Source organism: Arthrobacter sp. MYb227 (assembly GCF_002975435.1).
In the GTDB taxonomy this organism is placed as follows: Bacteria; Actinomycetota; Actinomycetes; order Actinomycetales; family Micrococcaceae; genus Paeniglutamicibacter.
In genome coordinates this window covers 1-57,671 of sequence record NZ_PCPT01000009.1, presented here as the reverse complement: position 1 = coordinate 57,671, position 57,671 = coordinate 1, and the positions used below count along the sequence as shown (strand labels likewise).

General features: G+C 56.6%; 47 protein-coding genes and 5 riboswitches (1 of these 52 running past the window's edge). Of the genes, 19 read left to right on the top strand and 28 right to left on the bottom strand.

Annotated elements, in window-relative coordinates:
* Nucleotides 1-1,107: the 5' portion of an HD domain-containing phosphohydrolase gene (locus CQ018_RS15445; protein WP_258142646.1), read on the bottom strand. 555 nt of this gene lie to the left of the window's left edge; the window shows 1,107 of its 1,662 coding nt (coding positions 1-1,107); its start codon is at nucleotides 1,105-1,107; the stop codon falls past the left edge of the window.
* A 9-nt stretch (nucleotides 1,108-1,116) separates the two neighbouring features.
* Nucleotides 1,117-1,893, bottom strand: coding sequence for a hypothetical protein (locus tag CQ018_RS15440; RefSeq protein ID WP_105550915.1), 777 nt, complete (start codon nucleotides 1,891-1,893; stop codon nucleotides 1,117-1,119).
* Nucleotides 1,894-2,152: 259 nt separating this feature from the next.
* On the opposite strand from CQ018_RS15440, the gene CQ018_RS15435 reads away from it, so the two are divergent.
* Entirely contained in the window at nucleotides 2,153-3,913 is a 1,761-nt protein-coding gene (locus CQ018_RS15435) for a lipase family protein (RefSeq protein ID WP_105550914.1), read from the top strand.
* A gap of 11 nt (nucleotides 3,914-3,924) precedes the next feature.
* Here the strand turns inward: CQ018_RS15435 and CQ018_RS20735 are convergent, their stop codons facing one another.
* The 13 genes from CQ018_RS20735 to CQ018_RS15370 all read right to left on the bottom strand — a co-directional run bounded on the left by CQ018_RS20735 (nucleotide 3,925) and on the right by CQ018_RS15370 (nucleotide 21,370).
* A complete protein-coding gene (locus CQ018_RS20735) occupies nucleotides 3,925-5,340 on the bottom strand; it encodes a DUF1990 family protein (protein ID WP_105550913.1) in 1,416 nt (471 codons plus the stop codon).
* A gap of 10 nt (nucleotides 5,341-5,350) precedes the next feature.
* A complete protein-coding gene (locus CQ018_RS15425; protein WP_105550912.1) occupies nucleotides 5,351-5,674 on the bottom strand; it encodes a putative quinol monooxygenase in 324 nt (107 codons plus the stop codon).
* 24 nt (nucleotides 5,675-5,698) lie between these two features.
* Entirely contained in the window at nucleotides 5,699-6,085 is a 387-nt protein-coding gene (locus tag CQ018_RS15420) for an MmcQ/YjbR family DNA-binding protein (protein WP_374954211.1), read from the bottom strand.
* 209 nt (nucleotides 6,086-6,294) lie between these two features.
* Complete coding sequence (locus CQ018_RS15415; protein ID WP_105550911.1) at nucleotides 6,295-7,242, bottom strand: class C sortase; 948 nt, start codon at nucleotides 7,240-7,242, stop codon at nucleotides 6,295-6,297.
* Nucleotides 7,243-7,337: 95 nt separating this feature from the next.
* Complete coding sequence (locus CQ018_RS15410; protein ID WP_105550910.1) at nucleotides 7,338-8,852, bottom strand: SpaH/EbpB family LPXTG-anchored major pilin; 1,515 nt, start codon at nucleotides 8,850-8,852, stop codon at nucleotides 7,338-7,340.
* Between the two features lie 114 nt (nucleotides 8,853-8,966).
* The gene (locus CQ018_RS15405; RefSeq protein ID WP_105550909.1) at nucleotides 8,967-12,176 is read right to left on the bottom strand and encodes a prealbumin-like fold domain-containing protein; all 3,210 of its coding nucleotides are present in this window, start codon (nucleotides 12,174-12,176) and stop codon (nucleotides 8,967-8,969) included.
* A 696-nt stretch (nucleotides 12,177-12,872) separates the two neighbouring features.
* Nucleotides 12,873-13,301: a CoA-binding protein gene (locus CQ018_RS15400; protein ID WP_258142645.1), complete on the bottom strand. Its 429-nt coding sequence runs from the start codon at nucleotides 13,299-13,301 to the stop codon at nucleotides 12,873-12,875.
* Between the two features lie 136 nt (nucleotides 13,302-13,437).
* Nucleotides 13,438-14,856: an NtaA/DmoA family FMN-dependent monooxygenase gene (locus CQ018_RS15395; RefSeq protein ID WP_105550908.1), complete on the bottom strand. Its 1,419-nt coding sequence runs from the start codon at nucleotides 14,854-14,856 to the stop codon at nucleotides 13,438-13,440.
* A complete protein-coding gene (locus tag CQ018_RS15390; protein ID WP_105550907.1) occupies nucleotides 14,857-16,092 on the bottom strand; it encodes an acyl-CoA dehydrogenase family protein in 1,236 nt (411 codons plus the stop codon). It lies immediately after the preceding gene.
* A gap of 71 nt (nucleotides 16,093-16,163) precedes the next feature.
* Nucleotides 16,164-17,801: an ABC transporter ATP-binding protein gene (locus CQ018_RS15385; protein WP_105550906.1), complete on the bottom strand. Its 1,638-nt coding sequence runs from the start codon at nucleotides 17,799-17,801 to the stop codon at nucleotides 16,164-16,166.
* A 13-nt stretch (nucleotides 17,802-17,814) separates the two neighbouring features.
* Entirely contained in the window at nucleotides 17,815-18,723 is a 909-nt protein-coding gene (locus CQ018_RS15380) for an ABC transporter permease (protein ID WP_105550905.1), read from the bottom strand.
* Between the two features lie 18 nt (nucleotides 18,724-18,741).
* Complete coding sequence (locus CQ018_RS15375) at nucleotides 18,742-19,701, bottom strand: ABC transporter permease (protein WP_105550904.1); 960 nt, start codon at nucleotides 19,699-19,701, stop codon at nucleotides 18,742-18,744.
* Between the two features lie 10 nt (nucleotides 19,702-19,711).
* Entirely contained in the window at nucleotides 19,712-21,370 is a 1,659-nt protein-coding gene (locus tag CQ018_RS15370) for an ABC transporter substrate-binding protein (RefSeq protein WP_105550903.1), read from the bottom strand.
* Between the two features lie 109 nt (nucleotides 21,371-21,479).
* Nucleotides 21,480-21,574: riboswitch (SAM riboswitch) on the bottom strand.
* 363 nt (nucleotides 21,575-21,937) lie between these two features.
* Between CQ018_RS15370 and CQ018_RS15365 the strand changes: the two genes are divergently transcribed.
* Nucleotides 21,938-22,588: a DUF1345 domain-containing protein gene (locus tag CQ018_RS15365; protein WP_258142644.1), complete on the top strand. Its 651-nt coding sequence runs from the start codon at nucleotides 21,938-21,940 to the stop codon at nucleotides 22,586-22,588.
* A gap of 62 nt (nucleotides 22,589-22,650) precedes the next feature.
* On the opposite strand, the gene CQ018_RS15360 is transcribed toward CQ018_RS15365, so the two are convergent.
* Both CQ018_RS15360 and CQ018_RS15355 read right to left on the bottom strand, forming a co-directional pair.
* Nucleotides 22,651-24,054 carry an LLM class flavin-dependent oxidoreductase gene (locus CQ018_RS15360; protein WP_105550901.1) on the bottom strand — a complete coding sequence of 468 codons (1,404 nt, stop codon included), beginning with the start codon at nucleotides 24,052-24,054 and terminating at the stop codon, nucleotides 22,651-22,653.
* Between the two features lie 88 nt (nucleotides 24,055-24,142).
* Nucleotides 24,143-25,480, bottom strand: coding sequence for an acyl-CoA dehydrogenase family protein (locus tag CQ018_RS15355; protein WP_105550900.1), 1,338 nt, complete (start codon nucleotides 25,478-25,480; stop codon nucleotides 24,143-24,145).
* Nucleotides 25,481-25,487: 7 nt separating this feature from the next.
* Nucleotides 25,488-25,584, bottom strand: a riboswitch (SAM riboswitch).
* 421 nt (nucleotides 25,585-26,005) lie between these two features.
* A riboswitch (SAM riboswitch) is annotated at nucleotides 26,006-26,096 on the top strand.
* Nucleotides 26,097-26,100: 4 nt separating this feature from the next.
* On the opposite strand from CQ018_RS15355, the gene CQ018_RS15350 reads away from it, so the two are divergent.
* From CQ018_RS15350 to acs, 4 genes are all read left to right on the top strand, one after another.
* The gene (locus CQ018_RS15350) at nucleotides 26,101-26,925 is read left to right on the top strand and encodes an ABC transporter ATP-binding protein (RefSeq protein WP_105550899.1); all 825 of its coding nucleotides are present in this window, start codon (nucleotides 26,101-26,103) and stop codon (nucleotides 26,923-26,925) included.
* 86 nt (nucleotides 26,926-27,011) lie between these two features.
* On the top strand, nucleotides 27,012-28,040 hold the full coding sequence (locus CQ018_RS15345; protein ID WP_105550898.1) for an aliphatic sulfonate ABC transporter substrate-binding protein: 1,029 nt from the start codon (nucleotides 27,012-27,014) through the stop codon (nucleotides 28,038-28,040).
* Nucleotides 28,040-28,861, top strand: a complete 822-nt coding sequence (locus CQ018_RS15340) for an ABC transporter permease (RefSeq protein WP_105550897.1) — start codon at nucleotides 28,040-28,042, stop codon at nucleotides 28,859-28,861. Before CQ018_RS15345 ends, CQ018_RS15340 begins: the two co-directional genes overlap by 1 nt.
* Before the next feature lie 18 nt (nucleotides 28,862-28,879).
* Nucleotides 28,880-28,973: riboswitch (SAM riboswitch) on the top strand.
* 4 nt (nucleotides 28,974-28,977) lie between these two features.
* Nucleotides 28,978-30,960, top strand: coding sequence for an acetate--CoA ligase (gene acs, locus CQ018_RS15335; protein ID WP_105550896.1), 1,983 nt, complete (start codon nucleotides 28,978-28,980; stop codon nucleotides 30,958-30,960).
* 44 nt (nucleotides 30,961-31,004) lie between these two features.
* Here the strand turns inward: acs and CQ018_RS15330 are convergent, their stop codons facing one another.
* Both CQ018_RS15330 and purU read right to left on the bottom strand, forming a co-directional pair.
* Entirely contained in the window at nucleotides 31,005-33,533 is a 2,529-nt protein-coding gene (locus tag CQ018_RS15330) for an FAD-dependent oxidoreductase (RefSeq protein WP_105550895.1), read from the bottom strand.
* A gap of 39 nt (nucleotides 33,534-33,572) precedes the next feature.
* A complete protein-coding gene (gene purU / locus CQ018_RS15325) occupies nucleotides 33,573-34,475 on the bottom strand; it encodes a formyltetrahydrofolate deformylase (protein WP_105550894.1) in 903 nt (300 codons plus the stop codon).
* 140 nt (nucleotides 34,476-34,615) lie between these two features.
* Here purU and CQ018_RS15320 point away from each other — a divergent pair, with 140 nt between their 5' ends.
* A complete protein-coding gene (locus CQ018_RS15320) occupies nucleotides 34,616-35,293 on the top strand; it encodes a GntR family transcriptional regulator (RefSeq protein ID WP_258142643.1) in 678 nt (225 codons plus the stop codon).
* Nucleotides 35,294-35,340: 47 nt separating this feature from the next.
* On the opposite strand, the gene CQ018_RS15315 is transcribed toward CQ018_RS15320, so the two are convergent.
* Nucleotides 35,341-35,928 (bottom strand): TetR/AcrR family transcriptional regulator, encoded by a 588-nt coding sequence (locus CQ018_RS15315; RefSeq protein ID WP_219844070.1) that lies wholly within the window; start codon nucleotides 35,926-35,928, stop codon nucleotides 35,341-35,343.
* A 261-nt stretch (nucleotides 35,929-36,189) separates the two neighbouring features.
* Here CQ018_RS15315 and CQ018_RS20585 point away from each other — a divergent pair, with 261 nt between their 5' ends.
* The 5 genes from CQ018_RS20585 to betT all read left to right on the top strand — a co-directional run bounded on the left by CQ018_RS20585 (nucleotide 36,190) and on the right by betT (nucleotide 41,555).
* On the top strand, nucleotides 36,190-36,741 hold the full coding sequence (locus CQ018_RS20585) for an aldehyde dehydrogenase family protein (RefSeq protein ID WP_258142642.1): 552 nt from the start codon (nucleotides 36,190-36,192) through the stop codon (nucleotides 36,739-36,741).
* Nucleotides 36,647-37,702 carry an aldehyde dehydrogenase family protein gene (locus tag CQ018_RS15310; RefSeq protein WP_258142653.1) on the top strand — a complete coding sequence of 352 codons (1,056 nt, stop codon included), beginning with the start codon at nucleotides 36,647-36,649 and terminating at the stop codon, nucleotides 37,700-37,702. The genes CQ018_RS20585 and CQ018_RS15310 overlap by 95 nt, the downstream gene beginning before the upstream one ends.
* The gene (locus CQ018_RS15305; RefSeq protein ID WP_308729213.1) at nucleotides 37,699-38,973 is read left to right on the top strand and encodes a choline dehydrogenase; all 1,275 of its coding nucleotides are present in this window, start codon (nucleotides 37,699-37,701) and stop codon (nucleotides 38,971-38,973) included. Before CQ018_RS15310 ends, CQ018_RS15305 begins: the two co-directional genes overlap by 4 nt.
* Nucleotides 38,974-39,375, top strand: a complete 402-nt coding sequence (locus CQ018_RS20730; protein ID WP_308729220.1) for a GMC oxidoreductase — start codon at nucleotides 38,974-38,976, stop codon at nucleotides 39,373-39,375.
* Nucleotides 39,376-39,455: 80 nt separating this feature from the next.
* Entirely contained in the window at nucleotides 39,456-41,555 is a 2,100-nt protein-coding gene (gene betT, locus CQ018_RS15300) for a choline BCCT transporter BetT (protein WP_105550893.1), read from the top strand.
* A 524-nt stretch (nucleotides 41,556-42,079) separates the two neighbouring features.
* On the opposite strand, the gene CQ018_RS15295 is transcribed toward betT, so the two are convergent.
* The 3 genes from CQ018_RS15295 to CQ018_RS15285 form a co-directional block, all read right to left on the bottom strand.
* Nucleotides 42,080-43,921, bottom strand: a complete 1,842-nt coding sequence (locus CQ018_RS15295; RefSeq protein WP_105550892.1) for a BCCT family transporter — start codon at nucleotides 43,919-43,921, stop codon at nucleotides 42,080-42,082.
* Nucleotides 43,922-44,130: 209 nt separating this feature from the next.
* The gene (gene fdhA, locus CQ018_RS15290) at nucleotides 44,131-45,351 is read right to left on the bottom strand and encodes a formaldehyde dehydrogenase, glutathione-independent (RefSeq protein ID WP_105550891.1); all 1,221 of its coding nucleotides are present in this window, start codon (nucleotides 45,349-45,351) and stop codon (nucleotides 44,131-44,133) included.
* A 183-nt stretch (nucleotides 45,352-45,534) separates the two neighbouring features.
* On the bottom strand, nucleotides 45,535-46,467 hold the full coding sequence (locus CQ018_RS15285) for a LysR family transcriptional regulator (protein ID WP_105550890.1): 933 nt from the start codon (nucleotides 46,465-46,467) through the stop codon (nucleotides 45,535-45,537).
* Between the two features lie 156 nt (nucleotides 46,468-46,623).
* Here CQ018_RS15285 and CQ018_RS15280 point away from each other — a divergent pair, with 156 nt between their 5' ends.
* From CQ018_RS15280 to CQ018_RS15265, 4 genes are all read left to right on the top strand, one after another.
* A complete protein-coding gene (locus CQ018_RS15280; protein WP_105550889.1) occupies nucleotides 46,624-47,928 on the top strand; it encodes an SRPBCC family protein in 1,305 nt (434 codons plus the stop codon).
* Nucleotides 47,925-49,361, top strand: a complete 1,437-nt coding sequence (locus CQ018_RS15275; RefSeq protein ID WP_105550888.1) for a flavin reductase family protein — start codon at nucleotides 47,925-47,927, stop codon at nucleotides 49,359-49,361. The genes CQ018_RS15280 and CQ018_RS15275 overlap by 4 nt, the downstream gene beginning before the upstream one ends.
* A gap of 205 nt (nucleotides 49,362-49,566) precedes the next feature.
* A complete protein-coding gene (locus tag CQ018_RS15270) occupies nucleotides 49,567-50,310 on the top strand; it encodes an SDR family NAD(P)-dependent oxidoreductase (RefSeq protein ID WP_105550887.1) in 744 nt (247 codons plus the stop codon).
* A gap of 2 nt (nucleotides 50,311-50,312) precedes the next feature.
* Nucleotides 50,313-50,777: a MarR family winged helix-turn-helix transcriptional regulator gene (locus CQ018_RS15265; RefSeq protein ID WP_105550886.1), complete on the top strand. Its 465-nt coding sequence runs from the start codon at nucleotides 50,313-50,315 to the stop codon at nucleotides 50,775-50,777.
* 7 nt (nucleotides 50,778-50,784) lie between these two features.
* Here CQ018_RS15265 and CQ018_RS15260 read toward each other — a convergent pair whose 3' ends face one another.
* Nucleotides 50,785-51,432, bottom strand: coding sequence for a class I SAM-dependent methyltransferase (locus tag CQ018_RS15260; RefSeq protein WP_105550885.1), 648 nt, complete (start codon nucleotides 51,430-51,432; stop codon nucleotides 50,785-50,787).
* Nucleotides 51,433-51,464: 32 nt separating this feature from the next.
* Nucleotides 51,465-52,016: a histidine phosphatase family protein gene (locus tag CQ018_RS15255; protein ID WP_105550884.1), complete on the bottom strand. Its 552-nt coding sequence runs from the start codon at nucleotides 52,014-52,016 to the stop codon at nucleotides 51,465-51,467.
* A gap of 130 nt (nucleotides 52,017-52,146) precedes the next feature.
* Nucleotides 52,147-52,242: riboswitch (SAM riboswitch) on the top strand.
* Between the two features lie 189 nt (nucleotides 52,243-52,431).
* Between CQ018_RS15255 and CQ018_RS15250 the strand changes: the two genes are divergently transcribed.
* Complete coding sequence (locus CQ018_RS15250; RefSeq protein WP_105550883.1) at nucleotides 52,432-53,805, top strand: O-acetylhomoserine aminocarboxypropyltransferase/cysteine synthase family protein; 1,374 nt, start codon at nucleotides 52,432-52,434, stop codon at nucleotides 53,803-53,805.
* Nucleotides 53,805-54,302 (top strand): CoA-binding protein, encoded by a 498-nt coding sequence (locus CQ018_RS15245; RefSeq protein WP_105550882.1) that lies wholly within the window; start codon nucleotides 53,805-53,807, stop codon nucleotides 54,300-54,302. Before CQ018_RS15250 ends, CQ018_RS15245 begins: the two co-directional genes overlap by 1 nt.
* Nucleotides 54,303-54,376: 74 nt before the next feature.
* Here CQ018_RS15245 and CQ018_RS15240 read toward each other — a convergent pair whose 3' ends face one another.
* Complete coding sequence (locus CQ018_RS15240; RefSeq protein ID WP_219844069.1) at nucleotides 54,377-54,949, bottom strand: transcriptional regulator; 573 nt, start codon at nucleotides 54,947-54,949, stop codon at nucleotides 54,377-54,379.
* A gap of 126 nt (nucleotides 54,950-55,075) precedes the next feature.
* Here CQ018_RS15240 and CQ018_RS15235 point away from each other — a divergent pair, with 126 nt between their 5' ends.
* On the top strand, nucleotides 55,076-56,416 hold the full coding sequence (locus CQ018_RS15235) for an MFS transporter (RefSeq protein WP_105550880.1): 1,341 nt from the start codon (nucleotides 55,076-55,078) through the stop codon (nucleotides 56,414-56,416).
* A 12-nt stretch (nucleotides 56,417-56,428) separates the two neighbouring features.
* On the opposite strand, the gene CQ018_RS15230 is transcribed toward CQ018_RS15235, so the two are convergent.
* Nucleotides 56,429-56,815: a hypothetical protein gene (locus tag CQ018_RS15230; RefSeq protein WP_105550879.1), complete on the bottom strand. Its 387-nt coding sequence runs from the start codon at nucleotides 56,813-56,815 to the stop codon at nucleotides 56,429-56,431.
* Between the two features lie 87 nt (nucleotides 56,816-56,902).
* Nucleotides 56,903-57,580 carry a hypothetical protein gene (locus CQ018_RS15225; RefSeq protein WP_105550878.1) on the bottom strand — a complete coding sequence of 226 codons (678 nt, stop codon included), beginning with the start codon at nucleotides 57,578-57,580 and terminating at the stop codon, nucleotides 56,903-56,905.
* Nucleotides 57,581-57,671 lie beyond the last annotated feature (91 nt).

Here is a 57,671-nt window from a genome sequence, read left to right as displayed (position 1 = left end):
CCGTTCGCTCAGCAGCGGATACATGGCAAGGTGTTCGCGCTGTACCCCGGAGAGCTCTCCGGGCGCATCCCAGATCGAGTTGGAAACCCCCATTCGGCCCAGATCATGCACCCAGCCCGCACGTCGTAGCACCCGAGTCTCGGAAATTCCCAGCCCGTAACTGGCTGCCGCCGAGCCGGCCAGGTCTGCAACTGCCCGGGAATGAGCAGTTGTCCACGGAGACTTCAGATCGGCAAAATCCCCCATGGCCTCGAGTACCGCGTCAAGCTCCGGCGCGGTGAGCATTGCGTCCCGTAGTACCGAGTTCAGCACGTTATCCCAGGGATCGGCGGCCAACAATCCATCAACTAATTGTGTTGCGCGTGCACAGAACAGCTCGGCGAGTGCCGGATCAAACTGGGTTCCGCTACGCTTCTTCACCATTGACAGGCTCCCGGCTAGGCCCGAGGAGCGCAGGTATACCTCGACGGTATCGGCAAGCTGTGCAATCCGCATTTCTAAGGGAATTTCCGCACCGGATTTTCCTGCCGGTAGCCCCTTCCCGTCCCACCGTTCAAAGGTGTTAGCCAGAATGACCGGTAATTCTTCGTCAAGGCCGATGCGTGCTGCCAACCGACCGGCCGAGGTGCAGTGCGAGGAGATCAGTTCGCGCAGTTCTGGGCGTGCCGTGGCGATGAATCGGGCCTGTGCCATCGTTCGCCTGGCTCCCTGCTGGTCCGCGGCAATATGGCGCACCATCATCGAGAGCATCGAAAGGCCCCTGGCATCGATCAGGTAGTAGTCGGAACGAAAGCCTATGTCATCGCCAAATAGCGCAGCGAGCTCGGGGGAATCGGCATGGCATCCAATCCAGGCCAACAGATTGGCATAGTAGACACGTTCGCGCAGTTGCTGCCCACCACCCACAAGGTCGACGATCCGCAGCCCCAGACAGGTTGCGCGCAACATATGTTCCATGGGTTGGCCAAGTCCTAGGTCAATGGCCAGCGAAAGGGCTCCCAAGAGTTCGCTGCGGCGCGGCGTTTTTCCGGGAGCTTGAGGTTGTGCACCACGTTCCCGATTAGCTCTCGCGGGCTTCGGAAAAGTCTCCGCTTCGTGCTCGGCCACGAAACAATTTTACGTCGCGAGCAGAGCCTTGGACTGCCCTGATGAGGTCATGATTTTGTTGCTCTCCGGCAGGGGAGGAGCGTCGGCCGCCGTCGAGGGGAATTCCAAATTCATCTCGGCAACGAATAGGCCGCGCTGCGGCAACCAAAAATCACCAAGCTGCTCTTGCACCTCCAATGGTTGCGGCATCCCAATGTCTTTTCCGTCAACCACTGCCGCGGAGGTTTTTACAGTCCATATTTGCAAGGGCCTGGCGCGAAACCACTGGCCGTTAGGCACGTGCCCGGCCATGCCGAGCTTTCCGGCTCGTAGTACCGGTCCCATCGCGGCTCCCATGGTCCTCAGGATGCGATCGTCGTGCCACATCTTTGCGGGAATACTGCCCGCCAGTTTGCTCAGAGATCCAGACACCAAAGTGATTTCCAGCTCGATCCGCCATTCCAGCACCCCTGGCACGGCGATCTCCAACGTAAAGGGTCCGGTAAAGTTTCCGTCCACCGGGCGCCGGATTGCCTGGCTAAAAGCTGCCCCAAAGTACCTGTTGCAGCTGAGCTCCGGTGGGGCATCGGCATAGACACTCCACCGCCCGTCGCTCCTGCGTAACCACACGGCATGGTAGGCAGGGCCTATTGAACTTGCGGTGAAACGTCGGTACGCAAGGTACCGCCCGGCTCCGAAAGGCATTCCCATCAGTGCATAACCAGAAAATCGTTCGGCGTTGCCAGATGGTAGTTGTGGTTTGTTTTCTGCCTCGTCCGCATATTTTTGCGGGGTTCGTAACGTCATGGCGTCCTCCCGGTCCTTGATATGCCAAGACTAGGAGCACCGTCGCCCCCGGCGCATGGGGCTGCTGCCTTATCTATTGCCGATACTTTCGGTCGTGGGGAGGCCGCCTAAACACCTCAAGGTAGGTGTGGTGCTTTTAGATGTGCCGCGCGCATGCAATCTTTAGTGCAACGGATACCTGGCAATGCGCTGCAATACGGCAGAATTTATAAGAGGCTAAGCATGTAGCTTGCCAGCGCTCCTTGGAGGGAACCACCCCATGACACACCTGCTACACAAGATTCCGTTGTGGGTACGCCCAATACTCGGTCTGGCGTTGGTTGTCATGGGTTCGATTCTTGCATTGAACTCCTCGGCCTCCGTCAAGGTTTTCGTCGTCCTTGTGGCTTGCGGATTGATAACCGTTGGAGTTACAAGAATTGTTGGAATCTTCGGCAAGGAACCTGATGAAGATCAAGGTCTACCCGGGATCATGGGTCTTAGCGGAGTACTCCTGGTAGGTGCCGGAATTGCCGCATTATTGTGGCGCGGCACCACGCTACCCATGCTCGCGCTTGCAGTTTCCATTGCCCTACTAATTTCCGGCACCGCATCCCTCTCATCCCTTTTCACAAAATCTTCAAGGCATAAGACCTCCTCGGCATTGAGCGGCCTCGCCTCGATGATTGCCGGGTTGCTCGTCCTATTGTGGCCGACGCTAAGCCTGTGGGTCTTCGGTGTGTTCTTTGGTGGCTGGCTCATCTTTAGCGGTTTGCGTTTGATCTTGGCATTTTTCGGCAGAAATCACCACGAGAACCCAGCCAAGCAGCAAGGAAAATTCCGTACCCTCAGCAAATTAGCCGGTTCGGTGCTTGCCTTAATCCTTGCCATTGGCATGGTGCTGGTTACCTCATTTATTCACTCGGGCGACCCGCGATTAGTACCCGATGCGTTTTACACCCCACCAACCACGGTGCCCGAAGAACCCGGCATGCTTCTTCGCTACGAACCACTACACGAAGGCATTCCGCAAGACGCCGATGCATGGCGCATCCTTTACACAACGACACATCCCGATGGATCACCGGCGGTGGCATCAGGCTCCGTGGTTGTCCCCAAAACCCACGGTAACGATCCGCTTCCGGTCATCTCGATTGCGCACGGTACCAAGGGAATCATTCCGCGATGCGCTCCAACGCTTTCCGCACGCCCTCTTGCCGATGGCCCCGCTGCTGCATTACGGGTTTTAGTATCCGAAGGTTGGGCGGGGGTGACAAGTGACTATGTTGGTTTGGGGACCGAGGGGCCGCACCCTTACCTGGTAGGTCAGGCCGAGGGCCGCAATGTGCTTGATGCTTACCGTGCCGCTACCGAGCTCGAAGGCTTCACATTAAGAGACGACACGGTATTGTGGGGCCACTCGCAGGGTGGTCACGGAGCACTTTTTAGCGCGGCTATTGCCAAAGATTATGCTCCCGAGATCGAAATCCTTGGTGTTGCGGCCTTGGCCCCGGCGACCAATCTTGTTGATCTTGCCCTAGGTGTCAAAGACTCGGCAGCGGGCAAGGTGGTTTCCTCGTACATAGCCGGAGCCTGGAATGAAGTGTTCCCGGAACTTGACGTCAATTCAATGACCACTCCCGGATACTCCACTGCTGTGCAACGCATTGGCGATCTCTGCTTTGACGGACGAGACGCACTGGCAGCCGTTATTCGCGGCACGCAACTCTTTGACGCGGTGATTCCCGAAAGTGCGATCAACGGGCCGATCGGGGAGATGCTGCGCGAAAATTCGGTGAATATGCTCCTTGAGGTTCCCCTCTTTGTTGGTCAGGGGCTAGCGGACCAGCTGGTATTACCGACCATGCAACAAGATTGGGTGGCGGAACGTTGTGCTGCCGGGCAAACCATGGAATACCGCGAGTATGAGGGGCTCGATCATATGCCGTTGGTTGAGGATGAGTCCCCGCTCATAGGAGATCTTGTACTCTGGGCAAAAGACCGCTTGTCCGGCAAGGAACCTCTCAACACCTGCCCATAGCTCCGCGCTATTTAGGAGTCTTGGGCAAGTAGTCGCGCTGCTTGCACATAACGGCGTGTGGCAAAACGTTGGACCGCCGTCGAAAGCGGTGCAACTAATCTGTAAAACCAGGTTGAATGCCGGGACCCGGCAACGATCTCTAGGTATACGCTCCCATCCGTGCAGAGTACCGCGGCAAAGGATTCTTCCCCGGTTTCCGGGTGTCCCTCTAATGTCCCGTAGGCAAAACCCGATCGTATTTCCGCCGTTGTTTCATCATTGATTAACCGAACTACCCGGCAGGGTGCGGTAATACGGGCCGGACCAAAACCAAAGCCCAAGTGCACAAAGCTGCCCAGTTGCACCCGCGGGGTATCGGGCCGCGTACGTAATCCCGAACGTTCATGCAATTTCCAGCTCAGGATTCCATCGGCCAGTGCCTCAAAGGCAGCTTGGCCGTGCCCCACCGGCTCACGCAACTTCGACGCAGTAAACCCGGCGGGAATCTGCGCTTGTTCGGTCATCCCAATTTCCAGATAGTTCACATCTCGCAGCGCGCCAATGCGGTAGAGCCGACGCCGTGCGGCAAGTTCCGCTGGCCCGCGCTCGTCAAGCACGAGTCCGGCCAGCCCAAGGGCGGCCTTCCCACCAAGCCTGCTGGGTACCTTTAGTGGGCCGAGCGTTGCCGACTCTAGACCCAAAAGCTTCCTATGGTTTTCCGGAAGTGTGTCAACGACCGCTGCGAAGAGCAACCTGTAACCGGGCAACACCACCGGATCAAGCGGTGGGTTTTTCAGGAAAGAAACAACCTCCGCAACCCGGGGACCGCCAACGAGCTCGCCGCGAGACTCATATCCGGCAATCGCGGCCTTCAATTCGGCGTCACTGCGCGGTGGGTTAGTAACACCCATGAGTTCCCCTGCTTTGGCCCATTCGCGCACATACGCATCGGCTCCCTGCGGCACCGGGCCGCTGAAGGCTTCGTGGCAACGCAAGAAAGCGTCGGCAAAGGCTATATGCACCCAGTCGGAAAGTCCTGGATCGTTTGCCGCGTACTCGCGTTCTTCGCCGTTGCCCGAGGTGAAATTTCCGACGACGGGTTGATGCAACCGCTGAACCCAAGCACAAGCAGCATCCGCGGACTTGGTATCGCCGTAGGTCAGCGTGAAGATCCAGCGGATGGTCCCGGCAAGTCTTGCCAGCGGATCGACTTGATAATTTGAGTGTTCAGCTACCCCGGCCAGCGCGCCGGGGTGTAGCGCTTGGGTGAGCAACGCCCTGATGCCCGCGGCAATGGGGCTCATGCCACCATGGACCACCCAGACCGCCGAATCATGGGCAAAATACCCGGTGTCCTCCCCCGCATCCAGCGCACGTTCCCAGAGAGGATCATAGGTTTCCTGCGCGGAAAATGTCTGATGAAGCTTGAGCCGGAGCGCGGAGAACATGGTGAAATTACTAACCGATCTGCAATTCGCCCATCTCGCCCCAGGAATCGCCCTCAACCTTGCGGGAAACGATCTTGGGGGTTGAGACAAGCGCAGGACGCATGGATTCAAGCCCTGCCTTGAAGTGATCGGAATTTACGTGCAGACCAGCTGCCTCATCATCAAGGAATGCCTCGACGAGGACAAACTCTGAAGGATCTTCAACCGACTGTGACCAATCGAACCAGAGGTTCCCCGGCTCTGCGCGGGTGGCGGTGGTGAATGGGGTTACCAGCTCAATGAACTGTTCGGTGAACTCGGACTTTGTCTTGAATTTAACTACGATGAAGTACATATTTCTAAGCGTACAGATTCCGTTTCATTCTCGCTGAACAATTCCCTGCCAGCCCAACGCCTCACGTTCCGTGCGCGGCAATGAAGCGACGACTAAGTCATAGGAATCCTCGATGAGGTCCCGCATCGTTTCGGGGTCCAATCCCGGGGTGATGGTGTTCCAATGTTTTTTGTTCATGTGATACCCGGGGGTGATCTGAGCATTTGCAACACGCAGTTGTTCGGCAAGGGCCGGATCACATTTAAGATTTAGGCTTACGATGCCTCCGCGGTGCATCAGCAAGCCAAACATTTTGGCGCGTGCTCTTTCACGGCCGGCGACCTTAAACACCGCGGATTCGGGGCCGAAGGGGAAGTCTTCAAAGGCTCCGGGCTGAGACAGTGCCATGTTGCGCCATAATTCGTATTCCACGTTTCTAATCCTAGGTTCTAGAACCAGTCTCTGGGGATGATAGCAATACAAGCGATAGCCGGCATGCGGCCCGGTAGGGGGGAGTCCGGTGCATGCCGGCTATCTTTGGTGTTCGCGTCAGGCTCAAGAATCTAGGCCTTGGATGCGAACGAATTTGCTGCCCCTATACGTAGTCGTGCGGGACGGGCACTGTACAACGGCAGCAAGCCTTAGTGGCGCTTGGTACGCCGGACTCGTTTGGCATCGGTATATCCCGAGCGCCACACGTAAGTAGTGATCAAGATCAGCCCCCCACCATAAATGGCGGCCCACCATGGGAATCCGGGGATCGTGGGATCCGCACCGGCAGCTTCAATATCCTTGATGGGTGTTGGGGTAATCCGTTCCCCCGTCACCAATATTCTGTGGCTATTAATCCCTAGTGGTGTACACGTCACCAAAGTGACGAGGTCGTCTCCGGCAACCGTTAACAAGGTGTCCGTGTCATCCGGGTCAACAACTTTGGTTTCGCGTACCCGGTAGGTCAGGACCTCACCGAACACTTCAACGGTAAAGGTATCCCCCACCTTGACCTTATCTAGGTTGGAAAACATCGTTGCATTCGCAAGCCCTCGGTGCGCGGTGAGCACCGAGTGGGTATCTTTCCCACCGATGGGAAGGTGGGAACCTTCAAGGTGCCCGACGCCCTTGAGCAATACCTCATCGCTGGTGCCGTGGTAGATCGGCAGGTCAACGTCGATTGCGGGTATTTTTACGCGTGCCATCACTTCGGAGGCACCCGTGGAAAGAATATCTTTGTACACCAGCGATGTATCGCTAGATGATCCAGCGCCCGTGGGTACATTGGTATTTGCATCGAGACGCACACCGGAACTGAGCGCATCATTGTACTGGCGAGCTGCCCCAAGCTGATCAGAGCGTTCCGGGCCTGATGTTTGGACTTGCTGTGCAAGGTCCTTAATGAGCTGGGATTGGTTATATGAAGAAAGCCAGCTCGCCGCCAGTGGATATATCACGATGGTCAGCCCGGCTAGGGCCAGAAGCGCACTGATCCAGGTCAGTGCGCCGGGACGCCAACGCCGTTTTGCCCGCTTATTTTCAACGTTGGGTGTACCAACGTTTGAATCGTCGGGCGCTAGCTGCGTGGCGTTGGACATTGTGAAACTTCCTGGATCAGAGCGTGAAGATTATCGAGTGATGGGTGGCAGAGCGCTTGCTCTACCACCCATCATTCAAACTACAACGTTAGTTGTTAGTTCTGCTGCTCGTTTGCGGAGCGGCGACGGTTCAGCATGACCACGCCACCGGCGATCAGCAACAGTGCCGATCCACCAATAACCATGACCATCTGGCCGTTTGCACCGGTCAGCGGGAGTTCTGGAACTTCCTGCTGCTTGTTCACGATGGGATCTCCGTCGTACTCACCCTCGGCAGTCTGACCCTTAACAACCTTTACTGCGGTGAAAGCTGCGTCACCAGTAGGAGTGACAAAGCCAGCTGGTGCCTTGATTTCCTTCACCACGTAGCAACGGAACGCTGAGTCGCGTCCTGGATCGTTGACGCTGTCACTAACGAACAGGCCAGCAATCTTGATGGTGCCATCGGCACCGGAGGTGACAATCTTTTCAGCATTGACGTTCAAAGCATCGCCTGCTGGAGTTGCCGCACAGGTGGTTGCGTACGGGTCTGCTGCTTCGTAAACCTGAAATTCGGCGCCCTGCAGTCCCTTGGCGGCTTCGGAATCATCGATCTTCAGAATCTTCACGTCACCCCAGTTGGTGGTAACCGGCTTGGAGACGAGCTCATTTTCGTTTTCTGGTGTGTTGACGAAGACTGTTGCCTTATTGGTGATAGCGCCATCACCGATCTCGATAACGGTGCCCTGGAAGGTGGTGACAATCTGCTTCTCTGGCTGAGTCTTCAACCAAGCAAGACCAGCAGCGTTGAAGACAACCTCGCGCTTGTTTCCCACTCCATCAGCGGGCAGCACGTCGTAGTAGTCCACATTAACGTCGGCACCATCAAGGGTTACCGAGGTAACGCCCACCGAGCCCAGACGGGCATCCAAGGTATCCGAGATAACGTACTTGGTCAGCGATGAATCAGCGCGGACCGAAGGAACATCGGTCTTGACCGGGAACTCGACAACGCTTCCCAAAGTCAAACCATGCTCCGGGGTGATGGTCTTTTCAATGCCGGCGGTACCGTTCTTCGGGTACACGTTAACATCGTAGAGCCAGCCATTGTTGTGTGGCAGTGGGATCGTGACGATGAATGGAAGCGCGCGGTCAACGACTTCTGGCGGAGCAGCAGTTTCACAGAGCAGGTATGCGCCTACGGGAAGCTCCGAGATCTTGGCCTGACCCGCGGTCCCAGCTGATCCGGTGACGACTTTGGCAACTTCTGCACCCTTGGTGAGATCTGCCGGAAGCTCGCAAGCTGATCCGAGCGTAACGTCTTGGAGTTTGCCCCAGCCCTCGGATGTCTTCAGATTGACATTGGTAATTGGGAAGGCCGTGAACTCGACACCGTCAAGCGGTGAGCCCAACGCGGGAGAGCTGCCATCTGGATTCTGCACCTTATCGGTGCCGTTCTGGTGCTTGTGCTTGTGGATGTTGATACTGCCCTTGGCATCCTGATCGATGTTGCCCAACTCCGTTGCTGCGGAGGCTGCGGTGCTGCCCCCAAGCAGACCGGCAGAGGCCAATGCGAGTACGCCGAATCCGGCGAGTGCTCGCTTCCCCCAAGTGTTCTTGATTTCAGCCATGAGAGCTGTATTCCTTTCAATTTGTGAGACCGCATCCCCAGCGGCCCCCACACTTAATCAAACTTTGGAAATTTTTAGTGCTGTCTTACTGCCTTGGTTATCCTCACCGAAAGGTCACTGGGTAGCCCCTTTCCGGCGACGAATGCCGAGCACTGCGAGTGCTGCAAGCAAGATAGCTCCACCACCGATGAAGAAAGACTGTGATCCCAGTCCACCGGTCAACGGAAGTGAGAGTGCTGGCTGCTGCTCATTTTCGATCTTTTTCAGATCGATAGTGAGGCCTGCAGGTTTCGTCCCGTCGATGGTGAACTTATGAACTTCAGTGCTCAGAATGTAGCCCGCCGGAGCCTTGGTTTCGACCAAGGTATAGCTGCCCCATTTCAGGTTGGAAAGCTGGAATCCACCTGCCTTCGGATCCTTGTCAGGACCGGAGCATGTGCTTGCTTCCGCCTCGACGCAGTCCGTGATTGCGGTAGTGACACCATCGCTGCCCGGTCCGGTCAGTTCCCATTCCGAACCGCGGAGCGCGGATCCCGTTTCATCAACCTTCTCCCACGTAACGGTGCCCGGTTTGGGCTTGTTCGTGAAGGTACAGTCTGCGGATTCTCCTGGTGCAAGCCCCGTGAGTACACCGCTGGCTGCATTGATCTTCTGCTCGCGGGTAGATCCGTTGTTGGCGGTGATCACACAGGTGCTGCCGACAAAGTCATATCCATCTTGCATCGTTTCCCGCACCTTCACCTGGGCACGTGCGCCGGGTTTGGTTGGGAAGTTGACGATCCACGGTTTTTCAACTTTGCCGTTTGTTCCGGTTTGCGCAGTCTCAGGTGTGCTGATGGTGATTCCGTTGGCGTTGCTCGGGTCGAGCGTCGCGCCGACGGTCCATCCCGCTGTTGGTTTAGCGTTCTGGCCGGCAAAATCTTGCAGCTGTTTACCCACAGTAACCTTCGCAGGCTTCAGTGTGTTCACGAAGGTGCAGTCCACCACGTCGCCCGGAACGATCGCTACGTTCGGGTTGTTGGCAGCCCCGCTCAGCTCTGTTTTCTTGGTGGTTCCATCAAGGTTGGTCACCTCACATGTTCCCTTTTTGAAGTCGTAACCGTCCTGCATCAATTCCTTCACCGAGAGGTCAGCTTTGTGATTGCTGGCTCCGAAAGCAAACTTCCACGAAGCGGTGCCGGAGGCATTTGTCTGCTGTGTGGGAGAGTTCGGGGTCGCGCTGATGGGACCGGTGGTTGCCTTTGCAGTCGCTCCAACGTTCCAATTCGCTCCCGGTTCCGGGTTCTCACCCTTTGAGTCGGTCACCTGCTTATGGACGTTGACCTGCGCAATCAGCGGAGAGTTGTAGAAACGGCATTCAACGGCCTGCCCACCGGCAGGAATTGTAATGCTGCCCGATGTTCCGGTGCCCTGCACTTTCTGCTCCCCGTCCACCAGGCAGCGGTAGCTGGAGGCGTAGTTACTCAGGTTAGTGGTCCCCGCAGCAGTTTCGTTGAAATGCAAGTTGACGCCACGCACGGTTGGCAGCGGGCCAACCCGCTCCTTCTGTAGTCCGTTTGCATTGCCAGTGGTCGTTGCGGTACCGATTTCGGTGCCGTTCTCTCCACCCTGTCGCAGCGTCAGGTTGAACTGATCAGTTACAGCAACTCGGCCGCCTTCGACGTATTTTTCAATCGTGACGGTCGGAGGCGAACCGCAGGATGCAAGGTCGGTACTGCTACTGAGTGACGAAGTCACATTTTTCGAATTAGTCCAGCCCGGCATGTCATAGCTGTACACCGTGTTATCTGAGCTCAGGTAGCCCTTGCCGTCTGCGTCGAAAGCAACACCGTTGACATCCTTCATCGTGGTGAAACTTTTGCTACCCGACGATGGGATCAGCCCTTCGGACGTCGCATTTGCCAGGTTTTCAGCGGTGACGGAGTAGATCGTGGTACTGGTTCCAGTTCCACTGACAACGAACAAGTTTCCATTCGAATCGAAAGCAATATCGCCGTTGGCGGTGTCATCCTTCTTCAAGTCCGTTGCGATATACCCCTTGTAGACCGTGGCATTCGTCGAAGGATTGTATTCCCAGATACGGAAAACTCGCGTGTTGTTGCCGCTAGGGGTATACCCGCCAATAAAATAGTTCCCGGTGTCAAGATTCACCGCGCCCGCTACGAACTGAACGGTTCGGCTGTTCTGGGTCGAATTTGTCGTGACATTTGTGTTGGCCCAGGTGCCCGCATTGACGTCGTATCGGTAGATCGTTGCCGACTCAGTCGATTTTGACCTTTCATATGCGAAGACAGGCGAACCGCCTGCTCCGATACCCAATCCATTGAAACTATTTACGCTCTTGGCAGCTTGGCCAAGCTTCGTGACCGTTCCGGTCGGAGACACACCTTGAATTTGTCCAGTGCTGCTGAGCCCGTAGACATAGCCAGCCTCACAGACCGGCACAAACGAAGATTTCCTAACAACGAACTTGCCAAAATCCAGGATTCGGTCCTGGCCCTGACCTGACCAAGTCAGCGTATTTGATTCCACCGCAGTGGTACTTGAGACCCATTCATACCCTGCTGGTGGGTTGACCGGCTTAATACGGTAGGCGTTGCCCGCGATAATGCTGCTTCCGCTCGGGTTAACACCCGGCGTCTCCGAATCAATCCACTTGACTAGGTACTCTCCAAGATCGGGGTCTCTGTCAATAATCTTGCATTCGCTAGAAACACAGTCCTTCACGGTCCGCTTCCCAGTCCAACTTGGCCGCCAGCCAGTCGCGGACCATCTCTCGAAGGTGAAAGTAGCTCCGGGTACGGGGGTCCCCTTGTTGTCAACGACATTCCAGTGAACGTACGGCTTGAGGGCACCGTCTGGACCAACGGCCGCCATCTCCACGGGCGATCCAACCGATTCATCGCCGGATGGCACGTCTGATTTATTGCTAATGGCCCCGGTTTCGGCAGGATCGAAAGGTTCAACTGGTTGGGCGTTTGGCTTTTCCGGTTCCACGATATTTAGCTTGTCTGTCTTGACTGAAACCTTTGGATCTTCTTCAACAGATACCGAAGGAACCTCAGCTACAGGAGCCTTCTCTTGCTTTGAATCAGGATTGCCAGTTTGAGCTTCTGTCGCCTTTGCGGCCAGTTCCTCCGTGCTGTCAGCAACCACGGGAGCGTCAAGAAGCGGTTCTTCAACACCAGATTCTTGTGCCTCAAGTGGTGCTGCGGTTGCGGGATTAAATCCACCACCACCGAACATCATGGTCGCGACGAGCATTGTTGTTGCGCCAACGCCAACAGCAGATCGAGCAATCTTGTTTTTCCAAAGGGAACTCAAAATGGAGTCACGCTGAAGTGCGTGAGCCCCGTTCCTCTTTCGTGTAGCCTTATCCCCAGATTTGCCGAACACGGTGTAATTACCCCAATTGCCCCAAGGGGTGCGAAAACCACACAACAAACACTAGTAACGGGTCAGTCCCAGCCGATCCGCTTGTTCTGCTCGAACCCCAAGTTCGAACGTCCCCCAGTATGTGTCAGGTCCCAGCACCCAATTTGTGTTTCCTTGCTGCGATGACACTAACCGCGTTTTACGCCATACGTCTAGCTTTGTTACATACGCACTTTCTGAAAGCACCCATTCATACTCACCCTCAAAAATTGCAACAGCCCCCGCAATGGCGGGCTTTGTGTGCCACGTTACTATCCGTTTTGGAAGACTAGTAACTTCAGCTGAGGACGGATTTGTGACGTCAAACAAAATTATTTCACGTCATTGAGGTAGCAAGAAACGGTCGAGCCACTTTCTCACTCGACCTTAGCGATGGCAGTGAGGCACAGAAACGATAAGTATCGTTCGGAGAATCTAGGCTTCTTCACCGCCACAATGGCCGGGAAAAGACAAAAAATATGGACCGCATCGCAGGATTAGGTTCCCGGGCAGCTCGGCTCCATTACGGCGCCAAAAGTATCTTCGAGAAGTGCACCTGTCTTGAGGGTAGGTTGCGATCCTTGGAAGCAGCGCGTAATTATTTGGTTATAGGTGCGGAAATTCCATGACAGGACAGGTATCCATCACTACTTCAAGCCCTGCCTGCTTAGCACGCGCAGCGGCAGCCTCATCAATAACACCCAATTGAAGCCACACCGCGCTAGCCCCAATGGCAATGGCTTGCTCAACAACCGCGCCAACCCGCGATGAGTTAACAAAGCAATCCACAACGTCAATGTGCCCGGTAATATCAGCAAGCTTTTGGAAACCTGGTTCGCCTAAAACGCTGTCACCGCGCAAGGAAACAGGAACTATTTTCATGCCAAGTTTCTCTTGCAGAAATTTTGATACACCGGGAGCCACTCGCCGTGGATTATTGCTCAGACCAACCACTGCCCAGCGTGCAGGAGTGTTCAACAAACGACTGATGATCTCTGGATCATTAACATGAGGTATTTCGACTTCGGTGCTCATGACACCCACGCTACAGCCGAATTCTCAAGGTAGGCAGGTCAAATATCTTAGGGCTTAAACGAGGGTGGTCGGTGCTTGGATTCTCATCTCGTGCACCAACCACCCGTTATTAGGGCTACGAAACTCTCAGCATTATTCAGGTGATGGTTTCAAACTTCTTCTCGGTATTGGCCGCCGAGAACTCTGAGAACGCGCCACGGAAGCGGGCCGCCGGGTGAGTATCTTCAAGCCGAGCCCCGCGCCCAAAGACCTTCTCGCGCAAGGTTCCCGGTGCGTATTCGGTCTGCGCAAGGCCACGCTTGTGCAGTTCGGGCAGAATTCCCTCGATGAAGTCGGTGTACGAACCGGGTAGGACCTGGTTCATGATATTTAGCCCATCCATGCCCGCATCCTGCCAGCGTTCAATCTCATCAACGATCTGCTCCGGAGTGCCGGAGATCTGCTGTGCTTTGGCCCGGTAACGAGCCAAGTCCCCGATGGTCGGCTTGCCACCGGGAACCGAGGCAATCGCGGCTTCCAGCACGCCACGGGCACCCTCTGTCTCGATGTCCCCCAGCGGGGTGTCAAGATCCAGCCCCCCGAGGTCCACCCCGATGCCACCGCCGATGTGGGCAACGATGGCGTGTAGGTCTAGGTACTCGTCGTACTCGGCTTCCTTACGCTTTGCTTCTTCTTCGGTGCTTCCCACCACGAACGAAAGCCCGGCAAAGACCTTTACATCGCCCTTGGCGCGCCCCGCTGCTGCTTCTAGTTCACGGATCTTGCCCACCTGCTTGGCCACGTACTGCGCATGTGGTGCAAAGAGGAAAGTTGCCTCCGCATGCTGCGCGGCAAATTGTTTGCCGCGGGCTGAAGAACCTGCCTGGAACAGGAACGGGGTGCGCTGAGGGCTCGGAATGGCCAGGTGCGGGCCCTCAATTGAGTATCGATTGCCGGCATGGTGAATCTTGTTGACCTTCGCTGGGTCAGCAAAGATACCGGAAACCTTGTCGGCCAATAGCGCGTCGTCTTCCCAAGATCCTTCCCACAACTTGTAGGTGACCTCTACGTATTCATCAGCCCAGTCGTAACGGTCATCGTGGGCGGTGAGCCCGGCAGCACCGAAGTTCTTGTGCGAATTTTCCAGCACGCTGGTGACAATGTTCCAGGCCACGCGCCCGTTGGAAATATGGTCAAGGGTGGAAAGCTGGCGTGCGAACTGGAACGGGGAAGCCTGCACCACGGAGCTGGTCATGGCCAGGCCAATTTCGCTGGTGGTCGCGGCAAGCGCGGAGAGCAGCACCAATGGGTCATGCGAGGGAACCTGCATACCTTTACGGACCATTGAGGCCCAACCTCCTTCATGATCCCCATAGAGACCCACTACATCGGCAAAGAACATATTGTCGAACTTTGCATCCTCCAATTGCTTGGCCAGATCCACCCAGAGCTGCAGCTCGTTGAAGCGGTGTTGTTGGGCCTCCGGGTGACGCCATTGTCCCCCCAGGATGTGGCTTGAGGTGTTCATCAAAAAAGCACTGAGTAATAGGCGCGGGCGCGCGTCAAAGGTACCCATTTATTTGTTGCCTGCTTTCGAATCCTTGGCTTCGCCAATGGAGTGAAGTCCGGTGGGGATGGTGCCATTAATGTAGTAGTCGCCCACCGAGCGGGCCTTGAAGGCCACCGGGTTGTGCGTGGCGACGGTGCGGGCGTTGCGCCAGTGCCGGTCTAGGGATTTACCGCGGGAAACCGCGGAGGCGCCGGTAACGTCAAAGAGTTCGCTGGTGGCATCGAGGACCAGTTTGGGCACGGCCACGTGGGCCAGCTGCACGGCAAGTTCGGCGCGCACAAAGGCAGCCGTTGGATCTAGGTTCAGCGAAGCATCTACCGCTGCGTCCAAGTCGCGAGCCGCGGCAAAGACGATTGAGTCTGCGGCATAGACTCCGGCAGCAATGCGGCCAACTTTTTCCTGAATGAGCGGATCATTGCGGAATAAGTCCCCGGAGCCGGTGTTGAAGGTGCGGGTGCGGCTACGCACCAGGTCCGCGGCGTCGGCGAGCGCTGCGCGTCCGATGCCGGCAAGCACGCTGAGCAGTGCGAGCTGGAAGAAGGCCGGTTCCAGGGTGGAGGAAACCTTGCGTTGGATAATGTCTTCAAAGGGAACAACAACATCATCGAAGATCGCGGTGCCAGTACCCGTCAGAGGCTGGCCAAATCCGTCCCAATCATCGATGATGCGCACCTTTGCGTCATCGGCACGCACGATCGCGTACTGGCGTCCCTCGACGCCCGCGGTGCTTGCCATGACAACTACCCAGTCGGCAAAGATTGAGCCGGTGGTGTAATACTTTTCGCCATGGAGCAACCATGTACCGTTTTCCTGGCGCAGCGTGGTGTTGGTGGTGCCCAGCGCGTTGCCGCCCTTTTCCGTGGCGGCATTGCCAAAGATTTCTCCGGCTAGTACGCGTGGGAACCAGCGCAGCTGAAATTCCTCGGGCTGCAGTGCGATGGTTTCTACGAAGGAGAAGTGGCTGCGCAGCAGGTGCCCGACGTTGGAGTCGGCGGCTGAGAGCTCAACGATGAGCCTGAAGAGGTGTTCGTGGCTGACCGGGTCTCTCCCATGTGCTGCGGGTACACGTAGCGTGGTGAACCCGGCCTCCTTGAGCCACTTCACCGGTTCGAAGGGCAACACATGGTTATTTTCGCGTTCAACCGTGCCTTCGGCAATGCGGGCAAAGACCGGTGCGAAGCGTGCACTAAGTTCCGCGTATCTTGCCTCCGCAGTTCGTTCCTGTACCTGTGTGGTGCTCATGAGCTTTCCTTTGTTTCTGAGGGGATGAGTAGTTGAGAAGATAAGAAATTTTGTGCAGATCCGTTGGTCTGTTAGCTGAGAGCGAGTTCCCGCAAGAGCGTTCCGGGGTTCGAGTCCAGTAACTGTTGCGTGTATTGGCTTGTGGGGTTTTCAAAGACCTGGGCAGCGGAACCGGTTTCAACCAGTCGGCCCTGGTGCATGACTCCCACATCATGTGAGAAGCGTTCCACGACATGAAGGTCGTGGGAGATAAAGAGGTAAGACAAGCCCTGAGTAATTTGTAGATCCTCAAGTAGCGTGAGGATCTGTGCTTGGGTGAGCACGTCGAGAGCCGATAGGGCCTCGTCAAGAACTAATGTTTTGGCTCCCAAGGCCAGCGCGCGGGCGATGGCAACACGTTGCCGTTGGCCACCGGAGAGTTCCTTGCTACCAAGTTCGGCCAAGCGCGAGGGCAGGTTTACCGCATCGAGTAGTTCGCTGACCCGGGTTTTGCGTTCGCTTTTGCTGCCGACTTTATAGTTTTCCAGTGGTTCGCTAATGATGCGCGATACCGAGTAGCGCGGATCCAGTGCAGAATCTGGATTTTGGTAAACAAGTTGCAGGCTGCGCCATAACTCGCGTTTAGCTGCCCCACGAACCGTGGTGATGTCTGTGCCATGAATTTTTACGGTTCCGGCGGTGGGGTCAAGTAGTCGCATGATGATGCGGGCTGTCGTCGACTTTCCGGAGCCGGATTCTCCGACCAGGGAGAACGTGGTGCCAGGGCGTACAGCGAAGGACACTGAGTCTACCGCGGTATGTTCGGTCTTTCCGTTGCCGTACACCTTGTGTAGACCAAGTACCTCGATCGCCGGGATCAGCTCGCTTGCCGTGGCAAGGCTGTCATCCGCTGTGCCCTCGGTTGGTGCTGCTTCGGTGAGCAGCATCCTGGTGTAGGGGTCGTGAGGATTTTGGAGGATCTCACGTACCGGGCGGTCTTCCTTGATCCGGCCGTGCTGCATGACCACGATGCGGTCGGCTATGTCGGTGGCGACGGCGAGGTCATGGGTCACGAAGATGACCGCCGTCCCCATCTCTCTGGCGAGGCGGGTGAACACTTCTAGGATTGTTTGTTGAACCGTGACATCCAATGCAGAGGTCGGCTCATCGGCAATCAGTAGATCCGGTTCCAGCGCAAAGGCAATCGCGATCAACACACGCTGTTTCAGGCCTCCGGACAGTTCGTGCGGGTACTGCGTGAGGCGTTGCTCCGGACGGTCGATTCCCACCAAATTCAGCAATCGGATGACCTCGGTGCGCAGCTGCTTCTTGGATCGTTTGGCACCCTGTGGGTGTAAACGGAAGACCTCAGCAACCTGCGACTCAATGGTCTTAACCGGATCAAGCGAGGCCCCCGGATCCTGCGGAACCATCCCAATACGCCGTCCACGCAGCGCCTGGAGTTGCTTTTCGGTATATTGCAGCAGGTCCTCGCCGGCTAGTTCAATACGCCCACCGCCGATTCGTGCAACCTCAGGTAGCAGCCCAATGATGGCCTTGGACAAGGTGGACTTACCCGACCCGGATTCACCAACCAGGGCAACGATTTCCCCGGCCGCCAATTCAAGGTTGATGTTCCGTGTCGCGCTGACTGCTTCTGTTCCAGTTCCGTAGGTGATATCCAGCCCCCGGATATTCAGAAGCTTTGGTGTTTGGGCAATGCTGCTCATGGTGTGCTCCTGACTAGAAACGGAAGATCTTGTGAAGCTGACGGCCCAGTCCGGCCAGCAGGATGACAACGGCAACGATGACTACCCCAGGAAGCGTTGTGAGCCACCATGCCGAGGCCAGGTATTGGCGGCCCTCGGCGATTAGCAGTCCCCATTCAGGGGTAGGCGGTGGAGAACCGAAGCCGAGGAACCCAAGACCGGAAATCGCCAGGATTGCCACCCCTAGGTCTACTGCCAATAGGGCCAATACCGGGCCGCAGGAGTTGGGCAGAATGTGATTGAACACCACCGACCAGTAGGTTCCACCGTTCATGAAGGCCGCCTCAACATAATCAAGGCTTCTCACGCGCAATACCTCGGAACGTACGACGCGTGCGAAGGAAGCGATCGAGGCAATGCCAACACCCACCCCCAATGAGATGGGTCCGGGGGCGAACGCCGTGACGATGATCAGTGAAATCAGAAATCCCGGGACCGCCAACAAAACGTCAATGAGGCGCATGGTTACCGCGTCGGCGGCCCGACCGGCGGTTGCGGCAAGGAGACCCAAGCCGGTTCCAACGACCAAACCAATTGTTACCGCAAGGCCCGCGGTCAGCAGGGTCTGGCTGGTTCCATGAACCACACGGGCAAAGACATCACGGCCCAGATGATCGGTTCCAAACCAATGCTCGGCACCGGGGCCCTGGAATTTCTGTGCCGGCACCCCACTGATGGGGTCAAAACCGGTAAAGAACGTCGGGAACAAGGCCCAGCCTAAGATCATGATTAGCGGAGCGCAGGTGAGCCACAAGGTCGGGGATTTGAGGGCTGAGGGTTTTGTGCGCGCGGTCTGGGATTCTTCGGCTACCGGAGTTTCGGGAACGATGATTGTTTCCGGGCTCTGGACCAATTCAAGTGGTTCATCAAGCTTGATACTCATGAAAGTCTCCGTTTCTTCCTAGGCCGCAAGTGCGCGCGGGGCCCCGTGCGTTCCACTCTTGAGGATCCGTGGATCCAATAACGGGTAGAGCAGGTCAACTACGAGGTTCACCACAACAAATGCGGTGGCGGTCAGCAGTACAAGACCCTGGACTAGGGCAACGTCCTGGGCCGTGACTGCCTGTAATACCACTTGTCCAAGCCCGGAGCGGGCAAATACGGTTTCGGTAATAACGGATCCGGCCAACAGGGTTCCGACGGTGATTCCACTAATGGTCATGGCCGGTGCCGCCGCATTCTTTAGCGTGTGTCGGAAGAAAATCCAAGACGGCGATGCACCTTTGGCACGCAACACATCCACGAACGGTTGTGCGTTGACGTTATCCACGCTCTTGAGCAGCACCTGAGCGATCGGGGCAGATACGTGAATAGCCAAGACCAACACCGGAACCCCGATCGCGGCAAATGATCCGTCCGGGAACAGGGACATGACGCCCAGTTGAATAGAAAGAACCTGTAGCAAAACGAGGCCGAGCCAGAATACCGGGATCGCGGCAAAGAGCGGCGGCAGGTTGACGATCAGCCGCTTGAGCCAGCTTTGGCGTGCCAAGGTGGCCGCTGCCACCAGCAATACTGCGAATAGAACGGCGGTGATGAAGGAACTTGAGGCCAAGACCAGGGTGGATCCAACTACGGCTCCAATGCGTTCGGATACTGGTTGTCCCGAGGCCAACGAATAGCCAAAGTCTCCCTGGAATAGGCCAATTAGCTGGTTGAAGTATTGGGTGAGTAGCGGCTGATCGTAGCCGTACTGGGCCTTCATGGCAGCAATGGTTGCCGGATCGGCCGCGGCATCCGCTGAAAGGAAGATCGTGACCGGGTCATTTGGGAGTAATTGCACGGCAAGGAAGACCAACGTGTAGGCAAGCCAAATGACCAAGAGTGCTTGTCCTATGCGCTTGGCAATGTATGCGGCCATGAAGGATCAGCTACTTTCCGGTTTTCCAGGCGCCCTGGAAAATTGGGGCGGTACCGGAGGTAAATTCGACGTGAGCATCCGAGTTGCCACCATAAACCTGGACTTCATCCCATAGAACGAGGGAGAGGGCCTTTTGCGTGACTAGCTGGCGTTGTTCCTCGGCAACGAGTTCCTTGTGCTCGGCCTCGGTTTTCGCGGCACGTTCCTTGGCAAAGAGCGCGTTGAGCTCGGTATCAGCGTTCAACGTCTGCGTATTGTTCTCCGGGCCGAAGACCGGTCCCAGACCGCCATAGGCAAACTGACGAGTGCCAAAGAATTCGGTGTTGGGATCGATCATTGCCGTGGCAAGGAATGTATTATCTGCCGCTCGGTTGATGAGCTTGACGCCAATTTCACGCCACTGCTGTTCGATTAGTTCGAATGCTGGCTTGATGACCACCGAGTTATTTGAACTTGTGACGGTGAGTTCTAGTTTCTGGCCGTCCTTTTCACGCACACCGTCCGCGCCGAGGACCCAGCCTGCCTCATCGAGCAAAGCCTTAGACTTCTCCGGGTTATAGGCCAGCTCTGCCGAGAGATCGATGAATCCCGGGGCCGCGTGGTTAAGTACCGAGTCTGCAATGACATAAGAATCCGAAAGCACTGTGTCCTTGATTGACTGCCGATCGATACCGATCTGCAGCGCCTGACGCACCTTCACATCATTGAGTTTGCCGCTGCCAATGCGCACTGCCGCCATGTTGGTGGTCAGGTCGACTCCTTGGGCAGGAAGTACCTGGTCCCCGCTGCCTTGCAGTGCTTGCTCGTCGACGGGCTGAAGCCCACGGACCAAATCGACTTGACCGGTCTGGACCGCACCGGCACGGTGTGCCACTTCAGGAAGATACTTCACCACGAGCTTGTCCAGGTACGCTGCGCCCTGGTTTGCTGCGGTTTCCGGTGCCCACTTATACTCTGCACGTTTAGCGAAGGTGACCTCTTCATCCGTTTTTTCGGATTCAAAGACAAACGGTCCTGACCCTACGATCTTGGCAATTGCTGACTGCCCAGCGTTGTCCAGCGTCAAGGTTGCAGGGGAGACAAGTCCCGCGGTCACCGACGAGGTGGCCCGCAGGAAGTTGGCATCTGGTGCCTTCAAGATGACCTTGACTTGGTTTGTGCCGACAACTTCTGAAGACTCGTAGGCAGAGAAATCAACGTTGGGTGCGATCTGAGCCGTCTTGATTCCCAGACCCAAGGCATCAAGGTTCGCCTTGACGGCGGCCGCGTCCAAAGCGGTTCCGTCGGAGAAGGTCACCCCATCACGAATCGTGAAGGTGATTTCGGTCTGGTCCTTATTGGTCTCGAAGGTGGAGGCGATCCAGCCAACGAGCTTTCCCGATTCGACATCGTAGTAAGTCAATCGGTCGAGCACGCTATTGAGTACGTTGGACTTTTCGTAGAAGCGCGCAGCCTGAGTTTGCCAGTTATTGATCGGGGTAACTTCCGCATAGACGAAGGTTCCGCCTTGAACGGGTTCGGTGCTGGTGGGGGTCGCTGCATTACCGGCAACCTGGTTCCCCGAGCCGCAGGCGCTTAGGGCCAGTGTTGCGACAGATAGGACCGTTAGGATCTTGACGCTAAGTCCTACGCGAGCGCGCTTCTTCGCAGGTGGGTTGGTTTTGCCCATGAGTATTTCCTCTCGGTTTACCCGAGGAACGCCGCGGCATGGCGGATCAGTCAACCGGTAACCATACGGACATGGTTATAGGTCGGCGGACCGGCGCAGAGTTTGGCTATCTCCATCGGTCCTGGCGGTAGCACCGGTCTCCAATTACGGAGGTGGTTGCTGCGACGTCAACGAGCCAGGTCTCTCAGTCGCTCTGGATGGTGTGTTCAACTTCGACAAGTTATCGATAGCGAACAATTCAAGTGTGTTGCAGATTCTTCGATATGACCAATCAAAAACGCCTGTTCGTGAAATAAATCGACTCAGATGCGGCTTTGGGGCATCGAATCAAGTAACAAAACGTCATAAGTCACTTCATGACATACCTACTCGGCATGGACTTGCGTCGCGGTTGCTTCATGTTGAAAATGCCGTGGAAGCCAGCACCGTAATTGACAAGAATTCTGTATATTGTCTAAATCTTGACGATTAGAGGGTCCTAATCATCAAGTTCATACCGCGGAGGCACCGTGTCTTTCCGCAACAGCAATGGCGTTTCTACAAATGGCGTGTGGAATGATCACGTTCATGGACAGCACACAATCAAGACGGACGCGCCATCGCAGATGGCGCCTGCTTGGCATGGTTCTAAGCGGTGTGGCCGCCGCCATTCTCACTGGTTCCTTTGGCGAGTGGTTTTACGCGCCTGCTGTCGGATGGACCGCAGCGGCAATTGTCTATAACTCTTCGGTGTGGTCCACCATTGCGCCAATGGATCATCTTCGGACCGCCGCTCATGCAAGGGAAGAAGATCCCGGGTTTCGAACCACCGACCTTCTAATTTTGTTGGCGGCGCTTGGCTCGCTGGCGGCAGTGGTGCTGGTGATGATTGGCAGCAAAGATGTAGTTGGCGCGTCTCGGTTGGTTCTTGCCCTGCTGGCCATGAGCTGCACGGCAATGTCGTGGCTCATGGTTCATACGCTCTTTACCCTGCGCTACGCAATGATCTACTACGACGGTGAGCCCGGCGGAATTGGCTTCAACCAAGACGAACCACCACGCTATATGGACATTGCGTATATGGCCTTCAGCGTGGGCATGACCTACCAAGTTTCGGATACCATCATCACCAACTCACAGATGCGGTCAACGGTCTTCAGACACAGTCTCTTGGCCTTCGTTTTTGGAACCGGCATCGTGGCCACCACCATCAACCTTGTGGTGAGCCTCGCCGCTTAACGATGGTTGGGGAGAATTCCTCCAACAGAATTCTCCCCAACCCTTGGCAACTTGCTAACCGCCTATTTGCTTACAGCATTGGCAAAGCGGTAGTTTGCCGCACGGTGCGTATTCTGCACGCGATCACCCTTGCCAAAGAGTTTATTGCGCAAGGTGCCTTCCGAGTATTCGCTCTGGTAAACGCCTCGAGCTTGCAACTCCGGAACAATGAATTCAACGATGTCGTCAAAGGTTCCCGGGGTAATGGCGTAGGCAAGGTTGAAGCCGTCAACGTCAGTATCTTCAACCCACTCAATGAGCTTGTCGGCAACCTCCGTGGGGGAACCAACGGTGATGGGACCAAACCCACCAACACCAACCCATTCGGCAAGCTGACGAATCGTCCACGGGTTTCCGTCATCGCCGCTTGCCTTTTGGAAGGTGGCAACTGAGGACTGGATGGCATTGGACTTCACGTTTGCACCGATCACGTCATCCGGTCCGTAGGTGGAAAGGTCCACACCCATCCAACCGGAGATCAGCGCTAGCGCGCCATCAATATCCGCATAGGACTTGTAGTCCTCGAACTTTTCCTGCGCCGCTGCCGAATCAACATCGGTAATGATCGTCTGCATGGCATAGATGCGTACGTCGTAGCGATCGCGCCCCGCCGCCTCAACCTCGTCACGGATCTTCGTGACTGTTGCCTTGAGCAGTTCCTTGGTTGGCGAAGTAACAAAGACCGCTTCCGCGTTTTCGGAAGCAAATTTCAGTCCACGCGATGAGGTTCCCGCCTGGAAAATAACCGGGGTGCGCTGCGGGCTTGGTTCGGTAATGGCGATGCCCGGGACCTTGAAGTACTTGCCCTCGTGGTTAATCTCGTGCACCTTGGCCGGGTCTGTGAAGATACCGCGTTCCGCATCCCGAACCACAGCGTCTTCTTCCCACGAGCCTTCGAGCAGCTTGTAGATGACTTCAAGGTACTCGTCTGCGTGGTTGTAGCGTTCATCGTGTTCAAGCTGATCTTCTTGGCCCATATTTCGGGCGGCGGAGGGCAAATAGCCGGTGACAACATTCCAGCCGATGCGGCCCTGGGTCAAGTGATCGAGGGTGGCCAGACGGCGTGCGAATGGGTAGGGATGTTCGTATCCGGTTCCGGCTGTAACACCGAAGCCAAGGTTCTCGGTCACCGCTGCCATGGCCGAGACCAGCATAAATGGGTCGTTGACCGGTACCTGGGTTCCAGCGCGCAAGGGAACCTCGTTTGAACCGCCGAAGACGTCGTAGGTGCCCAACACATCGGCGATGAAGATGCCGTCAAACTTGCCCTTTTCTAGGGTCTTTGCAAGCTCGGTCCAGTAGGAAAGATCTTTGTACCGAGCGGACTGATCTTTCGGGTGCTTCCACAGACCCGGAGATTGGTGACCAACACAGTTCATGTCGAAGGCATTGAAACGGATCTGGCGCTTGGCTGGAGTATTGCTCATAGTATTCCTTCACGTGCGGGTAGGAGTGGGCAAAGGGAGTAGAACGATTTCTTGCGTGCTTGCAAGGAGCCTTGAATTTAAAGAAGTACTAGTAGTCCGAGGAATTCTGGGGCCGGCTAAGGTCCCCTATGGCGTTGAGCCGTTTGGGCGCGGTGCCATTGACCTCGTAATCACCAACAATGCGTGACTTGTAGATCGCTGGATTATGAGTGGCAACTGTCCGGGCATTGCGCCAGTGCCGATCAAGATTGCAACCACTGGCAGTTGCCGAAGCTCCCAACCCGTCAAAGAGTTTGGTTGCTGCCGAGAGCGTTAGAGGTTGTACAACGCTCTGGGCACGGTTGGCGGCAAGCTCACATACGGCAAACCGCTCGACGGCACTCAGTGAATCATCGGCAACCGCAATCTCGATCTCACCGACCGCTGCAAGCACCACCGAATCAACGGCAAATGCTGTTGCAGAAATTTCGCCAACTAGTTGCAGCACCTGTGGTTCGTTGCGTACCGGGACGCCGGTTCCGGTGCTGAACGTTCGGGTACGTGATTGCACCGCAGAGCGCACATCATTGAGTGCTGCACGAGTAATTCCGGCCTGTACTGCCAACAGCACGAGCTGAAAAATTGCCGATTCTGGATCATTGATCTGTTGTTCTTCGGGCAGCAGGGTATCTACCGGGACACTGTCGAATGTTGTTGACCCGGTTCCGGTGAGCTGCTGACCAAAACCATCCCAGTCATCATAAATTTTGACGCCGGAATGTTGAGTTGAGACTAGAGCTATCTGCCTACCGGCTCGGGTTGGGTGTGAAGCGGCAACAGCTACCCAGTCCGCGTAAATGGTGCCGGTGCAATAGTATTTTTCGCCGGTGACTCGTAACCGGTCTCCGTGTTCATCAAGTTTAGTATTCAACGTGCCAAGCGTGTTGCCACCACGTTCGGTGTAAGCATTGCCAATTATCTGACCGCCTGAGATGCGTTCGGTCCAGCGGCCGCGCACTGCGAGGTCCTTGAAAAGCAAAACAGATTCAACAAAAGCAAAATGCGCGCGCCATAGATGCGCAACGTGAGAGTCGGCCTCGGCAAGCTCAATGAGCAACCGGAACAGATCCGAGAGACTAGCCCCGTAGCCTCCCTCGTTCTCCGGGATGCGCAAGGCACCAAAACGGATCTTGTTCAGCCAGCCAACCTGTTCAAAGGGAAGTATTCGCTTTGCGTCGCGCTCGTTGGCCCCGGTAGTAATCTGCGCAAAAACCGGACGGAAAATTGCTGCTAATTCGTCGTAGTGCCCATTAGTCGGAATGCCAGGGGTTAGCTTAAGCAGGTGCCTGGCAGGAGTGTTATCGGCAAGTGCTTCCAAGGAAACCGCACCAAAAATATTGGGGTCGGTTTCAATATCAAAGGAATGCAAGGGGGATTCGAGCGCCATAATTCTTTCTCCATCGGTTCTGGCGTGAGCACCTACCGCCCAATTAAGGGGAGGGGTTGCTGCGGCGTCATAGAGCCAGATCTCTCGGCCGCTCTGGATGGTTGTTGGTCACATTTCTACATGGCAACTAGCCCAGTGGCCAACCCAACAAGTCACATAAGGCAACGAAAACAACGGATTTGAGACGCATTTTTGAGGCTTTTACTGGTTCGTTCACACAGGAAGTTCAAGAATCGCGGGGCAAAAGTTCGAGCCTTCCCCTGGGCAACTACCTCGGCATCTGGCTTGCGTGCCGTCGACAGTAAACGCTCATTAGGAACCGGAACGACGGGAGTTGCGCCCAACCCTGAGTTCCATTTCTCTGGGCCTTAACCATCAGTAATCCACCAAAAAAGAAGAATAGAAAACTTGGTATTTGTCGAAGATTATTTGATTGCACCACGCCCAAAGAGTGCCCGGTCGAACTTTTCGTCACATTACGACGGATTTGATTATGTGTCATCCGATCGACTTGTATTAAGACATACCCCATCCCGAGCGGCCGAGAGATCTGGCTCTTTGACGCCGCAGCAACCACCTCATTCGAGGCCGGTGCTACCGCCAGGACCGATGGAGAGATCGTGACTTCTACGCTTGACCGCCCAATCCTTGCCAACCCGAATAAGCATGACAATGCTTCGCTGAGCGTCACCTTTAGCGGTGTTGGGCGCAGTTTTGCCGTCGGCAAAGAAAGCCGCCAGGTCCTTCGCGACGTCAACCTCACCGTCACCCCCGGTGAAGTTCTAGCAATTCTAGGTCCCAGCGGTTGCGGAAAATCGACACTTCTACGCGCAGTTTCAGGACTCGACAACCCTACGGCAGGCACCGTTTTCATCGACGGCACACCGGTCTCAGGTCTGGATACACGATGCGCAGTTGCATTCCAAGAACCTCGGTTGTTGCCTTGGCAATCGATCGAAAAGAACGTAGCACTCGGCCTACCTCAAGGAACTGACCGTAAGGAAGGCACTGCACGCGTCGCAGAGCTGTTGCGGTTAGTTGAACTTGATGGACATAGCTCTTTGCGTCCCCGCGAGATCTCAGGTGGCATGGCTCAACGTGCTTCTTTGGCACGTGCGCTTGCACGCCGCCCTGGTGTTTTGCTTCTTGACGAACCGTTCGGTGCCCTCGATGCCCTCACCCGGCTAAAAATGCAGGATCTTTTGCTTGATATCCATCGGGCTTACCCAACTACAGTTTTGTTGGTAACCCACGATGTTGATGAAGCCTTGCAGTTAGCGGACCGAATTTTGGTCTTGGGTCGCGAACCAGGACAGGCTGCGGCAACGGTCTCTCAATTACTCACGGTACCCGGGGCTCGTCCGCGTCATCGCAATGCCGAAGACCTCGGCCGAATGCGTAGCTCGCTCTTAGCGTCGCTCGGCGTCGATTCGGGCCGGCACTAACTCTTATCTTTTTGCGTCACCATTCTTAACCGCTTGAACAAGCGGTCATTCAAACTCGCTCTTTTACTCGCAAGGATCATCCCCCCATGCCTAAGAATCTTTTCACCCGCCGTTTCCTTCTCGCCGCAACCGCACTCACCGCAGCCACCACTATGCTCACCGGTTGCGCTGGCGAAGGTTCGGGTGGCGCTAACGCCGCCGAAAGCAAAACTCTAAATATCGATTTTGCGACTTACAACCCTTTGAGCCTGGTGCTCAAAGACAAGGGCTGGCTCGAAGCAACGCTCAAGGACCAAGGTGTCACCGTTAAATGGGTTCAGTCTGCCGGGTCCAACAAGGCAAATGAGGCACTTCGCGCCGGTGCCATTGATGTGGGTTCAACTGCTGGATCGGCAGCACTACTGGCTCGTTCCAATGGTGCTGATATCAAGACGATTGCACAATACTCTCAGCCCGAGTGGGCTGCACTTGTCGTAGCCAAGGAGTCACCGATCAAGGAAGTTACCGATCTCAAAGGCAAGCAGGTCGCTGCAACTAAGGGAACCGATCCTTACTTCTTCTTGCTCCAAGCACTCGAGCAGGCGGGTCTGAAAGCAAGTGATGTCACCGTGCAGAACTTGCAGCATGCCGACGGCCGTTCGGCTCTGGAGAACGGCTCGGTTGATGCTTGGAGCGGTTTAGATCCGATCATGGCAGGTGCCGAGCAAAAAGGTGCTCAGCTTATCTACCGCAACCTTGATTTCAATACCTACGGCGCACTAAACGCCACCGAAGATTTCTTGGCCAAGTCTCCCGAAATTGCCCAAACGGTAGTCGATGCTTACCAGAAGGCTCGTGAGTGGGCAGGAGATAACGAGGCAGAAACTGCCGCTATTTTGGCAGACGTTGCGGGCCTCGAAACGCCAGTTGCCGAGAAAGTCATTCTGGAACGCTCAAACCTCGACGTTGATGTGGTGCCCGGTGCACCCCTGCTCAAGGTATTGACCGCGGTTGGGCCAATCTTTGTTGAATCCAAAGATGTAGATTCACAGGATCAGGTCGATAAGGCCCTGAACTCCCTGCTTGATGACAGCTTCGCCAAGAAGGCAGACTCCGCAAAGATTAAGGGCTCCTAATGTCTGCGCATACCGACGTTCCGTCAGCGGAGCTCAGCACTCATCCAACATCGGGAAACCCCCTACTACATACCCGGTGGGGACGTACTTTCCTAGGCATGCTGGTGCCCTTGGCGCTACTAGCACTTTGGCAGGCCGCAACAACCCTAGGCTGGGCAAGCACCTCACAGTTGCCAACACCTAGTTCTGTCTTGACCGCTGCCATAGGACTCGCAGAAGACGGGATTCTCGCCCAACACATCGCCATCTCCACTCAACGTGTTCTCCTTGGCTTTGCCATCGGCGCGCTACTTGGACTGGCGGTTGGTGCCTTAGTTGGGCTCTCCGATCTTGCCGATGCACTTCTTGGTCCCTTCATTGGTGCCATTCGCGCCGTCCCCTCCCTTGCGTGGGTGCCGCTGCTGATCCTCTGGATGAAAATTGGTGAGGATTCAAAGGTCACGTTGATCATCATCGGCGCGTTCTTCCCGGTGTTTACGACGGTCTATCTGGCTCTTCGACATGTAGATAAGAACTTGATTGAAGCGGCACGAGCCTTCGGATTATCCGGCACCAGGTTGCTTGCCACAGTTCAGTTACCCGCGGTAGTACCGGCAATTTTCTCTGGTTTACGTCTTGCCTTGGCGCAGGCGTGGCTATTTTTAGTGGCTGCGGAACTCATTGCCTCGTCCATGGGGTTAGGTTTCCTCCTCAATGACTCACAAAACAATGGACGCATTGACCGGCTGATCCTGGCAATTATTTTGCTTGCTGTCCTCGGAAAAACTACCGATGCGCTGCTTGGTCTTGCCGAACGCAAGGCCATTAAACGCTGGGCTTAGGACCTAGTACATCCACTTTACCCATTACGAGCGGCTAAGAGATCTGGCTCAGTGACGCCGCAGCAACCACCTTCAGCGAAGGGAACGGTGCTACAGCCAGGAACAATGGAGAACAAATGACTGCAATATCAAATGCCATCCCGTCTTCAGACTGGGACATCAGCAATGAGGCCGACTGGAGCGAAAACGAACGCCTAGCCTTCTGGGATGCCGCGGCCCGACGCTTAGATTGGGCGCAAGACTGGCACACCATCCATTCGAGCACCGGGGTAGATGCCCAAGCCCGTCGCGGACCGGAGCTGCGCTGGTTTACGGGCGGAAAACTCAATGCAGCCTATAACTGCGTGGATCGCCATGTTGAGGCAGGTCGTGGTCAAAAGGTAGCCCTGCATTTTGAGGGAGAACCCGGCGACCGGATCACGGTCACCTACCAAGATCTGCAGGATCGGGTATCACGTGCAGCAAATGCGTTGCTCTCTCTGGGTATGACGCAGGGAGACAGAGTTGTCATTTACTTGCCTGTCTTGATTGAAACAATCGTGATCACCCTTGCGTGCGCCCGCATTGGTGCAGTGCATTCGCTGGTCTTTGGTGGTTTTTCATCCGAGGCCCTGAAATTCCGGGTAGAAGATACCGGTGCCAAGCTTTTGGTTACCACCGATGGACAATTCCGCCGCGGTTCTTCAGTGGCAGTTAAAGACAATGCCGATGCCGCGGTTGCCGGCGAAAACAACATTGAACATGTGTTGGTGTTGCGCCGGACCGGGTGTGAGATTTCGTGGACCCCCGGCCGAGATGTGTGGTGGCACGATGTGGTGGATACCGCCAGCCCACAGCACTCCCCCGAGGCATTCGACGCCGAAACCCCACTATTTATCATGTATACCTCGGGCACCACGGGACAACCCAAGGGTCTTGTTCATACAACCGGCGGTTACCTGACGCAAGCTTCGTGGAGCCACGAGTTCCTCTTCTCCAACCCGGACCCCGCTCAGCGTGATGCCGATGTCCACTGGTGCACCGCCGATCTGGCTTGGGTCACCGCACACACCTATGAAATCTACGGGCCACTGTCCAACGGCGTCACCCAGGTGATCTACGAAGGTGTGCCCAACGCCCCGCACCCCGGGCGTCACTTTGAGATTATCGAACGTTACGGAGTCAGCAGTTACTACACCGCTCCCACGTTGGTGCGCTCACTGATGGGCTGGTTCCCCGAGGGAGTCCCTGCCGAATACGATCTTTCATCAATCCGTCTGGCCGGCACAGTGGGTGAGGCAGTCAACCCGGAAGCCTGGCGTTGGTTGCGCGGCCACGTGGGCCGCGCTACTCCTGCAGGAATTCCCATGGTCGATACCTGGTGGCAATCGGAAACAGGTGCCACGATCCTATCCCCACGCCAAAGTGATAACGCTTTCAAACCCGGTTGCGGAACGCGCGCACTACCCGGAGTTTCGGTGAATATTGTTGATGAGCAGGCACAGACAGTTGCTACTTTGGTGCAGGGCAATATTGTTTTGACCAAAACCGGGCCTTCGATGGCACGTACCGTATGGGGCAACCCGGAACGTTATTACACCTCCTATTGGGAGGCATACGCCAAGCAGGGATGGTTCTTGGCCGGAGATGGCGCGCGCTTTGATGCTGATGGTGATATTTGGATCCTCGGGCGCACCGATGATGTTATAAATATTTCCGGGCACCGCCTGTCCACCATTGAAATCGAGTCTGCACTCGTCACTCACCCTGCTGTGGTTGAGGCCGGAGTGTGCCCGACTCACGATCCAAAGACAGGTCATGCTGCCACCGCTTTTGTTGTGCCCCGTGATAAATCCTTGGTCGGCACCAATTTATCCGGTGCGGCGCTGGCACAACAGCAGGAAATGATCACCGCTCTACGCAACCATGTGGCAACGCAGATCGGCCCGATTGCTAAACCGCGCGACATTGTTTTTGTTCCCGATGTTCCTAAGACTCGTTCGGGCAAGATCATGCGCCGATTGCTGACACAACTTTTTGAGCACAGCGCCCTGGGAGATACAACAAGCCTGCAAAATGAGCCGTGCATCGCCGAGATCAAGGAAATCTGCGCGGGCTAGACCGGTTTGCCGGGTGCCCGTTGGCACCCGGCAAACCGGTGGGGTTAACCTGCCGAAACCGCTGTTGCGGGACGGACCGCTGTTTCATCGGGGATGCCGCGTAGCCGCTTCATTTCCGGATCGTAGATCGGGTCTTGGGTCACCGTGGCATCGAGCTTGCGTCCAAAGTACTCAACCTGCACGGTGTCTCCAATCTCGATACTCGCGTCCAGCCAGGCGTAGGCGATGGGGCGTCCCACCGTGTAAGCAAAACCAGCACTTGTGACATACCCGACCGGCTGCCCGTTCTGGTACACAGGTTCGCTGCCCAAGACTGTGTCGCGTGCGGTATCAATGAGTAAGCAGCGCATATTGCGGGTATTGGGCAGCGCACGGATCTGTTCCAGCGCAGCCTTTCCCACAAAGTCGGTTTCCTTCTTGGTGCTTACGGCAAAGCCTAGGCCCGTCTCATACGGATTGTGTTCGGTGTTCATATCCGCACCCCAGGAACGGTAGCCCTTCTCCAGGCGCAGCGAGGCGAAAGCCGCGCGGCCCGCGGGAATAATGCCGTGCTCCTGCCCAGCCGCCCACAAAACATCCCATAGTCGTTGGCCGTTTTCTGCCGAGGTGTAGATTTCCCAGCCAAGCTCCCCCACATAGGACAAACGCATAGCGGTGACCGGAACCCCGCCCAGATGAGCCTGCATGGAACGAAAGTAGCGCAAGCCGTCATTGGAGAAGTCGTCATCGCTGATTTTTGAGACCACGTCCCGCGCCAGCGGTCCCCAGAGGCCAACGCAGCAGGTACCGCCGGTGGTATCGCGCACCTGTACCCAGCCGCCGGGCAACTGCCCGGTGTTTTGCTTACGCGCCTCCATTTCTAGGTAGGCGGTGTCAATATTGCCATTCGCTCCGACCTGGAAGGTGTTCTCGCTCAGACGTGCCACGGTGATATCGCTGCGGATCCCTCCGGCCTCATCCAAAAGCAAGGTGTAGGTCACCGAGCCGACAGTCTTTGCCAAGTTTCCGGTGCTCAACCGTTGGAGTAGAGCCAAGGCCCCGGGTCCGGAGACCTCAAGTCGTTTGAGCGGGGTCATGTCATACATGGCCACGGCGGTACGGGTTTTGTAGGCCTCCACCGCGGCAATCGGCGAGTGGTGCATGGCAGACCAAGCATCGCGTAGTGGTGGCCGCCAATCCCAGGGCAGGTCCTTGAGGTATTGAGCATTGGAGGTAAACCAGTAGGGGCGTTCCCAACCGCCGCCTTCCAAGAAGTGCGCGCCGAGCTCGCGGTGCCGGGTATGGAAGGGGCTGATGCGCAGGTCGCGGTGATCCTGCCGTGGTTCAAGTGGATGGCGCACATCATAGATTTCCACGAAGTTCTGTTGCGAGGTTTCCGAGACGAAGCTCGGGGCAAGTTCTACCTCTTCGAAACGGTTAATATCGCAGCCCGACAGGTCGGTCTGCGAGCGCCCGGTGGCGATAAGTTCCGCCACCGCACGCGCAATTCCGGCCGAGTGGGTGACCCATACCGCCTCGGCAACAAAGAATCCACCGACGTCCGGGGACTCGCCCACCAGGGAGCCACCATCGGGGGTGAAGGAGAAAATTCCGTTGAACCCGCTGGCAATCTCTGCATCGGCCAATTCCGGTAGTAGCTGCTTGGAGGCTTCCCAGGCCGGTAGGAAATCCTCGAGCGTGAAGTCCAAGCTGGAGGGCATGTTCTCATGGGTGTATTCGCCGGGGTCAAGCTTTGGTAGATCATCGAGGTGTGCAGGCATTGGCTTGTGGGCGTAGGAGCCGATCCCGTAGCTATCTCCGTGTTCGCGATAGTACAGATCTTGGTCTTGGAAACGTAGGATCGGCAGGCTTGCCCCGTCGGTTCCCTCGTTGCGTCCTTCGAGTCCCTTGATCGGGGTGCTCTTGGCATATTGGTGGGCCAGCGGCAATAACGGGATCTTCATGCCCACCATGGCCCCAACCTTCACACCCCAGAATCCGGCACAGGAGACCACTACGTCGGCCGCAATGAGTTCTTCACCAACCCAGACACCGGTGACCTGGTTATCTGAGTGTTCGATTCCCGTGACCTCGGTGCGATCCCGGTACACAACCCCGGCTTCCTTGGTGCGGCGAACCAGCTCGTTCACTGCCTTGCCGGCCAGTGCCAGTCCGTCGGACGGGATGTGTAGCCCGCCGAGGATGACGTTTTCATCGAGTAGCGGGTATAGCTCCTTGCACTGTGCGGCATCTAGCAATCGGGTTTCTACACCCCAGGAGGTTGCCCAGCCGTGCTTGCGGTGCAGGTCCGTCCAGCGGTTTTCGGTAGTTGCTACTTCTAGCCCGCCTACCGGGTTGTACGCATCGAGGGCAGTGAGTTTTTCAACCGTGTACCCCGCGAACTCGGTCATGGCCTTGGACGGGTTGGTCTGGAACACCAGGCCCGGTGCGTGGGAAGTTGAACCGCCGGGCAGATCTAGGGGTCCTTGCTCGATGACGGTAATGTTCCTCCAGCCGCGCTGGACCAGCTCGTCGGCCAGGTTGGCGCCGACGATGCCTGCGCCGATGATCACTACGTGCTTACTGCTCGACATGCTGTTAGCTCCTATGCGTGAAGAAGAATTCTGTGGTGGTTAGCGGAAGACGATGGTGCTGTGCCCATCAAGGAGGACGCGGTGTTCGCAATGCCATTGCACGGCCCGGCTCAGGGCCTGGGATTCTGCGCTTTGTCCGGCTTGAGCGAGCGTGCGGGGGTTATAGGTGTGATCTACGCGGATCACTTCCTGCTCAATGATGGGACCCTCGTCGAGATCCGTGGTGATGTAATGGGCTGTTGCACCAATAAGTTTTACGCCGCGGGCATGGGCCTGATGGTACGGTTTGGCTCCCTTGAAGCCGGGTAAGAATGAGTGATGAATATTGATGGCCTTGCCCGCGAGTTTCCTGGCCAGTCCGTCGGAGAAAATTTGCATGTAGCGGGCCAACACCACCAGGTCGATCCGGTGTTCGGCGACTAATTCCAGCAGCCGGGCTTCGGCTGCTTCCTTACCGTCTGGGACTACCGGCACGTGGAGGTAGGGGATTCCCGCGGCTTCGGCCATGGGACGCAGATCCTCGTGGTTGGAGACCACCAGGGCAATATCTGCCTTCAGGGCACCGGTGCGCCAGCGGAAGATCAGGTCGTTGAGGCAATGCCCGGATTTGGAGACCATAAGTAGCAGCCTGGGCCGGGTGGCATCGTGCATTGAAAACTTCATGCCAAAGCGGTGGGCAACCTGCTGGAATTCACTGCTTAGTTCTTCGGTGAGTTGAGGCTGCAATGTGGTGAATGCGGTACGCACATGCACGTTGCCAAGGCCGGTGTCGTCGAATTGCTGATGTTCCCGGATGTTATAGCCGCGGGCCGAAAGGAACTCGCTAATCGCAAAGACGATTCCGACTTGGTCTGGGCAGCTGACGGTCAAGACGAATTCCCTGGCGCCGTTCTCATCGTTGAGTGCGGCACGTTCTGCGGCGGGAAAATCAATGAGGGTCATGGATGGTTCACTCCCTTGATATACGCACTTTGTATCCAACTTATATACTAGGATGTCTTGTAGCCTAGGTCACAGGAAGTTTGCCGGTCAAGGGATTTACGCAAATCTATTTTGAGGGCCAGCTATCGAAAGGGAAACGCATGGAACAGCTGCTCAATACCCATTCTCCATCCCGGGGTGGATCGATGGCCGATGAGGCCTACGAGCAGATACTTCACATGCTCGTGACCCTACACATTCATCCCGGGGATCCCATCCATGACGATCAGATCATGCGCGAGCTGAGCATTGGCCGCACGCCCGTGCGCGAGGCGCTCAAGCGCCTTGAGGCGGATAAGCTTGTTGTCACCTTTGCCAAGCGCGGAACCTTTGCCACCCGGGTAGAGATCAGCGATCTTGCCTACGTCTCAGAAATCCGCCAGCAACTCGAACCCATGGCCGCTGCCCGTGCCGCGCGCGTAGCCACGAGCGCTACTCGTGAGGAATTGAGTGAGACTTATCGACAGATTCAAGAATTTGATATTAGCGAAGCCAGCACCGCCGAACTTCTGACCTTTGATGCAGAGGTTCACCGCAAGATCTATCGCGCCGCAGGCAATCCATATCTTGAAGATGTCTTGGTGCGCCATAGCAATCTGGCAACCCGCATCTGGTGCATGGTCATCGATAAACTCCCGGGCCTCAGCACTCACGTGCAGGAACACCTGCAACTCCTGCAGGCGATCATTGATGGCGATGAAGAAAAATCCGCCCAGCTATCGGCCGAGCACGTGGCTCAATTTGAGGCAGCGGTGCGCGCTGCATTACTTGATATTTAGCCACCTCGACGGCTCGAACACCCCGTAAGTGTGGAGCGAGAAGCAGGCTAGCCCCGACCGCCGGCCAAGGCCCGTTCGAATAGTAGCCTGATCTCCTCGTGCTGGGGCAGCTCTTCCGAAATCACCAATTGCAATAACAGACCACACATGGTCACCGAGAGCATTTTTCCGGTAATTTCATCGGTCCGCTTACTGAAAATTTCCATCAAGCCCCGATCCCACTCCCAGGCCGCCTTGCGCAGTGGCGGCCTGAGGTTTGCCATGGCATAGAGGTTGTAATCCAAGACGGTTGAGGCACGCCCCTCCCCCAGGGAATCAAGCACATAGTCGGCCAAGGCAAACGCGAGGTCAACATCCGCGGGAAGCCCTTCCTCCCATCGCATGACCTCACCTAAGCTACGTTGCGCCGCCTTTTCCATGGCCACCGACAGCAGGTCATCAATTGTCTGAAAGTAGTAGGTAGTCGATCCCAGCGGGACCCCGGCCTCGGCGGCGACCCTCCGGTGGGTGACAGCGTCAAGCCCCTCCTGCATTGCCACGGCAATGGCCGCCTCGGCTATCCGCTGACGACGGTCGGGGTCTCCGGGACCCCGAATGCGCCTGGTGGCACCGGCCTGCACGGTTTCTCGTGTCACAACATCCACCTCTTCGCCTTCGATCCATGGATTACATCTGGAAAATATAGAGTACCCGCTTGCCTGTGGAACTTTCCTGAGGTGACCCGGCTGGGCTGAGGTATCAGGGAAGGTTCCGTGCCGCCATCCTGCTACGCGGCAACGCCCGCCAGCAACCCAAAAACAGCGCGCAAAATCTATTGCTCACTTTTATCTGTACACCTGTACACAGTTTATGTACGCTTGTCCTCAAATCACTAAATGTGAGGAGGGGCACGTTTCATGCATGATCTTATGACGGCTTTGAACAACCTTTACATTGACGGCCATTGGGTAACTACCCAAGGCCAACTACCACCCCACCAGGTCACCAATCCTGCCAACGGCACGCTACTTGCCACGGTCTGCGAGGCATCGGTAGACGACGTCGACACCGCGGTGCGTAGCGCCGCAGCATCCTTCAGCAAGGGCGAATGGTCGGGTCTTCCGGTGCGCGAACGCGGCGACCGGATGCGGATCATCGCCCAGATTCTGCTGGATCACCGCGAAGAACTGGCACGTATCGAAAGCCTCGACGCCGGCAAAACCCTCAGGGAAGCACGTCTGGATGTCGATGATGCGGTATCTGCCTTCCGCTATTTCGCCAACATCGCGGACCTCGACGCCGGACGCATGGTGGATGCAGGGAAACCCCAACATTCTCAGCCGCATTGGTTATGTTCCTGTCGGCGTCTGCGCATTGATTGCCGCGTGGAACTACCCGCTGCAGACCATCTCCTGGAAACTTGCCCCGGCGCTGGACGCGGGAAACACCGTGGTCATCAAACCCAGTGAGCTCACCCCCCTGTCAACCATCAAGCTTGTTGAACTGCTCGAAGAGGCAAACCTGCCCGCCGGAACCGTCAACCTCGTCTTGGGTCCCGGATCGAGGGTAGGAACCGCACTGGTTGAGCACCCGGGAGTTGATCTGATCTCCTTCACCGGAGGACTAGATGCCGGACAGAAAGTCATGGCCGCCGCCGCCCGGGACATCAAGAAGGTCACCCTTGAACTCGGTGGCAAAAACCCCAACATAATTTTCAATGACACCGACTTTGACACCGTCGTGGACAACGCCCTGACCGCCGCATTCGTCCACTCCGGCCAGGTCTGCTCGGCCGGATCCCGACTCATAGTCCACGACGAAATCCATGACCGCTTCGTCAGCGAATTGGCACGTCGCGCGGAGCTCATCCAACTCGGCGACGGGTTGGATCCCAACAGCGAGTGCGGTCCATTGGCCAGCGCCGAACATCGCGAAAACGTCGAACGGCACATTGCCCAGGGCGTGGCCGAGGGAGCCCGGCTGGTTGCCGGAGGCCAACGGCCCACAGATGAAGCACTGCTGGCCGGAAACTTCTTGCGTCCCACGGTGTTTGCCGACTGCGAGCGCACCATGGACATTGTTCGCGAGGAAGTCTTTGGACCCGTTGTGACAATCGAACGGTTCAGCACCGAAGAGGAAGCCATCTTCCTGGCAAACGACACCGAATACGGTCTGGCCGGCGCGGTCTGGACCAACGATGCCTCACGGGCACAACGCGTTGCCGAGCAATTGCGCCATGGCACCGTCTGGATCAACGATTACCACCCCTACCTGCCCCAGGCCGAATGGGGAGGCTTCGGCAAGTCCGGGCTGGGCCGGGAAAACGGGCTTCAGGGCTTGAACGAATACCGCGAGACCCGACACATTTACCAAAACATCAACCCGGCGCCGGCACGCTGGTTCAAGGGCCAGGGAACGAGATCACGATGACTGAAACAACCCAAAATTTTGACATCGTCATTGTCGGCGGTGGAAGCGCGGGTTCGGCCCTGGCCAACCGCTTAACCGCCGACGGAACCCGCTCGGTGCTTGTCCTCGAGGCCGGCCGCAAGGACTCCTGGTGGGATCTATTCGTCCAGATGCCCGCGGCCCTGATGTTCCCGGCCGGGCATAAGGCCTACGACTGGATCTACCAGTCGGATCCCGAACCGTTTATGGACGGACGCCGGGTCAAGCATGCACGTGGCAAGCTGCTCGGTGGCTCAAGTTCCATCAACGGAATGATCTTCCAACGCGGCAACCCGCTGGACTACGAACGCTGGGGCGCGGATCCCGGCATGGAATCCTGGGATTTTGCGCACTGCCTGCCCTACTTCAAGCGCCTCGAAACGGCCACCGGCAGCCCCGAAGACCCCATGCGGGGCCACGACGGGCCGCTGGTCATGCGCCGTGGCCCGGCAAAAAATCCACTCTTTGAGGCATTCTTCTCCTCGGCCGCGGAAGCGGGATATGCCCGTACCAACGATGTCTATGGCCACCGGCAGGAAGGGTTTGGGCCTTTCGACAGCAATATCAATAACGGCCGTCGACTCAACGCGGCACGCGCCTACATTGATCCTGCCCGCACACGCCCCAACCTCACGGTGCTGACCAGGGCGTTCGTGACGGGTGTCAAAATGGAAAACAAGCGGGCCACAGGGGTCAGCTACACGCGCCGCGGCAAGGCTCACCAGGTGAATGCCGGGGAAGTAATCCTGTGCGGTGGCGCCTTCAACACCCCACAGTTGCTGCAGCTAGCTGGCATTGGCGAGGCCGAGCACCTGCGCTCGCTGGGTATCACCCCGGTGGCAGACCTACCCGGCGTGGGCGCGAACCTTCAGGACCACCTTGAGGTCTATGTACAGCATGGATGCCCGCAGCCGGTATCCGAACAGCCAAGCCTTGATCTATGGCGCATGCCGTTCATTGGGGCCCAATGGATGCTCACACGCACCGGACCGGCGGCAACAAATCACTTCGAAGGTGGCGGATTCGCCCGCTCCAACCAGGACGTTGCCTACCCAAACCTCATGTTCCACTTCCTGCCATTGGCGGTGCGCTACGACGGCAAGAAGGCCGAGACACCCCACGGTTTCCAGCTTCACGTGGGTCCCATGTACTCGGACAGCCGCGGAAGCCTGAAAATCCGCTCCACAGATCCTCGGCAGCACCCGAGCATCCTGTTCAACTACCTCTCAACCGAACAGGACCGGCGCGAATGAATTGAGGCAATTCGAGTCTCACGCCAGATCCTCGCCCAGCCTGCCATGCGTCAGTTCAACTCCGGGGAATTATCCCCGGGCAACTCGGTGCGTACCGATCAGGAAATTCTCGATTGGGTTGCCCGAGACGCGGAAACCGCATTGCATCCCTGCGGCACCGCAAAAATGGGACCGGCCAGCGATAAATACGCGGTGGTCGACCCACTGACCATGAAGGTACATGGAGTGGAGGGGTTGCGTGTTGTTGATGCCTCGGCCATGCCGTACGTGACCAACGGAAATATTTATGCTCCGGTCATGATGATGGCAGAAAAGGCTGCGGACCTGATTCTGGGTAAGCAGCCACTGGATGCGGAGCATCGCGAGTTCTATAGGCATCAAGCACAAAGCGAGGCGGTCTAGCACCGCACCCCCGTTGGACCGTCTGCCACACCAAAGCGTGGCAGACGGTCCAATTCAACTGTCACAGTGAGGTGTCATCAATGAAACACATAGCCAGTGATAAGCAAGAAAATACAGTAACGGCCACGCTCGTCAGCACGACCAATTCCATACAACCAGCCCGTACCAATTGGCGGGTTTTCTTGGCTTCCGCGCTGGTGATCTTGGGCATCACCATCTACGCCGCTGCCTTCCCCACGCAGGCGGAAGGCGTGATTGGAAACGTTGTCAATTGGGCTTCCCAAAAGCTCGGTTGGGTCTACATCGTGACCCTGACCATCGTGCTGGGATTTGTCATATTCCTGGCGGCATCCCGATTCGGTTCAATCCGTCTTGGCCCCGATCATGCACGTCCCAAATACCGGCTGGGTACCTGGACCGCGATGCTCTTTGCCGCGGGAATCGGGGTGGACCTCATGTTCTATTCAGTGGCCGGACCAGTGGCACAATACCTACTCCCGCCAAACAGCACCGGTGAAACCGTTGAAGCGGCCCGCCAAAGCGTTGTGTGGACTACCTTCCACTACGGCATCAGCGGCTGGTCTCTCTATGCATTGGTCGGGGCCGCACTGGGTTACTACGCCTTCAGGTTCAAGATGCCGTTGAGCATTCGAGCCGCGCTCTACCCGATCTTGGGCCGGCGCGTGCATGGCCGCACCGGGGATGCCATCGATGTTGCGGCAACCGTGGCCACGGTATTTGGTCTCACTGCCTCACTTGGCATTGGCGTCTTACAGCTGAACTTTGGTCTGACCTACCTCTTTGGTTGGCCCGAACACGTTTCAATCCAAATTGGCTTGGTCCTGCTCAGTGTCTTGATGGCCACCATTTCATGCGTTTCCGGCGTGGATCGCGGTATTCGCCGACTCTCCGAGCTCAATTTCCTGCTCGCGGTAGGCCTGATGCTCTACATCCTGATCGCCGGTAAGACCACGATGCTGATCGACGCGGTGGTCATGAACCTTGGCGACTTCATCAGCAGGTTCCCCGGAATGGCGTTGGATACCTTCGCCATTGATCGTCCCGATGATTGGATGAACGCCTGGACGCTATTCTTCTGGGCATGGTGGATCGCGTGGTCGCCGTTCGTTGGCATGTTCCTGGCCAGGATCTCCCGTGGCAGGACGCTGCGCGAGTTTGTGGTCGGCGTTTTGGTGGTGCCGTTCTTATTCACGCTGGTCTGGATCTCCATCTTCGGCAATTCAGCCGTCGATGCGGTGCGCTCGGGGCAAAAGGAGTTTGGAGAGATCGCCGTCAACACTCCCGAGCATGGCTTCTACATGTTGCTCGATCAGTATCCCGGTGCGGCTCTCGTTGCGGGTATCGCCACATTCACCGGGCTGTTGTTCTACGTCACGAGCGCCGATTCCGGAGCCCTGATGATGAGCAGCTTTACCGCTTACACCACCCACCCGGGCCAGGACGGGCCCAAATGGAGCAGGATTTTCTGGGCATTGGCCGTTGGGGCATTGACCATTGCGATGTTGTTTGTTGGAGGTTTTGTCACCATCCAATACATGACGATCATTATGGCGCTGCCGTTCACTGTGATCCTCTACCTGATCATGATCGCTTTCTGGAGATCCCTGAAACAGGAGGAGCACACGCTGCACGACCCAGGGATAGCCGCCCACGGAAGGCACCGGCAGTGGCGTGAACGTCTGGCCAGGACCGTGAGCGATAGTTGTGCCGAGGATGCAAACAATTACATCGAGCAGGTAGCCGAGCCCGTGATGGTGGAGGTTGCAAACGAACTCGCAAAGTTCGGCACCGAGATCTCGTTGACCACGGAAATGATTCCCGAGGTGGGCGTGCGGCAACTGGACCTGACGGTTGCGATGGAACGGCAGATCCCCTTCCGCTACCAAACCTATCCGGTGTTCGATATCCCGACGGGCCGTCGCAAGTCCAAGCCAACGGGGAGTGAAATGATCCGTCTTGAGATCTTCTCGGCCACGGGAGGCCGTGGCTACGATGTCATGGGGATGCCGAAGCAGCAGCTGATCAACGACATCGTCGAGCGCTTCGAACGGCATGTTGCCGCTGGCCGCTCACACTCGGTGGCCAAGGGAATGCTGCATTCCTTGCAGGAACCTTCCAACTGGTCCGAGGACTTCGCCAACGACCGACCGGAAGATTAACTTCCGCGGGATTCAGCTAGTTCCGGCAGCACTTCTCTTGCCTTGAAAGGCCGTTTAGAGACTACCCCGCTCGGGGATTTCTCCAAGCGGTCTTTCTTCGCTGCACCGCGAGGGGAAATACCGCCCATCAACAGACCCCCCGTGCTGTCGGGAAACTACTCGAGCCCACCCACTCAGCTTCCCCATGCCACAGAACATCGCGTTCGGTGCCGTGAATTCGGTTCAAAAAATTAATTCTGGGGTTCGGGGCCGTACATAATTTCGCCAGGATTCCGCACAGGTGGTAGCTATAACCACCCATCACTCCAAGGCACCCAGCTACCGGGCGGCCCGTGAGTTTATCTGCTGGGGGTTCCTTCTTGAACGCCCCCCTTTACACGCAAAGTAGGCCCGGCATTGGGTTAGCTTCTGGATAAAAGCCAACCCGACGCCGGGCCTACCAGATACGTGGATTCATCCCCCACATAGGAGGAACCCGACTTAAATCTAAAAACGCAATACGTTCCCTCCCTGTGTTTGCTCCGCTATTCCCGGATCAGGATCGGCTGTTCAAGATCATCCTCGGGGTTCCCGTCGCTTAGGGCCAACCCGGAGTCTTCGGGCCGCGGTGTCGGGCTTACTGTGGCGATCTCTTGGGTCATCAGACTGAAATTCTCACCATCATGGCGTTCAACTCCATCGGAGACCGATTGTTCCAGAACTTCAAGTGCTACCCGTCCCTGCAAGACCAATGGGTCCTGGCTCAGGTCCTTCCAAATAGCAACACAGAGCACCAGCATGACCACCACGAATGGCAAGGCGGAGACAATGGTGATGTTTTTCAGCCCGTTCAATGCCTCGGCCGGGTGGTCCCCTCCGGCCAACAACATCACCGCGGCAACGGCACCCACGGAAACACCCCAGAAGATCACGGACTTTTTCGTGGGATCTTGGGCCCCACGTTCGCTGAGCGCTCCCATGACAATCGAGGCAGAGTCTGCGCCCGTCACAAAGAAAATTGCTATCAACAAGATCGTTACGATCATTAACAGCACCGACACCCAATTGGCCAGGGGCAATGCGTCAAGCAGGTCAAAGAGCACAGTGTCGAAGTTAATGTCCGGGGCACCATTGACCATATTCACCAAGGCTTCGGTGGTACCTTCCGAATTTTGGGCACGTTCCTGCAGGCCGATGGCCCCGCCACCAAAGATCGAGAACCATATCAACGTCACCGTCGAGGGGACCAGCAACACACCAGTTACAAACTGACGGATGCTACGACCCCTAGAGATCCGCGCTATAAACAGTCCCACGAACGGGGTCCACGAGATCCACCAGGCCCAATAGAAAACAGTCCAGGATGAAAGCCACGATGCCATGGCTCCGTCGCTCGAGGCCGCCGTCCGTGAAGCCATTTCGGGCAGGTCGCTAATGAATGAGCCGATGGCGTTGGGGATGACATTGAGGATGAAGAGGGTCGGCCCACCAATAAACACGATCAGGGCCAGAATGACGGCTAGCACCATATTGATGTTCGACAGCCACTGGATTCCGCGTTCGATTCCGGAGACTGCTGAAGCAACAAACAAAGCGGTCAGAATCGCGATAATCAGCACGAGCATGCCCGAACCAACGCTTCCCATGAGACCCGAGGATTGGATGCCACCGCCGATTTGTAATGCGCCTAGGCCCAACGAACAGGCAGATCCGAAGAGCGTAGCAAGGATTGCCAGGATGTTAATGGTTCGGCCGCCCCAGCCATAGATCACGCGCTCACCAAAAATTGAAGCGAACATCGAGGAGAAGAGTTGCGGGCGTCCAAGCCGGAAACTGCTGTAGGCCATGCCGAGTCCCACAATCGCATACATGGCCCATGGAAAGAGCGTCCAGTGGAACAGGGTGGTTCCCATGGCGGTGCTCAGTGCTGCATCAGTTTGACCTTCAACGGTTCCCGGTGGAGGTGACATATAGAAGAAGAGTGGTTCACCCACCCCGTAAAAAACCAACCCAATGCCCATTCCGGTGGCAAACATCATGGAGATCCATGAAACGGTGCTGAACTGGGGTTTTTCGCCATCTCTGCCCAGCGGAATACGTCCAAAACTTTTCGCCGCAACCACTAGGACAAACGTGGCAAAGAACGCGGCAGCAATGATGAACAGCCAGCCGGTATTGGTGATCACCCAGTCTAGGGCCGTGCTGGAGGCGTTCCCGAGTCCGTTCGGGGAGAGGAATCCCCACAGAATAAATGCCAGGGCAATGCATCCGGCGATTCCAAAGACCCAATAATCGACCCCGGACACCGAATATTTCTTCTGCTCTCGTCGACGGGCCGAATGAAGCTCTTCGACAAGGTTTTGGACTGAACTATCACTTTGACTCATGGCTTTTTCCTTCACCGGTCGGTGCGGCAATAAACAACAACATCAATATGCCGGATGGTTGAGCAAGTAGAGGGACGGGGGGTCCCCGTCGGTAGAAATCAGCGTAAATAGCGGTTAATCTTTGGCCGGATAGTGAGAAGTACCCCTACCGACGGTCCCCCAAAACTAGGGGGTGTCGATAGGGGTACTTGCCGCCGGTTTATCTGGCGTTAGTTTCTGGACTGGATCAGATTATGCGGATCAAGCACGAATTTTTGCGCTGCTCCCTTGTCAAATGCCGCGTAGCCGGCCGGTGCTTCTGCCAGCGAAATCGCCGTGGCGTTGACGTTCTTGGCAATTGAGACCTTGTCGCCCAGGATTGCGGTCATCAATCCACGGTTGTATTTCATCACCGGGCATTGGCCGGTGATGAACGTGTGCGATTTGGCGAAGCCCAAACCGAAGCGCATCGACAGGGAACCCACCTTCGCGGCTTCGTCGCTGGCACCCGGATCGCCCGTGACATAGAGTCCTGGAATTCCCAGTCTGCCACCTGCACGGGTAACTTCCATGAGCGAATTCAGCACCGTTGCTGGCTGTTCACTACCGGCGTCGGCGCCATGCCCGCGGGCTTCAAAACCGACGGCATCGATTCCGCAGTCAACTTCGGGGATACCTAGGATCTGTTCAATCTGCTCTGCCGGATTTCCCAGAGAAACATCAACTGTTTCGCAACCAAAGCTCCGTGCTTGAGCTAGCCGATCCGGGTTCAGGTCACCGACGATGACCACTGCGGCACCGAGCAGTTGTGCGGAGGTGGCTGCTGCCAGTCCCACCGGGCCCGCACCTGCGACATAGACCGTGGATCCCACGGTGACGCCGGCACCTACTGCCCCGTGAAAACCCGTGGGGAAAATATCCGAAAGCATTGCCAAGTCAAGAATTTTCTCCAGAGCTTGGTCGCGGTCGGGGAACTTTAGGGCATTCCAGTCGGCATAGGGAACAAGCACATATTCGGCTTGGCCGCCAACCCATCCGCCCATGTCCACATAGCCATAGGCCGAGCCCGGGCGGTCGGGGTTGACGTTGAGGCAAATGCCCGTCTGGCCTTCCTTGCAGTTTCGGCAGCGCCCGCAGGAGATATTAAAGGGAACCGAAACAACATCGCCGACCTTGAGGAATTCCACGTCCCGGCCCACTTCAACCACTTCACCGGTTATTTCGTGGCCAAGCACCAGGCCTTCCGGAGCAGTGGTACGGCCACGCACCATATGTTGGTCCGAGCCGCAAATGTTTGTGGCGATGGTTTTGAGAATGACCCCGTGGTGCACTTGTCGACCCACGTTGGCCGGGTGTACACCCGGACCATCATGGAGCATAAAGTCCGGGTAAGCGGTATCAATGATTTCAACCTTGCCAGGGCCAGCGTAGCTGACAGCCTTGTTGCCCATCCAAGAACCTCCGGTTCCTAAAATATTAGTTGGATACAAGTCGACGACTAATGATTAGTCTGCTCAGCGTCGCACGGGCTGTCAAGGGTGCTATCGAATTTGATTTAGACGAACATCGCTCATGAGCATTGGGCCGCACAAAGGCACTCGCCGCGTCATACCGCTTGCCTTTAGCCGGAAGGGCTACACTTCCTCCCCCTGGCGCGCCTCAAGGATCCTGTGCGCGGTGCCCTGCAAAAACTCAAGAGATTCAATCACCAGTGGCGAGCCCAAACTCCCCCGACGAACAGCCGCGACGATGCGGCGAGTTGGCCGGCTGGGCCCCACCAGACGCAGACGCTTGACGTTTACTGTGCCTCCCATAGGAGCGAGCCTCGGGAGAAATCCCACGCCGAGCCCGGCCCCAACAAAAGCCGTCATGGTCTCCCATTCTTGGGCCTCATGCGCCACCTTGGGTCTGAGGCCAACCGCCGAGAATGCGGAGGTAAATAATTCACGGTAGGCCGAGCCTTGCGTATCGGTGATCCATTTCTCTGCCGCTAGCTCCTCGAGGTGGACTTTGCCTTGGTCCGACAACGGATGATCGGCAGGAACCACTACATCCAACGGGTCATCGAGCAGTGTTATTTGCTCAAATCGCGTATCGTCCTCAGCAGGTTGTCCCACCCGCATCGCCACCACGACCGCCATGTCGATCCGCTCGGCTACAAGCATCTCAAAGCAACGCGTTGGGTTCGCCTCGATCAGATGTACCTCCACATGCGGCCTGGAAATCTTTAGATTGGCGGCCAATGGGGCCAGTAAACGTGCAGCTGCTGTCGAAAATCCACCCAGACCAAATTGGCCCTGCACCTGGTCATCCGCATTTAAAGTGGTGGCCCGCAATTGCTCCCACGCGGCCAATAGTGCGTCCGAGCCAGCAACGAGTTTTCGACCCGCCGCGGTCAAAGACACACCTCGCCCTTCCTTGACCAAGAGGCGCACTCCCAACTGCCGCTGCAGCTCGCGCAGCTGAGCCGAGACCGCGGATGGCGAGTATCCGGTCAGCTCCGCGGTGGCGGCCACCGTGCCGCAAGCGGCAAAGGCGCGCAGGGTCAAGATCTTGGAATCAATCATGCACCTATTGTGCATGATTTGCGGCAATTTTTTACGCTTTTATTGTTGCTTTGAAGCCAGTAATGTGATCTACACAACACCTCGAGCGCCCTTGGGGCGCCCCCAGCCGTTTTCCGACCTGCCGACTCTTATATTTCGTTCCCAAGGAGCAAATTCATGTCTGTCTCGATCAACGCGCCTCGCTCACTGAGGGGAAAACTTTCCAGCACGCTGCCAGCCAAGCAGCTCTCGGAGATCAATGCATTGTTCGATAACCGCCGCATCGGGCTCTCACTCGATGCTCCCTTTTATACGGATCCAACGATCTTTAATCTGGACATGGAAGGCATCTTCGGTGCCCACTGGCTCTATGCCACGAGCATCGCCGAAATCCCGGAGCCGGGCGACTACGTGACCGTCGAATACGGACCCACCTCTTTGATCGTGATCCGCAATGACGACGGGGGCGTGAATGTGTTGCACAATGTCTGTCGTCACCGCGGCGCACGAGTACTCACAGCACAAGCCGGCTCCACAGGAAACCTAGTGTGCGGATACCACTCATGGACCTATTCCCCGGACGGAGCTCTGATTCATGCTTCCTCCCCGGGGGAAACTACCTTCGACAAGGGCTGCTTTGGGCTAAAGAAGGCCCACAGCAGGATCTACGCCGGCCTGATTTTTGTCTGCATCGCCGATGAGCCACCTGCCGACTTTGATGAAACCGCCAAGATTTTTGAGCCATACCTGGCACCACACGATCTCTCCCGGGCCAAAGTGGCTTACCAGCAAAACATCATTGAAGAGGGCAACTGGAAGCTGGTGATGGAAAACAATCGCGAGTGCTACCACTGCGATGGCCACCCCGAACTAGCCTGCTCACTGTTCCCCACCTGGGGACTAAGCGAAGAGACCGTCCCCACCCATCTACAAGAAGTGTGGGACCGCAACAAGCAGGCCGAAGAATCCCTCGAAGAACGTTGCCGCCGCTACGGTCTGCCCTACGAGGTCGTGGAGGAGCTTGACACCCGCATTGCCGGCATTCGAATCTCACGCGAACCGCTCGATGGGCTCGGTGAATCATTCTCCCTCGATGGCCGCAGGCTATCCAAGAAACTTCTTGGTGATCTGCGTGATTTCCGGTTGGGCCGCTGTTCCATGCACCTGCAGCCAAATAGCTGGTTCCACTTCCTTGGCGACCATGCAATCACGTTTGCGGTATTCCCCATCAATGAACACCAAACTCTGGTGCGCACCACCTGGCTGGTAGCCGATGATGCGGTTGAGGGGCAGGACTACGATCTAGCTAAGCTCACCCACACTTGGAAGCAAACAAATATCCAAGACAAGGCATTCGTGGAACTATGCCAGGCCGGCGCGGCAAGCCCAGCCTACGAACCCGGCCCCTACATGAAGAGCGAATACCAGGTTGAGGCATTCATTAACTGGTACATCCAGCGTATGCAGGAGCACTTGGCATGACTGTTACCACCACCAGCATTCAAGTTCCGGAAATACAACGCATCCGAGGCCTGGAGATGCCTTGGAACCGGGTGCTGCGTGCCACGGAACTGGCAGCAGGTGCCGCCAAAGCTTTGGGGCCTTGGCACCCACAGGAGTTCATGGCCGAATGTGTTGAGACGATTCCCGAGGCCGGCGGAATGAAGACATTTGTCTTCCGCCGCGTCGACGGTGCGCCATTGGCATTCCGCGCCGGGCAATATCTAAATATTGCTTTCCCCGTGCATGGGGATTCGGGAGACCCCGTTGACCGTAGCTATTCAATTTCCAGCGCGCCCACGGCACCGTGGACGTTCAACATCACGGTTAAGCGGGAAACAAACGGGTTCGTCTCCCCGTGGGTGCATGAAAATGTGGTGCCCGGAACCGTACTGGATATGCTCGGTCCGGTGGGGGCGTTCCACCTTCCGGACGCCGAACGCCGGGCACGTTATCTCTTCCTTGCCGCCGGGGCAGGAATCACCCCGATCATGTCAATGGTGCGCACCATCCATGCATTGCCGGGACAGGCAGACGTTGTAGTGCTGTATCACGGAGCCGAACCTGGTGGTTTTGGATTTGCCGCGGAGCTTGAATACATTGCCGCGGTAGATGAACGCATCAAGATGTTCTACTCGTTAGGCGATCGATCCATGCCCGGTGAATGGGAATGGATGTTAGGCCGTTTGACCTGCCACATGATTGAACAGGTAGCTCCCGATGCAAACGGGCGACAGGTTTATGCCTGCGGTCCGGAAGGTTACCTGAACAACGCCGCGGAACTTTTGGAACAACTCGGGGTGGATGAAACCTCGATCCATATGGAATTCTTTTCCGGGGACCGACAGACCTTGTTGGAGTACCAGGAGGAAGTTGCCCTTGCCGAAGGTTTGGCCGAGGAGTTTGCCGAGGGCATCGCGGAATCTGCCGAGCAGCATTACGCACAACAGCCCGCCGAACTGGAAATATACGAGCCCGGTTACGATGCGGAAGGAACCCTCGAAGCAACGGGGCTACCCCTGCGGGCCGCTGGTACCTCGGCACAACCGGACGAGGTAGAGGATCAGATCCCATTGGCATCTGATGGTGAACCCGGTACTGATTCTCCTCCGGAGCCTCCCGATACTTCTTCCTTCGAGACGGTGGGGGAAGGAAGTTTCACCATGTCATTCTTGAAAACCGGCCTCAATGTCAGGATCAGCCCCGACGAACGAATCTTAGGTGTTGCCCAGCGCGCAGGCGTAAGAATTGGGGCTAACTGCCAAGAGGGAATGTGCGGATCGTGCAAGGTCGTTAAAGTTTCGGGCGATGTGGACATGAATCACCAAGGTGGAATCCGTGCCCGGGAGATCGAAACGGGAAAGTTCCTTCCTTGTTGTTCCACGCCTCAAAGCGACTTGGTGATAGACGCCTAAACGCGGGTGGCGGGTGGCCGGCAATTAGCCGCGCTACCCGCCACCCAAACCTTGAGACAAGTTCTACCGTGAATTTCCTACCGAGCCAGAGCAGATAGATCGTGCACCGCACCGTCGCAGGAAGTCTGTACGAGGGCTCAATCCTCGCGTGAAGACCACAAAGCGTATACTGTCTGCAGGACAGTATACGCTTTGGAGGCAAACCATGCTTTTTGAAAATCAGGTAGCTCTGGTCACGGCCGCGGGAGCCGGGATCGGACGCTCAATTGCCCTGCGACTTGCCGAAGAGGGTGCCTCAATAGTCGTATCCGACGTCAATGACCCGGCGGGCAACGAAACCGTAGAGCTAATACTTAGGGCAGGCGGCCGGGCAGCATACAAACATGCAAATGTTGCCGAAGAAAGCGATGTTTCCCAGCTGGTTCCCTTCGCCCTTGAACAATTTGGACGCCTAGATTTGGCCGTTAACAATGCCGGCGTGGGCGCAATGCCCAAGCCGGTGCAAGAGGTGACACTTGCGGAATGGGATCGGGTCATTGACGTGACCTTACGTGGAACATTCCTGGCCCTCCAATCCCAGATCGCTCATTTTGTGCAGCAGGGGCACGGTTCAATTGTCAATATCGCGTCCTTGGCCGGGATCAGCGCCACTCCGCAGCTGACCCCCTATGGTGCGGCAAAACATGGGGTTGTCTCACTGACACGAAGCGTTGCCAAGGAAAATGCTGCTCTGGGCATTCGGATCAATGCAGTGGCACCGGGAGCCATCGAAACCGCAGCACTTGCATCGCTTCCCGATGAGGCCAAGGCGGGTTATGCCGCAGAAATCCCGATGAAACGACTTGGTCAGCCGGAAGATATCGCGCACGCAACGGCATTCTTACTTTCGGATCAAGCACAATTTATTACCGGAGTCGTACTCCCGGTTGACGGCGGAACCGAGGCCTGAGCATGAAGCCAACAACGGTTGATACTGAATTTTTGCGCGCACTCAACAGCATTCTTGCCCAATGGACCTCACCGGATTTCATCACGGCCGTTGCAGCCTGTGAAGGAGTCATGCTAGATCCCGGAGCCATCACCATGGTGAGAATCCTCCGCGCGATGGGGCCACAACGCCCTTCGGCGCTTGCTGCACGAATGGTGACCGGAGCATCAAATATCTCCAAAATTGCCGCCCGGCTGCAAGATGCCGGGATCATCCACAAATTAGCCGACCCGCAGGACTCGCGTGCTTCCCTCCTGGCACTAACCGATGCTGGGCAGGACACCGCCGATGCACTGGGCCGTTCGGGAGATTCCTTGGTTGAAGAACTCATTGGGCACTGGCCAGCAGCAGATAAGTCAGCACTCTTGCGTTTAGTCTCAAAGTTTGAGGCCGAAACGCGGCGTGTGGCAGCAGAGCTAAGAAACTAATTAATCGCTAACGCGTGATCACTAGATACGCCATGGCACCGCGATGGGACACCACCACCGTGCCAATATTTGCGTCCTTCGCCTGCTCATAAATTTCACTTACCGAACGAATCTCGGCAATCTCGCCACGAGCCTTCAAAAGCTTCAGGTAGGCATTTGAGCGCGCGGACCCCTTGATCAATGAGCCAAGAAACAAAGAGCCGCTGGAATTGAGCTGAACTCCTAGAGCGGAAAGCACCCGTGGCAGATCCGGGACCAGGTGAAGTAGCCCCAAACCCAGGATCGTTTCATAGTGTTGCTCACTGCCGGGTTCCAACATGTCACGACATTCGAAGGTGATGCGTTGTGGAATCCGTCCACCAGCCGCGGTTCGAATTGTCTCTTGAGCCAGGGCCAACATGGGTTGGCTCATATCTACCAGTGTTGTGCTCCGCGCGCTGGCCACATGGAGAAGCCCGCTTGCCCGCGCGGTCCCAACCGCCACCTCAAGCAGTGGCCCGGAGCCCGAACCGATGGCTCGTGCGGCGAAGGCCGCATAGTCGTTGGGGCTGGTGCCCCAGAAAAGCTTGTTGTACGCGGGAGAGCCTAGCATCGCGTCATATAAGTGAGCCCGGTGAGCATAAAATTCGGGGTTACCAAAGAATGATTCATTCATGTCCTCATAGTGCGCCCATCCCCCGCCAGCTCCTAGGGGTTTACAGTGGCCATATGCTGGCGTAATGCTTCAACATCGACCTGAACGGTTTGCCCATTGCACATGATTTTCATGGGCGGCCCGGCGCTGAAGGCATCGAGCGTCAGACGAATAAGGGTTCCGTGAGCTACGGCAACAATCCTTTGGCCTTCGTAGCGTTCCACAAGACCCAAGAGTGCATCGAGGCCTCGCCGTGTGACAAGGTCTTCGAGCTCGGCCGAATCCAGCAGCCTATCGATCTCTTCGCGTGGAAGGTCCCGTACTCGGTGACCTTCGGCCTTGCCGTAGTGGCGTTCACTGAGCCCGCTGATGCGTTCACTTAGTTCCAGCCCCAGCTCTGCCCCAATAAGTTGAGCCGTTTCAACGGCTCGTCCCAGCGACGAGCAAACGACAACATCCCAGGCTCGCGCGGAAAGTTCCATTCCCGCTACACGAGCCTGTTCTCGGCCTACATCATTGAGCGGAATGTCGGTCTGCCCCTGCAAACGCCCCTCGGCATTCCAAGCAGTTTCACCGTGACGGACCAAAACTAACGTTGTACTCATGTCTTCTAGCGTAGCTGGGCAAAATCCACCAGGGATTTTGGTGCAGATTCTTCGATTCAATGTCCATCTAACGCAACCTAAGCACTTATTCTTTGGCTACTTGCTGTTTTCTTGCCACAATGGTGCATAGACCCCATCCCGAGCGGCCGAGAGATCTGGTTCTATGACGCCGCAGCAACCTTCCACACTCCGGTGGACAAGGTGCTACCGCCAGAAACGATGGAGAGCGCGCAAGCAATCTTTGGTGCTGATGCTTCCTGTGTGGAACCCCGGTTCGGGTTTTACACAGAAAAGAAGAGCAACGTCGGCCACCTCATTGAACCGGGAGAAGAAGTACCCCCGCCCCACAGGCGCCTAGAACGTTGGTAACCCCGGACTTTCTTAAGCCTTTCTACGCAAGGAGTCAGCCACCCTCATGGCCGAACATCAATTTGGATTCCGCACGCGCGCACTGCACGCCGGCGGCACCCCGGACGCCGAGCACGGGTCACGTGCCGTACCGATTTATCAGACAACGTCCTTTGTTTTCAAGGACTCAGACGATGCCGCGAACCTCTTTGCACTGCAAAAGTACGGGAATATTTATTCACGCATTGGCAACCCGACCGTTGCTGCCTTTGAAGAGCGCATGGCCTCGCTTGAAGGCGGTATCGGTGCCGTGGCCACTGGCTCGGGTATGGCAGCCGAGTTCATTACCTTCGCCGCGCTGGCCGGAGCCGGAGACCACATCGTGGCCTCCTCCAAGCTCTATGGCGGAACCATCACCCAACTTGATGTGACGCTTCGCCGCTTTGGCGTTGAAACCACGTTCATTGACTCCACGGATCCTGCGGAATTTGCCGCGGCCATCCAGGAAAATACCAAGGCCGTCTACACGGAAATTGTTGCCAATCCTTCCGGTGATATCGCCGATTTGAAGGGCCTTGCCGAGGTTGCCCACGCGGCAAACATCCCACTTGTCGTCGACTCGACGCTGACCCCTCCCTACCTGTTGCGCCCCATCGAACATGGTGCAGACATTGTCATTCACTCGGCAACCAAGTTCATAGGTGGTCACGGGACCACTCTGGGTGGCGTTGTTATCGAGGCCGGTACCTTCAACTGGGGTAACGGAAAGTTCCCTTCCATGACCGAGCCCGTAGCTTCTTATGGGAACGTTTCTTGGTGGGATAACTTTGGTGAGTATGGTTTCTTGACCAAGCTGCGCTCCGAGCAGCTGCGCGATATCGGTCCAGCGCTTCCGGCACAGTCTGCGTTCCAGCTACTGCAGGGCGTTGAGACCCTGCCCCAGCGCATGGATTCGCACCTTGCCAATGCCAAGGCGGTTGCACAATGGTTGAACAATGACCCGCGCATTTCCTATGTGAACTACGCAGGATTGCCGTCGCACCCGCACTATGAGCGTGCCAAGGAGCTGCTACCGCTGGGCGTCGGCTCGGTGTTCAGCTTCGGGGTCAAGGGTGGCCGCGCCGCCGGCTCCGCCTTCATCGAGGCACTGCAGCTGGCAAGCCACCTTGCCAACATCGGTGATGTGCGCACTCTGGTGTTGCACCCTGCCTCAACCACCCACCAGCAGCTCACCGCCGAGCAATTGCTTGCCGCAGGTGTTCCGGAGGATTTAATTCGCTTCTCCGTGGGCCTGGAAGATCTTGCAGACATCCTCTGGGATCTGGATCAGGCACTGACGATTTCCCAGCAGGTGGTCCCTGCCTCTGAAGAGGAAGCCTACGACGGAGCCGCCTGCTCCATTGATTCCGCTCGCGCAGCAGCCACGACGGGAGCCAAATAATGAGCGCCATCGATATCCGTACGTGGGTTGGGCCGAATGCCGCCGAACGCCTAGATCTTCTGCGCAGCACCAAGTCAATTGCGATTGTTGGTGCTTCCAATAAGCCCTCACGCGCCAGCTACTTTGTTGCTACCTATCTGCTCTCAAGCTCTAAGTACAAGGTTTACTTTGTGAACCCCGTACTCGATGAGATTTTGGGCCAGCCGGTCTACAAGTCGCTTGCCGATCTTCCTGAAACCCCGGATTTGGTTGAGGTTTTCCGTAAACATGATGATTTGCCCGGAGTTCTCGATGAAGCAATCGCCGTGGGTGCTAAGACCCTGTGGCTTCAGCTAGGTTCCTGGCATGAGGAGGTCGCGGCAAACGCCGAGGCCGCAGGTCTGAACGTCGTGATGGACCGCTGCGTGAAAATCGAGCACGCTCGGTTCCATGGTGGCCTACGACTTGCCGGATTCAATACAGGAGTAATCTCCTCCAAGCGCCAACTGCTCGCCTAGAAACCCAAGTACCAGCAACTGCTCGGTGGTGCCGCCCCTCTGGGGTGTGCACCACCGAGCATTTCTTGTGTTGCCTAGTGTCCGCCCAACAAATCTTCGCGCGCCATCATCACCGTTACATCCCAGAGCCTGCGTTTGGATCCGTCCCCAGCATTCGCAATGGACTTTCGCTTCACTTCACGCAAGGCCTCGAGCATGAGCGTTTCCAGCTCTTCGGCCTCTTCATCGTTGAGCATCAGGTTTGTGATATTCAGGGCGCCTTTTTGAACGTTCTCGGAACCCGCGGCATAGCTTCGCCCCCAACCAATGACGGCTTTCAACTGTCTAATTTGGTCTTGTTCTTGCTGCGTCAAATACGCGTTCATCGCCAGCTGATCATCCACCTGAGCCGGGTGCTCCGGAGAACCGATGGTGAGCCCCCCGGGCATCGCGCGCCACACCCGGTCCCGGCGGTCGCGCGCTAATTCCGGGGCTTCCTCAATGAGCCCGGCCTCGGCCAAGACCCGCAGATGAAAACTCAGTGAGTTTGCCGGAACATCCAAGCGTTCGGATAGGTCGGCGGCACGAGCGAAGTCCATTGCAGCGAGTGTCGCAAAGATGCGCCTGCGCAAGGGGTTCGCCATGGCTTTGAGCATGGGTGAGGTCATGGTCCGAGGTTCGGATGGTATGTTTTTCGACGCTTCTTCACTCATGTCCCTCAGCTTACACAATCCGCAAACTTAGTTGCGCAATAAATATTGCGCAACTAAGTTTGCGGGTCTACTCTTTGAGGCATGAAGACCACAACAACACCCGCAGCTCCCCCTGCCCTATGGCGTCAAAGGAGCTATTTATTGTGGCTGGCTTCGGACACCGGCTCGGCCCTAGGCATTGCAATACACTCATTCGTCATCCCACTCATCGCCCTGTTTATCACCAATTCTCCGGCTCAGGCAGGGATCATTGGGGCCTTAGGCATGATCGGACGCATGCTCGGCACCCTGCCCGGTGGCGTGATTGCCGATCGCTACAATCGCCGCAAGCTCATGATGCTCGGCTCTTGCCTCGGCCTGGTGATCGGACTTGTGCTGGCCTTGGCCGCAGCAAGCAACCACCTGCACTTTGGAACCTTGCTGGGACTGCATCTGCTCATGTCGGTGCGCAACGGACTGTTCGCTTCAACATCCGACGCCGCGCTGAAAGATCTTCTGCCCGAGACCCAGCTAGGTTCGGCATTAGCAGCAAATCAGGGCCGAGACGCTGTGGTTACCTTGGCCGGCGGGCCACTGGGCGGCGTCCTCTTATCCCTTTCAAACACCGTGGTGATGCTGGTGATAGCAGCCGTTCATGCGCTGGCTACCCTTGCCGCCAAATTCATGGTGTTGCCAACGCATCTAACTCAAGTTGCTCCCGCAAGCCGCGAAGCTGATGTCTCTCAAAAAGCAGCAAAACCCGGTTGGTTCCGTGCCTTTGTCAGTGAAAGTGCCCAGGGTATGAGCTGGCTGTGGCGGCGCGGGGATCTTCGCATGCTATTAATAGTTTCGGTAATCGTAAATCTTGGCTCAAATGCAGCAATCTCCTCAACAGTTTTTGCGCTGCAACAACGCGGAGAAAGCGCAGCAACCATCGGGCTCGTCTCCGCTTCCATCGGAGGGGGGCTGCTACTTGGCAGTTTTGCCGCGCCAAGCCTGATCAAGCACGTGCCCAGCGGCGCGCTGGCCTGTGGCGGCCTGCTGCTGGTGGCGGGCTCGCAGTGGGTATTGGCCTTCGTAGAACCTATTGCAGCCATCTGCGTTGTCCTAGGTTTTGCCTTATGCGCTGCCCCGGCAATCAATGCCGGAATCGGTGGCTACTTCATGGCGGCCGTACCCACCGAGCTACTTGGCAGGGCCACTAGCGCCTCGGCACTCATGAGCATGGGCGCGCTCCCGCTGGCACCGCTGATCGCGGGCTTTGGGTTCCCATTCTGGGGCTGGACCGGTCTACAAATTCTTTGCGCAAGTATTACAACTTTCGCTTGCATTCTTGCCCTAAAAAATAGGCCACTGCGCACCATCCCCAAACCTGTCGATTGGGCGCAGCGCGCAGCGGCCTATGCGGTACTAGAGAAAACACGTCTTCCTCACACCGAGTAAAAATGAATCACCCTACCAAGCGAGGTCTTCCTCATCGTCGGCTTCGGAGATACCAAGATCTGGCTGCTGGTTCTCGTCAAAAGCGGCCCAGGCCTCAACGAATTCAAGGATCTCTTCCAACTCTTCTTCCTGATTGTCCTCAAGCATCTCTACCGCTTCACGCGAATCAAGGATGCTGGCAATTGCTGTAGCCGGGTGCTCCTCAAAGTAATCGATGGGCGAGTACGCCGGGTTGAAGGTCAAGGCCTTGCTCTGTGCATACAGGGAAATAAACGTCTCGACGGCCGCCGGAATACGAGAAAAGTTTAGTCCGGTCAGCGAATCGTTATAGGCACGGCTTGTAGCTTCGGCCCATTCTTCGACGATCTCTTCGCTCATTTGTGTATCGGGATTGCTCACTGCTTTACCTGCCTGCTTGATGACTCTACGGCGATCAATAGTAGTCTGCTGAACGCAAATCGTACATGCCAAAAAGTGTGAAGTTGCCTAGCTTGCATTTCTTCGCTCCAGCGCAGCCTCGCTGAGGCGCTTTTGTACCAGGAACCCACACATCAGCAATCCAATAACAACCAAAAACATGTAACGTAACCCGTCACTCGCTCTGGGGGTATCCACCGATTGGAACACCAACTGAAGGAAAAAATACTCACACAGCCCAGCTCCCAGCACCAGAGCTACTACGGGCAGCAGGGCCCAATTGTTTCCCGCGTAGTCCCACGTTCTACCCATCATGATGATGATAGTTACCGCGATCAAGGGCGTAAATAGCCACCAGTTCATTGTCAGGAACCACATCGCCGACAACCGCAGGGATTCAATGCCTAGCCCAAAGAGCAGTGTGAGCGCCGCGGTTGACACGATACCTAAAGCCAATACAGTGATGAAAACCCCATGCACATGGCGTAGCAATATTAATGAAACACCCGCGGCAAGGAGCAGGTCGGCAATCCCCCACATCACGAAGTACCAGCCAAAGGGCATGATGCTCAACGAATCAAAGCCAGTGCACTGGCCCCGGTCGGAGGTATCCCCACACGGAAACCAACGGATGATCGTGGCAATCGTCCCGATTAATCCCGAGACCACAAGAAACGCCGCAGCGCAGATGAATCTGCGACGGTTCGCAATTCCCCAAGGCCCCAAGCCCTCACTGACGGCAGCCATGCGCCAATCATATTTGAACTGCTCCCCGAAAGTTGGACTGACTAATTCAGTTCCTTACTTTCGGGGAGTTTTTCATGCGTAAAAGTAGTTC

Coding starts and splice junctions, on each gene's coding strand:
- CQ018_RS15245 (WP_105550882.1), top strand. CDS start 53,805: ATGAGCGCCATCGATATCCGTACGTGGGTTGGGCCGAATGCCGCCGAA.
- CQ018_RS15390 (WP_105550907.1), bottom strand. CDS start 16,092: ATGAGCACCACACAGGTACAGGAACGAACTGCGGAGGCAAGATACGCG.
- CQ018_RS15330 (WP_105550895.1), bottom strand. CDS start 33,533: ATGTCGAGCAGTAAGCACGTAGTGATCATCGGCGCAGGCATCGTCGGC.
- fdhA (WP_105550891.1), bottom strand. CDS start 45,351: ATGGGCAACAAGGCTGTCAGCTACGCTGGCCCTGGCAAGGTTGAAATC.
- CQ018_RS15355 (WP_105550900.1), bottom strand. CDS start 25,480: ATGGCGCTCGAATCCCCCTTGCATTCCTTTGATATTGAAACCGACCCC.
- CQ018_RS15275 (WP_105550888.1), top strand. CDS start 47,925: ATGACTGTTACCACCACCAGCATTCAAGTTCCGGAAATACAACGCATC.
- CQ018_RS15305 (WP_308729213.1), top strand. CDS start 37,699: ATGACTGAAACAACCCAAAATTTTGACATCGTCATTGTCGGCGGTGGA.
- CQ018_RS15375 (WP_105550904.1), bottom strand. CDS start 19,701: ATGGCCGCATACATTGCCAAGCGCATAGGACAAGCACTCTTGGTCATT.
- CQ018_RS15235 (WP_105550880.1), top strand. CDS start 55,076: ATGAAGACCACAACAACACCCGCAGCTCCCCCTGCCCTATGGCGTCAA.
- CQ018_RS15255 (WP_105550884.1), bottom strand. CDS start 52,016: ATGAGTACAACGTTAGTTTTGGTCCGTCACGGTGAAACTGCTTGGAAT.
- CQ018_RS15250 (WP_105550883.1), top strand. CDS start 52,432: ATGGCCGAACATCAATTTGGATTCCGCACGCGCGCACTGCACGCCGGC.
- CQ018_RS20585 (WP_258142642.1), top strand. CDS start 36,190: ATGCATGATCTTATGACGGCTTTGAACAACCTTTACATTGACGGCCAT.
- CQ018_RS15385 (WP_105550906.1), bottom strand. CDS start 17,801: ATGAGCAGCATTGCCCAAACACCAAAGCTTCTGAATATCCGGGGGCTG.
- CQ018_RS15365 (WP_258142644.1), top strand. CDS start 21,938: ATGGACAGCACACAATCAAGACGGACGCGCCATCGCAGATGGCGCCTG.
- CQ018_RS15225 (WP_105550878.1), bottom strand. CDS start 57,580: ATGGCTGCCGTCAGTGAGGGCTTGGGGCCTTGGGGAATTGCGAACCGT.
- CQ018_RS15395 (WP_105550908.1), bottom strand. CDS start 14,856: ATGGGTACCTTTGACGCGCGCCCGCGCCTATTACTCAGTGCTTTTTTG.
- CQ018_RS15295 (WP_105550892.1), bottom strand. CDS start 43,921: ATGAGTCAAAGTGATAGTTCAGTCCAAAACCTTGTCGAAGAGCTTCAT.
- CQ018_RS15410 (WP_105550910.1), bottom strand. CDS start 8,852: ATGGCTGAAATCAAGAACACTTGGGGGAAGCGAGCACTCGCCGGATTC.
- CQ018_RS15415 (WP_105550911.1), bottom strand. CDS start 7,242: ATGTCCAACGCCACGCAGCTAGCGCCCGACGATTCAAACGTTGGTACA.
- CQ018_RS15340 (WP_105550897.1), top strand. CDS start 28,040: ATGTCTGCGCATACCGACGTTCCGTCAGCGGAGCTCAGCACTCATCCA.
- CQ018_RS15285 (WP_105550890.1), bottom strand. CDS start 46,467: ATGATTGATTCCAAGATCTTGACCCTGCGCGCCTTTGCCGCTTGCGGC.
- CQ018_RS15280 (WP_105550889.1), top strand. CDS start 46,624: ATGTCTGTCTCGATCAACGCGCCTCGCTCACTGAGGGGAAAACTTTCC.
- CQ018_RS15425 (WP_105550912.1), bottom strand. CDS start 5,674: ATGTACTTCATCGTAGTTAAATTCAAGACAAAGTCCGAGTTCACCGAA.
- CQ018_RS15260 (WP_105550885.1), bottom strand. CDS start 51,432: ATGAATGAATCATTCTTTGGTAACCCCGAATTTTATGCTCACCGGGCT.
- CQ018_RS15435 (WP_105550914.1), top strand. CDS start 2,153: ATGACACACCTGCTACACAAGATTCCGTTGTGGGTACGCCCAATACTC.
- CQ018_RS20735 (WP_105550913.1), bottom strand. CDS start 5,340: ATGTTCTCCGCGCTCCGGCTCAAGCTTCATCAGACATTTTCCGCGCAG.
- CQ018_RS15370 (WP_105550903.1), bottom strand. CDS start 21,370: ATGGGCAAAACCAACCCACCTGCGAAGAAGCGCGCTCGCGTAGGACTT.
- CQ018_RS15270 (WP_105550887.1), top strand. CDS start 49,567: ATGCTTTTTGAAAATCAGGTAGCTCTGGTCACGGCCGCGGGAGCCGGG.
- betT (WP_105550893.1), top strand. CDS start 39,456: ATGAAACACATAGCCAGTGATAAGCAAGAAAATACAGTAACGGCCACG.
- CQ018_RS15240 (WP_219844069.1), bottom strand. CDS start 54,949: ATGACCTCACCCATGCTCAAAGCCATGGCGAACCCCTTGCGCAGGCGC.
- CQ018_RS15360 (WP_105550901.1), bottom strand. CDS start 24,054: ATGAGCAATACTCCAGCCAAGCGCCAGATCCGTTTCAATGCCTTCGAC.
- CQ018_RS15265 (WP_105550886.1), top strand. CDS start 50,313: ATGAAGCCAACAACGGTTGATACTGAATTTTTGCGCGCACTCAACAGC.
- CQ018_RS15345 (WP_105550898.1), top strand. CDS start 27,012: ATGCCTAAGAATCTTTTCACCCGCCGTTTCCTTCTCGCCGCAACCGCA.
- CQ018_RS15400 (WP_258142645.1), bottom strand. CDS start 13,301: ATGAGCACCGAAGTCGAAATACCTCATGTTAATGATCCAGAGATCATC.
- CQ018_RS15320 (WP_258142643.1), top strand. CDS start 34,616: ATGGAACAGCTGCTCAATACCCATTCTCCATCCCGGGGTGGATCGATG.
- acs (WP_105550896.1), top strand. CDS start 28,978: ATGACTGCAATATCAAATGCCATCCCGTCTTCAGACTGGGACATCAGC.
- CQ018_RS15380 (WP_105550905.1), bottom strand. CDS start 18,723: ATGAGTATCAAGCTTGATGAACCACTTGAATTGGTCCAGAGCCCGGAA.
- CQ018_RS15440 (WP_105550915.1), bottom strand. CDS start 1,893: ATGACGTTACGAACCCCGCAAAAATATGCGGACGAGGCAGAAAACAAA.
- purU (WP_105550894.1), bottom strand. CDS start 34,475: ATGACCCTCATTGATTTTCCCGCCGCAGAACGTGCCGCACTCAACGAT.